The following is a 57,671-nucleotide window of genomic DNA, read 5'->3' as shown; positions in this document are numbered from 1 at the left end:
ATATAGGACGTGATATTTTTGCAGGACTTAAAAATATAGTTGGAGGGGAAATCGAGGAGTACACAAAATTGCAAGCCCAATCCAGGGAACAGGCCATGCAAAGAATGGTACAAGATGCCCAAAATCTTGGTGCAGACGCAATAGTAAACGTTAGGCTAACAACATCTATGGTAATGCAAGGGGCATCTGAAATCCTAGCTTATGGAACGGCTGTGAAGCTAAGTTAATATGGAAACGGTTTTAAAAGTAATGTTTAGTATTCAGGGATTGTTTTGGGGAACCTGTCTGATAATTTTAATTTATCTTATTTTTAGACGAATCAGCATAAAAAAAACCGAAGATTTTGAAGATAGAAATAACTAAAGGCAACAATTAACTATTCATCTGCTCCTAAAACATTGGGAATGCATGTAGGATACTAAATCCTTCTGTTCTAAAATTTTGGCCAAAGCCGTGTTATACGATATTACCTTGATAAATGGGCTGAAGCCCATTCCTATTGAGTTAATTCTTAGGTCAGAATGATTCGGACGAAATTTAGGGCAAGAAGTGCCTCACCTTCTTTCTCAATAGCCCTCAGCTTTAGCTGGGGGATTGTATGGAAACTCTCGTATTTGTGGCTTTAGCCAAATCATTAACCCGTAGGGCTTTCCACTGGTTTGAGCGATGTGGGTAATTAATGAAAGTTGAAAACTTTCGACATTATAGGTCTAAGTTACGCTTCGCTAAACTTAGACCAGTGTATCCTAAACCCGCCGGTGGCTGAGCTTGCCGAAGTCAGCCTGTCGAAGCCAGCCTTGTCGAAGCCAACAAATCCAAAACCAGCCTATTCCTTATTCTTTTCTTCCCCCTCCTTGATTGTATCGGAGTCCCAGGCATGGTCATTGAGACTGAAGCGCTTGTTTAGTTCAAAGGAAAGTAGGTTCTCCTGCATTTCTATGGATTTCCTTACGGTGGAGATAAAAGCCTTTTTGTCATTTTTCACTTTGGCCAACTCAACCAAAGAGTCCTCATCGTATTTGATGAAATCCTGTGCTAGGCGATGTACCGTATGAGCTCGGAAACCCATCTTTATTAATACATCTTTCCCCATTCTCACCGCACTTTCTAAATTCTGCATGTAAATATGTGGGACTTCCAAATCCAATAATTCCAATGCTTCCCTTTTGTCTTTTGCCCTCACCATTAATTCCAGGTTGGGGAAATGCTTTTTGACCATGGTGACCAAGCGATAATTTGTTTCTGGATTTCTTATCGCTGAAATCAATATTGTAGCCTCTCTGGCACCAGCCATCTCTAGTAAATCTGCCCTCGTGACATCTCCATAGAAGACTTCAAAACCCATTTTCCTAAGGAGGTTGACGCGGTCTGAGTCGCTGTCTAAGATTGTCGGTTTGATGCCATTTGCCCTTAAAAACCTACCAACGGTGCTGCCATAATTTGAAAACCCTGCCAGAATCACTTTGTTGGATTCGTCCATTTCATCATGGGGCTTCTCTTCTTTCTCCTTAGTGCCAATATACGGCAACAGGAGCCTTTCATTGAACAACAACAGCAGTGGGGTAAAGGTCATGCTTATGGCGGTCACGGCCATAAGGATCTCTGTTGTTTTTGCATTTATTATGTTCAATTCAGTGGCAAAGGAAAAGGTGACAAAGGCAAATTCACCCACTTGGCTTAGACCCAATGCAAAAATCAACGTTTGGTCAGTACTTATTTTATTCACTTTGCCTATTCCAAATAATATAAGGCTTTTTATTAGTAGGATGGAAAGTGTAGCAGCAAATACCATCAATGCATTCTCCCCAATTAATCCAAAGTTGATGGATGCGCCTACTGCGATGAAAAATAAACCTAGTAGTAAACCTTTAAAAGGCTCAAGATCACTTTCAAGTTCATGCTTGAATTGGGAGTTGGCCAATATTACGCCCCCGAGGAAAGTACCCAAAGCAGGGCTCAATCCCACCATCTCCATTAGAAAGGCTATTCCCAGCACGATCAATAAGGCACCAGCAACAAAAAGCTCTCTTAATCGGGTTTTGGCGACCAACTTCAGCATAGGGATGATAAAGTACCTACCCGAAACGATCACTAAGATCACCGCACCAAAAACAAATAGCGTTTGTAGCCACCCGGGGAACTGGGCAATTGGACTCATGTGATCGAGGTCCACATCCGATGTTGCAGCGAGGGCTATTAATGGCAAAACTGCCAAAATAGGAATGACAGCAATATCCTGCATCAGCAGCACTGCAAATGAATTTCGTCCTGCAGAGGAGTTCATCTGGTCCTTTTCTTTAAGGGACTGTAGCGTGATGGCTGTAGATGACAGGGCGAGTGAGGTACTTATGGCTAGGGCCTGTCGCCAGCCTAATCCCATAAAATAGAGAATGCCAAAGAAGGCCAGGGTGGTGACCAATACTTGTGAAAGGCCAACCCTGGTGATCATCTGACGCATTTTCCACAGTTTGGATGGTTCCAATTCCAATCCAATCAGGAACAGCATCATGACCACGCCAAATTCCGCAAAATGCATGATGTCTTCACCTTCTTCACCAATAAATCCGAAGACGTAAGGCCCAATGATAATACCGGCCAATAAATAGCCCAATACCGAGCCCATTCCAATTTTCTTCGCCAGAGGTACACAGACAACAGCGGCTAAGAGGTAGATGATGGCCTGAAATAAAAATCCGTTTTCCATGATGCTATTGCTTGAAATCGTTTAAAAAAGGAAGGTTTTCTAAATCACTTAAATTGGGACTGTCTCTCAAGTGCAGGATAAGCGCTTTAAATTTATTTATCTCATGGTTCAATTGCTCTCGGGTGATGTTATGGGTTCCGGCAATTTGAAAAGGAGGCAGGTATTTCATGTTGCACAGTTTCGCAGTCTGCTTATAGGGCAGGAGAAATTCCTTTAGAGGGTAACCATGATGCCCTGTTGCACTGTATGCTTCTGGGGAGCCTCCCGTACTGATCGCATTGAATAGGTATTTGCCTTTGAGGTAAGTCCCTTTATGCCCATAAGCCCAGTTGTATTCCAAGACCAGGTCTATCCATTGTTGCAATAAGGGAGGACCCGTGTACCAATACAAAGGATGCAACCAAACAACGATGTCAGCACCAAAAAGCATCTCTTGTTCATGTTGTACATCAATATTAAAATCTGGATAGCGCTCATATAGATCAGTGATTTGAACATTTTCCAAACCATTGATGGAGGCCGTTAGCCCGGAAATCACCGTTGAATGCTCCAACTTGGGGTGGGCCATCAGGACCAGTATATTTTTCATTTTAATTTTTGTAAGCTTGGCAAATAACCAGTTTTTGGCTGTTTAATTAACAGTATTTGGTGAAAGTTTCCAAATCACGGGCCTGATTTTCTTCTGGGTTCTTGACTTTGGCATTCGGGAGGGAATGATTTAATATTAGTCCCTCAATAGTTTCGTAAACTCTATCGTGCTATGGTTATGGCTTGGGTAAAAGGCCGGAATAGACAAAGCTAGTTATTTTTCTGGATAGATAATGTGGCTTCAATGGTAAAGGAAGCGTTGTGATTTCGTCAGCGTTGTTTCAGAAAAGGTGCCACAAGTCCGCCAAAATCCTGACCTTTTCATTGCTTTTATTATGCCCTGTCACCTGCGGCTTTGATATTTTGCCCCTCAGGACCTTCTGTTTTCCTGAAATTCGAGAGTCAAATGCATAAAAGTCCTATTGGAAAATCTTTATAAAACTGAATCGATCGAATTTTTTCGATAACGCTTATCGATAGACCTAACGAGGACTTTGAGCGGAGGAAGGTCTGGGATCCTTAATAATTGGAACTGCCGTAACCATTGCCTATTGAATGGGTTTTGGGTGACAGTTTAGTTTGGTTTGACGCAATATTTAGTCAACCATTATTCACATGTGAAAGCATGAACAGGACATTGCAAATGTTTTACATCAATTTTAATAGTTGATGTAAAAATATGAGAGGGTTACCTTAAAGTATAGGGTTTACAAGTAATTATGCTCGGCTTTGATTCATTAATCAGTCGAATAGATATGGCTTATAATTGGTTTAATCCTATATTACTTATCTATAATTAAATCATAAGATTTAGTTGCAATAAAATTGATCTTTTTAATTAAATTTTTACCTGTAAATGTTTGGAATTATTATAAATTTCCTTCAAATTGAAAAAGAGTTTATAATTTGGGTCTTGAGATAACCAACTAATATAAGTAGCCTATGTAAAGGTTCACTTATAATTTTTCCCAGACTTTGATTACTACTTTTAAGTCAACTCTATTTGATTACGATCAGGGGCATGTGCTACTATGCCTATTGTTTTGAAGTTTCATTTCTGTTTAACTGACCAATGATTTTTGAAGTTTTTCAAATATTAAAAGAGCAGATCAACCATTATTTTGAGGAAGTGGGGTTGGAAAACTCTGAATTAGTAATAGACAATATAGCCTTGGCCGAAGGAGCTGCAGAAGCTTCAGATGGGATGCGGGATAAAATGGTCTTGACCCTTGTAAACCTTCATGAGGAGGGTACATTGAAGAATTTTTCAAATCATAACGTCAGCAACAATAAAGTGCAATACAGGAACAGGGTGATTAACCTTCATCTTTTCCTTCTTTTCTCTGCGAATAGAAGTGTATACAGCAACTCATTAATTGATCTATCAGCCGTTATTAATTTTTTCCAGGGGAAGAAACGTTTTACTCAAGCCAATACGGTCTTCAATAGGGAGCTAGAGGCGATGGAAAATGTAGGGGATTTTAATTTTACAATAGAGTTGTATACCCCCACTTTTGAGGAGATGAATTTTATTTGGGGGACACTTGGCGGCAAGCAATTGCCTTCAGTCCTGTACCAACTTAATCTTCTCCCTATGGAAAGGGACATGACCCATAGCGAAGGTCCATTGATAGAAAGTGTTCATTCAGATGTTAAAACTAAGAACTGAAAATGTTATCTACTCAATATAAGAAATTGTTCTCTATTAAGGTGCACCACGCATATCACCTTAACAGTGGCGATATTGAGTATGGGAATTTAGATGAAAAGGTCAGGCAGTTAAATTTAAGGAAATACAATTGGCAGGATTTTATACTTATAAGTCCTACAAAGGCCACCGAAAAATTTTTTAAGCGATTTCAATTATTGCTTAAATATTCAAATGAAGAATTGATTGTCTTTGCGAGGGTTTCAGAACAAAATGTTCAGGAAAGTTTTATCCCTTTAGAGCAAGACCTGGTATTGGAATTTCTCATCAATTATAAAGACCCTTACTTTGAAAACTATACGGATATCAATCCTCTCTCAGAAGAAAAAATCCTGCTTTCAAATTTTCTTCCAACGCATTTTCAGGGAATAGATTTTGATTTACTTCCTGTAGAAAGTGAAGACAGGATGTTTTCGAATGATTTTCTTATACCAAGGGAAAGTATTGACTCCTACTTTATAGATTCAGTGAGCCAAACTGCTGGAACACATGCCAAAGGACTACTCCTAATAAGAATGCAAGGGGAAAACGGAAACCTTAATGTAACCAACCTAAATGGTACGCTTAAACTAAGCCCTACTGTCTTTAAGCTCCATTTTAACAATAGAAGTACTTTTTGGAACTACCACCAGAACGCAAATAATACCAGTGCAACTACCAACTCCCTTAAACCACTGACAAAAAACGGTTTTGTTCAAATCCAATCGGATTCAGATTTTGATGAGCCCAATGATGATTTGAGTGAATTACAATTTCCCAACCCAAGTGTTGAGCGTATCAAGATAGAGGCAAACAATTATTATTCAGAAATTTATATTTAACAGGTTGAACCATGGCAGCAAATTATAGAACCCCAGGTGTATACATTGAGGAAATATCGAAATTTCCTCCATCAGTAGCCCAAGTAGAAACCGCAATTCCGGCTTTTATAGGTTACACAGAAAAAGCGCGAGAAAAAGAAGCTGACACCAGCGAGACTTTGTTCTTGGAGCCTAAACGCATCGTTTCATTGTTGGAATATGAAACCTATTTTGGCGGACCGGATCCTGAAACAGGTCTTAAAGTCCAGGTAACAGAGGAGGCAGGTGAAAAAGCTATTTTGGTGGAAGCCCCTGATCCGGAGGACAAGTCTCCTTTCTTAATGTTTTACTCCATGCAGGCTTATTTTGCCAATGGGGGCGGACCATGTTATGTGATTTCTGTGGGTGTATATGACGATGCTGATCCGGTTACCCCTGTGACCATGGCGGCACTCAATACAGGCTTGCAAGAATTAGAAAAAGAGGATGAGCCTACTTTGATTTTATTTCCAGATGCTACAGCGCTTCCGGAAGCGGCTGAGTTTTATTCCATCTACAACAATGCACTTGCCTTGTGTAGAAAAATGAGAGATAGGTTTACGATCATCGATACCTATACAAACAACATGGAAACCGAAATTTCTTTGGAGTCAGGTGTTAGAGAATTAATAACTTCTGATTTGGAAGAGAAAAAGTATGGAGCGGTTTATTTTCCTTACCTGGAGACGATACTGAATTATAGTTATGATCCTGAACAAACAGAAGTGTCCCACCTTATTACAGATGCTTCGCCTGTTTCTGATATACTTGAGGAAGTAGACGATATATTGGTTGAAGCTGAAGGCATCATCACAGACTTGCCTACTGAAGTGTCGGGTTATGATGCTGCAAATACGGCTATTCAAGGCGGTACAGATGAAGAAGCGGTTACCAATAAAAGTACTGTTGCCGATCCACTGAATGCCATTGTTGATGCCTTGAATGAATTTGTAGGCTTGATGGCTGAAATTGTAGAAGACACCAATAATGTTGCTACCATGGCGCAAGAGCAAGACGAGACGCTTGCTACTGCCGCTACCGAAGCTGCAAATGCCCTAAATGATGAACTTGAGGAAGCGGGGGCAGTTCCTACCTTCATTGCAGCACTGCAAGGACACCTCGATATAATGAATGGAGACATTACTGGAGGTGCTGTGAAACAAGCATCAACGGATGCCAATACTGCTTTGTCGAATACCGATGTAAGTGTATTGCTTCAGTCTGTACTAGACCTCATAGACCCTGCCATATTGGATGCCATGTTGGACATTGAGGAATTGGACATGGAATCTGATGGTGTACTGGATGGTTTTGCTTTGAGTGACATAGAAGCCATCGACAGTGCAACATATAACAAGATAAAAGCGGAAATAAACAGGGTGAAAGTTGTCCTTCCTCCATCCTCTTTGGTAGCAGGGATTTACGCCAAAGTGGATTCGAATATAGGGGTGTGGAAAGCACCTGCAAATATATCTTTAAATTATGTAGTCAAGCCAACTGTCAAGGTTACCAATGACATGCAAGACCGATTGAATGTGGATACCATAGCTGGTAAATCCATTAATGCGATCCGATCTTTTACGGGAAAAGGTACCTTGATATGGGGAGCCAGAACATTGGCTGGGAATGACAATGAATGGCGTTTTATATCCGTCAGAAGATTTTTCAATATGGTGGAAGAATCGGTCAAAAACGCTACCCAACAATTTGTTTTTGATGCCAATGATGCCAATACCTGGGTAAAGGTTCGTGCAATGATAGAGAATTTTCTCATACTTCAATGGAGAGCTGGAGCACTGGCAGGAGCCAAGCCTGAGCAAGCCTTTTATGTCCGTGTTGGCTTGGGCCAAACCATGACAGCGATGGATATTTTCGAAGGAAAAATGAATGTAGAAATAGGCATGGCGGTTGTTCGTCCAGCTGAATTTATCATTCTGAAATTTTCACACAAAATGCAGGAATCCTGATTATTTGTTTTAACCCTTTAAATGTAAAAAATCATGAGTTATCCATTATCGAAGTTTCATTTCTCCGTTGATTGGGGCGGAACAATTATAGGTTTTACAGAAGTTTCTGGTCTAGATGTGGAAACAGAAGTAATAGAATACAGGCATGGCGCTAGCCCTGAATACAGTAAAATTAAAATGCCAGGCATGCAAAAATTCAGCAATATCACTTTGAAGAGTGGGACTTTTGCTGGTGACAATGAGTTTTATGAATGGTGGAATACCGTAAGTCTAAACCAGATAGAGCGTAGAGACATCACGATAAAACTATTGAATGAAGAGCACGAACCAGTAGTTACCTGGAAGGTTAAAAATGCCTGGCCTACAAAAATTCAGTCCACAGATCTAAAAGCAGACGGCAATGAAGTGGCCATCCAAACCATGGAATTGGTTCATGAAGGACTCAGTATCCAAAATGATTAATCATGGATAATATTTACCCCTATGTAAGTTTTCATTTTAGAGTTTCTATTTCGGGCTTGGACGATGCAGAGGATTCTTATTTTCAATCTGTATCGGGTTTGGATGTGAGTATGGATGTAGAAGAATATGCGGAAGGTGGGGAGAATAGGTTCAAACATAAACTACCTGTAAAAACCAAGTATTCTAACCTGATTCTTAAAAAAGGACTTGCAGCTTCCACCGGGTTAACGGACTGGGTCAAGGAGGTCATGGAAAACTTCAATTTTGAAACCAGGACCATCACCATCGATCTGATAAACGAGGAACACGAACCTTTAATTACATGGAATGTGGTGAACGCCTTTCCGGTGAAATTGGCCATTGATCCTTTTAATGCAATGGAGAGCAAAATGGCGGTGGAGTCAATGGAATTTTCTTACCAATATTTCACAAGAATTAATTAATGGCTATAAATATAAAGGAGATGCATATCAAGTTTCATGTCGAAGAGGCAGGAAAGGCGAAACAAGGAGCATCAATAGATAAAGAGAAGGTAGTTGCACAGTGTGTGGAACAGGTCATGGAAATACTTAAGCTTAAAAAAGAAAGGTAATTGTTATGAGCGAAGGAAAATTAGAGAAACTGAAGTTGATCGCCTATAGCGATCCTGAATTCAGCGAGAAGGTAGCTGATGGAGAGTTTTCTACTTTGCTCAATCCTGAAAAATACGCTTATCAATACAAAATTGAACAAAATGAGGACCAGGCGCCTGGGACAAGTGCTGCTCCTACCAAGTTCAATAAAAAACTTCCTGAAGAACTCGATTTAGAGTTCTTATTTGACAGGACAGGCATTGTTAAGGGGAAAGAAAGTACTGAAGACGGTGTAATTGATGATATTGAACATTTTAAAAAAGTAGTTCTTAACTATAACGGGGAGCAACACAAGCCTAATTATGTAATGATCTCCTGGGGAAGCCTTCTTTTTAAAGGTAGTTTGGTAGACATGACAGTGGAGTTTAAACTATTTAGACCTGATGGCACACCACTTCGAGCGGTAGCAAAGGCTAAGTTCAAAGGTTTTGTAGAGGATGATTTAAGGGCAGCAAAAGAAAACAGAAGCTCACCTGATTTAACCCATTACAGGATAGTTAAAGCAGGGGACAATTTACCCTTAATGACACAGCGAATTTATGGCGATCCCAAATATTATTTAGAGGTCGCCAGGGTGAATAAGCTTGTCAATTTCAGAAATCTGACGCCAGGCCAAGCCATTTATTTTCCTCCGATTGAGAAACAAGGATCAGCATAAAATTTAAATAAAAAATGATAGAGACTGGTGATATCGTCACTTTGGAGGTAATTGTATCAGGGAATGCACTAGCTGATAACATACAGGTTATGAATGTTAGTGTTCAGCGCGAGTTGAATAGAATTCCCTATGCAAAAATCACGATAATTGACGGCGATGCTGCAACGGGTGATTTTCCTATTAGCAATGAACCAACGCTAATGCCAGGAAATGAAATTGAAATTTTAGCCGGTTACAATTCAGAGACCGTTACCATTTTTAAAGGCATTATTATTAACCATAATTTAAAGATCAGAGATGGGAGTTCCGTTTTGATGATAGATTGTCGGGACAAAGCATTTAAAATGGCGAATAGCCGAAAATCTGGCTATTTCTATGAGTCCAAAGACAGTGACTTGATGGAAGAGCTTATTACCAGACATGGACTTGAGGCAGATTTAGCACCAACCAATTTTACGCATCCTGAAATGGTGCAGTATCAATGTACAGATTGGGATTTTTTGGTCGCCAGGGCGCAGGCCAATGGAATGGTTGTAAATGTGGAAAATGGAAAGATTTATGTGTCAAAACCAGATCCAACGCAAGGAAGCAGCCAAACGGTGACATTTGGAGACAATATTTTTGAATTCGATGCAGAAATGGACGGTAGGAACCAGGTGCCAGGAGTGTCTTCTTTTGGTTGGAATCCTACAGACCAGGAAATAATTAAGATAGAAGCCAATAGTCCAGGTTTAAATCTCAATGGAAACCTGTCCCAACACGAACTAGCGGATTTGATGAAACTTGATCCTATTGAACTCAAAAACGGTGGTAAGATAGCCGATGTACTCTTACAGGACTGGGCAGATAGTAAATTGTTGTTTCAACAACTTGCTAAAACCAGGGGAAGAGTTAAAATACAAGGGAATACCGAACCTGTTCCTGGCCAGGTGATAACACTGGAAGGTGTAGGAGAAAGGTTTTCTGGTAATGCCTATGTGTCCGGTGTTATGCACCAGATAGCAGAAGGAAATTGGACACTTGATGTACAATTTGGTATGGATCCAGAATGGTTTACCGATCAGGTCTCCATACATACGCAGCCTTCGTCAGGGCTTTTGGCGGCAGTAAAAGGTTTACAGGTTGGAGTGGTTTCTCAATTAGAAGGTGACCCGGATGGTGAAGACAGGATAATGGTGAAATTCCCTGTGATAAACCCAGATGAACAAGGGATCTGGTGCAGACTGAGTTCTTTGGATGCAGGCAGTGAACGTGGTTTTGTTTTTAGACCGGAAATAGACGATGAAGTGATCGTAGGATTTATCAACGAAGACCCTAATCAAGCGGTGGTGTTGGGAATGTTGCCCAGCAGCAGCCATCCTAGTCCTTTAGAACTGTCAGACGATAACCACCAAAAAGGATATGTGTCAAGATCCGGAATAAAAGTGATGTTTGACGATGAGTTGAGCAAGTTGGAAATGGAGACCCCAGCAGGAAAGAAAATCGTGATGGACGATGATGAAGGAGAAATCACTATTACGGATGATCATGGGAATAGCATTACCATGAATGGTGATGGTATCGTGATGGAAAGTGGAGCAGATGTGACAATAAAAAGTTTAGGGGACATCAACCTTGAAGGGATTAACATTAACATCAAATCCTCAGGAGAACTTAAAGCAGAAGGCAGTGGCGGTGCTACACTATCGAGTAGTGGGTCCACGACAATAAAAGGGTCATTAATACAAATTAACTAATAGAAGAATGGGAATGCCCGCAGCAAGAATTACAGACATGCATGTTTGCCCTATGGTAAGTCCAGGTGGAGTGCCCCATGTAGGTGGTCCAATTTTACCGCCTGGTGAGGCCACCGTTTTAATTGGAGGAATGCCAGCAGCAAGGGTAGGGGACATGGCTACATGTGCAGGTCCTCCTGATTCAATAGTTGCAGGTTCCGCTACCGTATTAATCGGAGGGATGCCTGCAGCCCGAATGGGTGACAGTACCACCCATGGTGGGTCAATAGTGGCTGGATTGCCCACTGTGTTAATTGGTTAAAGAGAGATCATTATGGAAGAAGAATTAGATTTTCTAGGTAAAGGATGGAGTTTTCCCCCAACTTTTGACAAAGATTCAGAAATGGTGGAGATGCGCTCAGGGTTGATAGATATTCAGGAAAGTTTATGGATACTGTTGTCTACCAGACTTGGTGAAAGGGTGATGCAACCTAAATACGGATGTCAGCTCGATGAATTGCAATTCGAAAATTTAAACAGAACAACCATTACCTATATATCTGAACTCATTCGGACAGCCATTTTGTACCATGAGCCGAGGATTGAAGTAGAAAAGATTGAAATAAAGGAAGAAGAAATAATTGCTGGAAAAGTATTAATAAAGTTGAGCTATTTGGTAAGAAGTACCAACTCAAGGATGAACATGGTTTACCCTTACTATATCAATGAAGGGACATCGATTTAATTTTATGCAGCCAGATAACTTAAATATTTTAAAGGTATTGTGGAGGAAAGGCACCTCGCAAGCCATGAGAACAAACCCTGCCCTGGATCCATCTAACCTTGAGTTGATGGAATTGGAGCTTGGTGACTGGTTGCTCTTTGCCAATAATTTCGCAAAATTTATCCCCTTTTTTCCTGCCAATACCTCAAAAATAACCATTGATAACTGGCAGATTTTTTTCAATGAGCTCTTGTCTGTTGAAGACCTGCCCCAAAAAGGAACGCCTTCCTATGTGCAGCTAAAGGAGTCCATTCAGTTGAAATTGAATATATTCTCCAAGGAGGGTACACTTAAGCCTCAGCTAACCCTTCTTGTTACATTTTTACAACTATTAGAAAATTCCAGAAGCCGACTAAACAATATTTCAAAAAGACACCTGGATTTTTATTATAGTAACGTTTTACGCTTCTCTAAACTGCCAGCTATCCCTGATGAAGCATTTCTAATCATAGAAACTGGAAAAGGGCCAAAACCTGCCTTGACAAAAGGGGCGACATTTGATGGAGGAGTAGATGCGTTAGGGAAAAAATTAACCTATGTTTTAGAAAATGATTTTTACCCAAACCTTGCTCAGGTAAGTCAACTAAAAAACCGCTTTGTTGACCCCAACCAAAAGAAAATTACCATAAGTCAGGTTGCCAATTCTGTAGATGGAAAGGGAGAAGCATTTAAGGAAGAAAACCAAGGTTGGTGGCCATTTGGGCATGGACTATCCACTGTTTCCTATCCGGAATTGCAAAAGGGATCATTTGGTTTCGGTATATCATTGCCTTCATTATGGGCTTCAGCTGCTTCTGATAAGTATTATAGTTTTGAGCTTACCTTTAAAAAGAACTTACCATTTACTGGTACAGGCAGTGATGTACGTCAGCTGTTTTCCGCTCAATACAGTGGGGAAAAGGGTTGGGAAACACTCTCTCCAATTGACCATCCATCAAAAGGTAATTTTAAGAGTAGCGTCACAAATAATCGACTCACAATTGTCCTATTCATCAGCAAGTCTCAGCCTGGAATAGTTGACCAACAAGTAAAAATTCATGGGGACAGCAAAGGAGAAGGAGCCCCTTTAATTTGGTTTGACATTGCCTGTATTTCTCAAAAAGCATTCAATTGGATAAAAGGTCTTGGGGAGATCCCTTTACAAAACCTAACTATTAGGTCAAATTTCAGCAATATTAGTACTCCCATTATCGAGTCTGATTTGGGAATTCTCAATCCTGAAAAACCTTTTCAACCCTTTGGAAGTACTCCCAAAAAAGGCAGTAGTTTTTACATCAAATATCCCGAGTGGAAAAAGAAAAAACCTACCAAAGTATCCGTCAGTGGAAGGTGGTCCAATACACCTGATGATTTTAAAGATTGGTATTATAGCTACAGGGACTTAGGAAGTCAATACCTGAGTAAAGACAATTATTTTTCACAACATTTTGTACTCAGTGCGGGAGTTTCTCAACCTATCAAATCCTTTTTATTGCAGCCAACAGGCTTCAGAGAGGCTTTGCTGAATAGTCAAATTTCTGTTAACCCAGATCCGAACAATTTGATTGTCAAGAGCAATAGTCACTTTAAAGCAAAACTCTCTTTGAATGACGGTCAAGGTTGGACTACCAAAGTTGCTGAGGAGGTATTGTTTGAAACGGATGTAGAAGGTTTTAAAACGTCTTTTGATATTGTACCTGCCAGCGGCAAAGACCATCTGGATATAAGTGAAGGGATAAAGGTGACACTCCTTCAATCCTTTTTGTATGAATTGTATCCACGCTTATATGCTTTGGCCATGTCCAGTGACCAGCCAGAGACGCCCATTCCAAATGAGCCCTATACACCACTGATTGAGTCCCTACTTCTGGATTATGAAACAGAAGATTCATTTGATTTGTCTTCCACATCTGATCCGATTTTGCAGCTTTTTGTAAGAGATGATTTTGGCTGGTATGAAGAAAATAAAACCATTAAAACAGGGCTGTCCCATACGCCAGACAATGAGTTGTATGCATTGCCCTACCCAGGTGAAGTCGGAGAATTGTTTTTTGGCATATCAGGGCTAGCTCCATTTGAGCAGCTATCTTTATTGATTCAAGTGTTAGAAGGGAGTGAAAATCCTTCACAAAGTGAATCTGAAGCTGGATTGAAATGGTCCGTTTTGGTAAATAATTATTGGAAGAAATTAGAAAGAGAAAATATTGTATCTGACCAAACAGAGAACTTGCTTAAGTCGGGAACAATCGTTTTTGCATTACCGGAAGAGGTTTTCAACAAGCACAATAGGATGGATAATTCCCTTGTATGGGTAAAGATAAGTTCATCAAAAGAATTCAATGCGACGAGTAGGGTTCTTGGTATTTTCGCCCAAGCCATCAAGGTTGTTTTATTGAACAATGACAATGATTTAAGCCACTTAAAAGATGGCTTGCCTGCTGAAAGCATTTCTAAAATGATAGAAAGAAAGGCAGGTATAAAAAGCGTTTTTCAACCATTTAATTCCTTCGGTGGAAAAGCACCTGAACAAGACCAAAACTATTATATAAGAGCGAGCGAAAGATTGCGACACAAAAACAGAAGTGTATCCCTTTGGGATTTTGAACACCTGGTGTTGCAAAAATTTCCTGAAGTGTACAAGGTTAAATGTCTCAATCATACTTGTTCGGAATCTTTTTTATCTCCGGGTCATGTGATGGTTTTGGTCATTCCTGACACCTTAAATAAGAATGTATATGATATCTTTCAGCCTACTTTTAGTGCGGCAAAACTCAATGAAATAACGCGTTTTCTTGAAGAAAAATCGGCCCCTCAGGTTAAGATAAAAGTGGTAAACCCCTTGTATGAAGAGATTAAAATTAGGGTTCAAGTTACTTTTTATCCAGAAGTTGATAAAGCGTTCTTTATGAATCAGTTATCGAGTGATATCATAAATTACCTTTCACCGTGGACAAGCGGTGAGAACCAGGCGATTGATTTTAATAGTCATTTTAATAAAAGCAGCCTGGTGTATTTTTTTGAGAAATTAAGCTATGTGGATTTTATTCAGGAACCCCGAATATTTAGAAATGGAATTGAGATGGGAAATGACATTTTACCTAGCAGTCCCAAGCATATTCTGGTTTCTGCCAAGTCTCATGATATTTCATTGTATACCCCTATTACAAGTTAATAGATGATGGATCAAAAAACATACCGCCCGATTTCCAAAGACATTCATACAAATGATGATTTGGACTTTCAGTTTCTAAAGGATGAAGGTATAAAAGTAATCCAACGTCTGGGCAGTAAGCTTTGGACGGATTACAATACACATGATCCTGGCGTAACTATTTTAGAAATCCTGGCCTATGCCATTACTGATTTGGGATATAGACTCTCCTTGCCGGTTGAGGATTTATTATTGGGAAATGATAAAGCCAATTTCCTTAAAAAACATTTCCATATGGCGACAGATGTCTTGCCCTGTAAAGCGCTTACAGTGTTGGATTATCGGATGTTGTTTATGGACATTGAAGGAATTAAAAATAGCTGGATCGAACCTTATAGCAAGCAAGTATATGCGGACTGCAAAAATCTTAAAATGGCTTATGACCCCATTGTCTGGCAAGGCATTCCACAAAAAGACAAAACGTCATTTGAGCTTAAAGGCTTGCATAAGATTTTGGTTGATGCCTCCGAGGAAATCCCTTTCGCACAAATAAAAAAGAAGGTGCTTTTAGCCTACCATCAAAATAGAAATTTATGTGAGGATGTGGTAGAAGTGATCCCTGTTGAAAGTCACCCGGTTCAGGTATGTGCCATTATTGATTTGAGTCCAGAAGCTGATGAAGAGTTAATAGCAGCCAAAATTGAATGGGAAATAGAACAATATTTCTCTCCAAACATCCACTTTTACTCTTTTGAGAAAATGCTTGAAAAAGGGTATTCAACGGATGAGATAATAGAGGGACCGTATTTGAAACATGGCTATTTGGACCCAAGTGAATTGCAGGAAGCAGCATTGAGAAATAAAATAAGCCAATCCGACATCATTCAATTGATAATGGATATTGAGGGTGTTGAAGGAATTCGAGACCTAAGTATCAACCATTGCGATGAGGACGCAACAGGAGGCGGATGGACAATTACAATTCCTGAAGGAAAAAAGCCAAGTTTGTGTGACAAGAGTAAATTTAATTTTTACAAAGGACTACTTCCTCTGAATGTTAACCAGGTAACAGTAGCAGAGAATAAAAAAGCAATCGTTGAGCAAAATTTGGTGGAACAATATGAGATAAAGGAAAAGGAGTTTCCGCTCCCTGTTCCGCATCAATATCCACTTGGCGATTTTTCAAGTATAAGGAATGATTTTCCAGAAGTATATGGCGTAGGCCCTCTAGGGATTCCTGAAAATGCCAAAGGTATGGATCGACAAAAGAAGGCCAATCAATTAAAGGCCTATTTGACCTTTTTTGATCAAATCTTGATAAGTTATTTCAAGCACATTACGGAAGTAAAAAATCTATTGTCTGTATTCAGCACGCATGAAAGAACCTATTTTACGGAGACGGTAACTGATATTGGGGATCATGCTGATTTCTTGGGGGATTTCTATTCCGATGGATTCCTTTACGAAGACCTTTTGGCGCCGTTTGATGAGCGCAATAAAAGAAGTCAGAAATTGAAAGACCACCTATTGGCAAGGTTTGCAGAGAAGTTTTCTGACTATGCTTTTTTGATGAAAAAGATTTATGGATCGGGTGTAGATGAACAAGTGCTGGATACCAAGTCCTTTTTCCTTGAAGAATATGGGAAAATAAGTGCTCAGCGGTCTACAGCCATGAACTATTACAAGCAACCGCTAAAGAATCTGTGGGATACAGACAACACTTCAGGATTCGAGAAAAGGGTAGCCTTGCTAGTGGGCATAAGGGACTATTTTAGAAAAAATTTGGCACGTTCTTTTGTTGAAATTTTCCCTACCACAAATTCCGAAGGGGAAGCGGCTTTTAAATGGAGAATCTATGACAAGGATAAAAACGTCCTGTTAACGGCTAACAAATTTTATAGAGGTAGAACAGCTGCTCACAAAGACATTTACCTGGTCATTCAACAAGTCAAGGCTGTTTCGGATGAGACAATTGAAGATGCAATGGATCAGTTTGAGGAAGTGCCTGAAGTAGGGTTTGATTTTGCTTGTTTCAAGGTGAGCATATCACCAACCGGAAGATTTTCGTTTAGCATATTTAATCTGGATATATCCGATCCTAATAACCCCGACTACCTACTGGCTAGCCAGCAAAAGTATTTTACTTTTCAAAACTTTAGAAATGCATTGTTGGGTTTTAAATCATTCATGAGCGAAGAGATGGATGATGAGGGAATGTTTGTTGTAGAAAACATTTTGTTAAGACCTGATTTCAACGAGGAGGATATCGATAAGCAATATTTTATGCCATTTTGTAAGGATGACTGTGGCCAGGGAAACTGCCTTGATCCCTATTCTTTCAGACTGACTATCGTACTACCAGGCAACTCTTTTAGGTTTGCCGATAGAGATTTTCGGGATTTCCTTGAAAATTTAATAAGAGAAGAATTACCCGCCCATATTCTAGCAAAAATTTGCTGGATAGGAAGGGCCAGTACAGGTGATCTTGAACAAGAAGACCAGATGAGCCTCTTTGAGGAGGCTTATGCCAATTTTCTTTCCGGACTAACGGTCGGAAATTATCAATACCATGAGCAATTTGTAAAAATATTATCTGAATTGCATTCAATTTATCCAACAGGCACCCTGTACAATTGCGAGGATGAGGATGAAAGTAATGCGATGAGAGATACCATCATTTTAGGAAGATCAAATTTAGGAACCATTTAATCCCTTAGGCCATGTCAAATAAACTAAGTTCCGTAATCTACCAATATAGAAACTATAAGGCTGACCAGGTGCTTACCCATACGCAGCTAAATGAGACGATCGCTTATTTTGAAGACCAGGACAGGTTGACTCGTATTGCATTGACGGGGGTGGGAATCGTTCATGGTCTTACAATTTCTACAAGAGCAACAGAAGGTGGAGATCAATTTGTGGTAAAACAGGGTGTTGGAATCACCACTGATGGAGACCTAATATTACTTCATGAACAATTGTCAGAAGAAGAGCCGAAAGAAAAAACATAGCAATAGATGAATTAACTTTCACTCATTTTAGGGTGTTTTCTGATGAATACGCAAGGTATTCTCCCTACTTCTATATAGATGAGGAGCAGTTTCCGATTTGGGAATTTTGTAACGAGGGAGATACAGATGCAAAGCCCTTATCTGATCTGGCCAATTGGAAGGGAATGAACATGGTAGCCTACCTGGAATGCTATCCTAAGAGTCAGGATATTTGCGGTGAGATCAATTGTGACAATCAGGGTATTGAACAAATTACCAGATTGCACTTCTTGATGCTGGAGGATGCTTCTATCCAGAATTTGGTGAACCTAGATGAATTACTACTCAAAAAATAAAATCACTGAATTATTAAGCGAGCTGTCAGCACTTCAATTGATGAAGGTGGTTCATAATGCGCAGAATTCATCCGATTTAGCGGCATTAGATAAATTATATATAGCTGCTATCGATAATGGGAATACACTGGATGAAATGGCCAAAGGCCTTTCTATAGTGTTGGAGGGGTTCAATTCGATTTTGGAAATAGAGGATGATATCCAGCATTCTATTGAAATTTTCAAGGAATTGTCTGATAATGTATTTAATCAGCAAGATGAGAATTACAATTTTTATCAATATCGATACCTCCTCGCTAAAGACCTTATTAGTACCTATAATGCGATAATTGATGCATTAAATAAATTTGACTTTTGGCCAAACCCAGAAATTACTTCATTCCCCAAACACCTATTGCTTGGCAAGTTAGATGGCACAGGTTACCGTCATGATTTTTATAAATCTCCTGCCTTAGGGGATTATGTTCACGATAGAAGTGAAATCAATTCCCTACTTAGCAAGATGCAATTCCTTTTAACCTCGTTTGAGATAAAAACAGAAAAAGAAGAAGGGTTGAGAATTATACCTGATGGAAAGAAAAAACACAATCCGCTTTTCCCCTCTATACCTTTCTATTATAAAACCAATGAAGGCGATTTTTCGGGTTGGAGTTCTGATGCAAATGCCATTAGTTTTTATTATGCTATGGGCAACAATCCATTGTTGGTGGAGCATGAGGGGCTTGACAGTTACTTGATAGGAGGGCATTTGATTACAGATGGAGAAAACACCTATCAGGCAATAAGTTCAATGATTAATCAATTTGGATTAGAATTTAAGATCTATCATTTTGACTTGGCACATAACCAGAATGAGTTAAAAAAACTCTTTAAGGACCACCCTTCTTGTTCTTCGAGAGGTGGGGTACCGAAGTCCGGCACCTATATTTTGCTTAGCTATGACAATAAAGTTGTTGCTGACCTTTCACTTTCTTATAGGATAGTAGATGAGACTGGACTTATTGGATCCAGTCATATTAGAGTTGCAAGTTGCAGTTATCCCTGGATAAGTTCTTTGAAGTTTCTCAATAACCTTTCTAGGAGTATTAAAGGATCTGCGAGAAAGTCAGGTGCTCAACCGACCACTTATCGTCTAGTTGTAAACAACTACAGCATAAATGGTCAATCGATAATTAATGGAGCTGTTACACTTGAAATTCCAATTGAGTCGATTTATAATAGACGAATGCATGCCATTACAGAAGCCTTAAACGAACGCTTCCCTAAGGGGCTGGTTTTTGACTATGATGAATCCCACAAGCGATTCGTTATTACCCGTCCATTTGATGATGTGTTTAGCATTAGTTTTTCAGACAATACGATAAGCATTAACAAACCATCCTATACTTATACCCAGGATGAAATGGTGAAATCAGATAGGACATTTAGGCTAGCCGCTACGCGATGTGATGAGCTTAGAAAATATCGAGAAGCTACCTACCTACAACTGCAAACTGAGTTTGCCCCCGTAGATAAAGATGATGACAATGGGGAGTTCAAAGGAAAATGGAAGCAATGGTACAATTTGATAGAGGATTTGAAAGTCGATTCCAGGTTCAAAGAAAACTTTAAACCAAGAATTCCTGAAAAAGTTAATGATCTTCCTGGTTCTGTTCAAAGAATTATACGAAATGTTCAGTCAGCCTTGGGAAGTTCTGAAATTGGCCACAAACTTTATTTAACGGGAGATTGGGTGAATGGTAGCTGGGCAAGTATTGAAATGATCCATGATTATAAAAATTCTACGGATACGAATGATGTTATCTTCAGATTTCTACAATTAAGAAGCTTACTTCACGGTAAAGATCAGGCAAGCAAAGCATCATTGGTTGTGGTTTTGGATCGGGAAATAGATAGGGGAGAAATGACTAAAACGTTGGAACCTTTTACGGAAATGGCAGATATCTATATCGAGGTGCCAGCAAAAAGTGGACAACCCAGAGGGATAGATTCTATACAAAAACTGCAGCTATAGGAAATGGAAAAGGACCAATCATACAAATTCCGGATGATGATTGGTCCTTATGGGGCTTCTGTCCAATTTCACTTGCTTTAATCTCTAATCTAGTAGTAAGCGACTCAATAGTGATGTAAACAACACGTAACGAACGCAACTTCAAGACGTTTTGACTTAATAACTTGCTTCCTCTTTCATACTTATTTGCCAGTAAAATAGGTTCAGTCTAGTGACCAAACGTTTAGAAATATAAGAATTAATTTGATAGAATAAAAATAAATGAAGGAAATTGATACGCACTCTATACAAAAAGTTTCTATCGATATATATTCCAAGTCGGTCGAGAATGCCAAGGCTATAGAAAGAAATATCAGCAACTTTATTCAGGATTCTTTAATGCCACTTATTGCTTCCTATCTTGATGAATTGGAGAAAGAGCTACAAATTGATTCCATTCAGATTCCCCAGATAAATATTTCTTTGGATCTTTTGGAAGACGATTTTTTAGACCCTAAAATAATTCAACGAGCATTCATGAATCAATTTAAGGAAGTTTTATCAAAAGAGATTGCAACAAAAGATTTGGGGAATTCCCCAGAAATGCCAGCTGAAGGAACTGCTAATGATAAGGGCCTTGAAGTATTTTCATCTCTACAAAAAGAGGGAGATGAAATTTTAGTCCTTAATCCGGTAGAGCGCATCTTGAAATCCTGGATTTATTTCTTAGAAAACGGAAACTTACCATGGTGGTACAGTGAGGAAAAAGCCAGGAAGGCCTTTAATTGGAAGGAAATAAAACCCTTGGTAAGCAAGTATATTTCAGATGGAAAGTTGCTTAATCACTTTCAAAATACCCTCTTCTTTGATAGGGTGGTCAGTCAATATTCGGGGAAAGATTTAGGAGAGTTGATTTGGATGGTCATTGCTCGAAAACCTTTGATCCAGAAATCACATTACCTGAGAATTAATGAGAGATTGGATGAAGGGCAAAAGCTTGTATTCTATAGGATAATTGTCGTAGTAAGCCTAAGTGAGGAATTGAATAGCGGGACTGAGCAGCTATATAAGTTGTACTTATCTAAACTGGGTGAGGCTGAAAGAAAAATAGTAGAGAAAATTTTCAGAGAAGTCATAAAATTTGATGATATTAATGAAAGAAAGAAGGTTGCGGACTCAGTTCTTCAACTATTAGAAAATAAAGATCAATTTAGTGGTGAAATACCAAATAATATTGGGGAATCATCCGCGCAAATTAAAATAGACTCTGCGGAGAATAAAGAAGGCTACTATGTATCAAATGCTGGTCTGATTTTACTCCATCCCTTTTTGAAGCCATTTTTTATTGATTGTGAATTGTTGGATGAAAAAGGACAATTAATTAATCCAGAAACAGCAGTGCATGCGCTGCATTATTTGTCTACTAAAAAAGAACAACCTTTTGATTTTGAACTGGTTTTTGAAAAATATTTAGTAGGAATGCCTATTGACGAACCTGTTTTGAGAGCGTTAATTCTTCCAGAGGAGATAAAGATAAAAACGGAGAAACTTTTAAATGCATTAAAGGTCAATTGGAAGAGTTTGAGAAATACCGGATTGGAAACCATTCGCAATGAATTTATAAATCGAAGAGGGAAATTGGTTTTTGAGGAGACTTCTGATAGGTTATTTGTAGAGAGAAAAGCACAGGATATTTTATTGGATGGGGTTCCCTGGAATCTTTCCTTGGTAAAACTTCCCTGGCAAAAAAAGCATTTGCTTGTAGATTGGTAAATTAAAATACTATGAAAAGACAAGGTTTTAGAAAGTCCTCAGTAGGATTGATTAATCCTGCATTTCAAAGCAAGGAGGGGAATAGTTTTTTTTCGCCAGAAGAAGGAGAAAAGTGACAGCTTGATTCCTTCTCTCGACAATGATAATTTTTTTGATCCTATAGTTCAAAAGGTATCAGATGAAAAAGATGCTGGAATAGCGGTTCAAAGTAAAGAAAAGGAAGAAACCAATAATAAATTGCAGGCCGCCTCAGAAGAGGAGCCTGTTCAGGCTAAGGCTGAGGAAGAGGAAAGTGTCCAAAGGGCAGCAGAAGAAGAGGAGGGAGTAAGCGCCAAAGCAGAGGAAGAGGAAAAAATTAGTAAAGCAGTTTCAGAGGAAGAACCTGTGCAAGCAAAAGGTGAAGAAGAGGAGCCTGTTCAGGCTAAAGCCGATGAAGAGGAAGGTGTCCAAAAAGCAGCTGAAGAAGAGGAAGCTGTAAGCGCTAAAGGGGATGAAGAAGAGAAAGTTAGTGCAGCTGCAGATGAGGAGGAACCTGTCCAGACAAAAAACGAAAAGGAGTCCGTGCAAACGGCAACTGATGAGGACAACATTCAAGCAAAAGAAGACAATAACGTAAAAGATACCTCGCGACAAAAACAAGTCAATGGGATAGAAAGCACTCTTTTTCAAGAAAAGGGGAAGGGAATGTCCATGTCACCTGGGGTCAAAGAATTCATGGAGAAAAAGTTTGGTTCTGACTTTAGTAAAGTTAGAATTCATACCGATCAAAAGGCTCAATTAATGAACAAGAAAATTCGGGCAAAGGCATTTGCCCATGGATATGATATCTTTTTTAACTCCGGGCAATACCAGCCAGAAACAAAAGCCGGAAGACATTTACTTGCTCACGAACTTACCCACACAATTCAGCAGAAGGGGAATACAAAAAAACCTGTGCAACCGAAATTAAATGATGGTCATGATTTTCATCCAACAAGTAGATTTTCAACAAATGAATTGCTTGAAGATACTTATGACAATTATGCCACATTAAAAAATGGCGCTAATGGAACAGCTGTAACCCTCCTGCAAGATGCCTTGATTGGTCTAGATTACCGTTTGCCAAAGTTTGGTGCTGATGGTTCTTTTGGGGAAGAAACGACAAGAGCTGTGGAAGCTTTTCAGGCGGATATGGGATTGACGGTGGATGGGGTAGTGGGAAGAAATACCATCCGATATCTTGATAAGCTCGACAGAAGGGTGGATGTAGTTGAAAATGAAACGTCTGTAACCATTGATACTAAGATTGACCTGAAAAATGTAATTGCTCAGGCTGGAGCTGTTGCATCGAATAGTTTAGACCCTTTAGTTATGGGGAGGGTTTTCCCAGAAACCATAGCTGTTAAATTAAAATTAATAGATGATGGTGTCATGTGGCATCCTATTATAATAGGGTTAACAGGTCATTATTCTGTTCAAACACGCTTACTCCCTGAAATGGAGGAGGTAACTGGTCCAGGAGGTAATACAACTGAAGATAACTATTGTAGGCAAATCAATGCTTTAAGTAATTTGGGCGTCTTTGGTGGAAGTTGGTATATGGAAGATGCTGTATTGGCCCATGAAAGGGTTCATGCCTCCAAAATACGTACGGCATTAATTGACCCGGGTGTTTTGAAGCCTTTAGAAAAAGCGGTAAATGAAATGGCTTTTCCAAAAAGTGCTCTTACCATAAATGACATTTTAGCTGAGGCAATGATCAGAATGGATACTAGATTTTCAGATGCAATTTTCGAAGCTGAAATGAATTGGATAGATCATTTCATTGTCTTATTGAAAGATGATCATGGAGTGCCAGTAGGAACTGGGCCTGCTTATGATGGAGCTAGAAAAATTGTAACCCCTATGATTAGAAAAATTCGGAATCATGCCAAAGCAAATAATTGGTCTGCCTGCGCCCACAAGTAGCTCAAATACCCAAATGGGTTTTTAAATAAAATTCCAATAAATCTGAATTGATGAAATAAATTGTATGAGCCACTTTAGTTCTAAATCCCAAACCAGCAGAGGACACTCCTCCCAAAATCATCCTGATTCCTTTTTTCAGGCGAAATTGGCAGTGGGGCAGCCTGGGGATCAGTATGAGCAAGAAGCTGATGCAATGGCTGATAAGGTGGTGCAAGAAAAGTCCCAAGAAGAGAATATTCAATCTCAGGCAGATGAAAACATCCAAGCCCAATCCATGGCGGAAGGGATTACTCCTCTGGTACAATTAAAAGTAGATAGTGCGGTCTTTCAGGAAAAAGGGGAAGAGGAACAACTATCTATGGAAGGGGAAAACAATGAAGTGGAAGCCCCTGTTCAGATGAAGCAAGAGACTGCCTCAGCCACTCCGCCGGGTTTCGAACAGCAGCTCAACCAAACAGCTGGAGGAGCGTCAATGGATCAAGAGACGCTTTCTGGGATGGAAGATTCATTTGGGGCTGACTTTAAAGATGTCAAGGTGCATACTGATAGTCAAGCGGTGCAGATGAGCCAGGGCATTGGCGCGCATGCCTTTACCCATGGAAATGATATTTATTTCAATGAAAACCAATACAATCCCAATGATAGCTCTGGCAAGCACTTGTTGGCGCACGAATTGACCCATACGATTCAGCAAGGTAGTAGTCCTGCCATTCAGAACAGTACGATTCAAAAGGAAGGAGAAGAGGAAACAGCTCCCGAAATGGAGGAAGAAACTGGCATTTTGGATGAAAGTGCCAAGACCATAACTTTTAGTAGTGTACCCATTCCAGGGTTTAAACTACAAGACCATAGGGGGGGCTTATTTACTAGTAAAGCGCCACTCAAAAGAAAAAACAACTACATCCGAGGCAATACCAACCAGCGAGATGGCGTATGGAAAGACCAGGTTGACACATCAAACATTACTACCAGGTTAAATGCGCTGTATGAAGAACATCACAAAACACCCGCAACAGCTGATACGACACATGTATTTAAAGCAAATACTAATGGTAGAGGTGTCAAACCCACTTTTATTGGTGGAATTGATGTTATTTCTAAAGACTTAACTACTCCAGGTTGGGGGAAAGACAAGAATTATAGGAATTTCCATGTTGACCATATTGTAGAGCTTCAGTTGGCTGACTGGAATACAGCTACCTGGCCCAATACCCTGGATAATATGGAGTTACTGGATGCTTCAAAAAATACTTCAAGTGGATCTGTCATTAAGGGCCAAATTACAGAAAAGCTCAATGGTTTCAGAGAAAGGCATGGAGCTCAATACCCCGGAGGAGATGCGACTTTCAAAAATAAATATACGCTTGTTTTTAATCGAGCAGATACTTTAGCTGGAGGAGACAGCAATGCAACAGAAAACGAATTTTGGACCAAAACTCAAATAGAAGGTGGAGAGCAATTAGAGCCCATCGAAGTAGGTAATTTAGCAGATATTGGGGAAGAAGGAGAAGTAAGAATTTTCCCCAATGAATCTGGTGGAATTAGTAAAAAATTCATTTGGACCGGAGAGGGTAGCAGGTTGGGTAGTTCAGAAAAGACCTGGTTAGGCAATCCTTTCAGAATTACCTCCAAGCAATTTGCTACCGAGGGTGAAAATGTAGAAAACACAGAGAACCTGGGCAGCATCTCTGTAAACATACCTTCGTCTGATAAAACATGGGCTCCCTGGCCAGAAGATAAAGTTTTCCCAGTTAAACGTTACCCGGGTTCTAAGTATGCGGGATACCTTACCAAACAATCCATTAAATCAGGTTTGTATGGGTTGCGAATAAAAAAGGCAAGTCCCGTGGAAATCCTTGAGTTGGATTTATTGCCTACAGGGATAGAGGCCTACGGTCAAATAATGCCCAGCATACCAATTTTCGAAGGCAGTCCCATTGAACTGTTTATCTCCAATGGCGATGTAAGGGTATCTAAAACGTTTGGAATAGAAGAAATCAATGTTCCGCCACCTTTTGAGATTAGTGATAGCTCCTTAACGATTTTTGCAAGTTCCAGAAATGGATTGGGGTTGACTGGCGAAACCAATTTTGCGATCAATCAGGTAGGAGAAGGCCATATTAGTGCTACAGCTTCGACAGCCTCAGGATTTGAACTTGAAGGCGCCTTTAATTTTGACTCCGAATTGTTTGATCCGGCAGAGATCAACATGGAATACAAGGAAAATGTATGGACCATTGGAGGAGTAATAGGTATTCCGGAAGGAAAATTAAGAGGGATCAAAACCGCTACGATTACAGCTACTTACAGTGAGAATAATTTCTCTGCAACAGGAGAAGCAGAGCTAGATGTACCAGGAATTGAAAGGGGAAATATGGCCTTCAATTTCGGAGAAGACGGTTTTTCATTTAGTGGAGATTTTGACTTAAGCAGTGATATTCCAGGGATTACCGGAGGCAATGTTGCCGCCAGAGTTGCCAAACCTGCAGGGGCTGAGAATTATGAGATCATGGTTACTGGTACAGCCCAGCCTGATATTCCAGGAATTTCTTCATCTCTTTCGGTTACTTATGACAATGGTGCACTTACAATTGTAGGTTCTGCAGCCTACAGTAGAGGAATGTTAAGTGGTTCCATTGAAGTAGGCGCTACCAACCGTGCGATAGGAGAAGATGGGCAACCCACAGGGGATCCTGATGAGACGATGCGTGTCTATGGTGGAGGGGAACTTACCCTTCAATTAACCCCTTGGTTGGCGGCAACGGCAGGAGTTAAACTTTTGCCTAATGGAGAAATAGAAGTTACTGCCAGACTGGCATCAGAGAGCTATGAGGTATTCCAAAGAAAGGAATTCAATAGGAATTTATTTAGAGCACCAACCATAGAAATTCCTTTGTTTGCCATTCCTATTGGACCAAGAAGTATTGGCTTGGTTGCTCAAATTGGAGGTGGACTGGACTTTACGGCTGGTTTTGGCCCCGGTGAATTGAGAGATATTTCTGCTGAAATCACCTACAATCCTGAAAGAGAAGATGAAACCACAATAAGTGGGCATGGTGAATTTGCCATTCCTGCCGATGCTGGACTTACTTTAAGAGGTGATTTGAGCCTTGGTGTAAGTGTAGCCATTGCTAGCCTTACAGGTGGCATAGAGTTGACTGGCGCATTAGGTCTGGAGGGAGAAGCTGCAGCGGAGGTAGATTTGAATTGGACCCCTCAGACAGGTTTGTCCCTGGATGCCGTTGGTAGAATCACCGTAAATCCGAAGTTCGAATTTGAAGTGAATGCTTTTGCAAGGGCAAGCCTAGGGATTGGGTTCCTCTCTGTTTCGGAAACCTGGCGACACAATCTTGCAGGATTTGAATGGGGTCCTGATATACAGTTTGGCCTGGTGTTCCCGGTTAATTACCAGGAAGGAGAATCTTTTGACATGTCGTTTGAAGACATTGAAGTGATTTATCCTGATTTGGATATCGTAAATATGAGTAAAGGCTTGGCCAAAGATATTAAAAATGATTTATTTGATTAATTGACAATTATGGAAAAGGAGAAGGCGATTGCATTAAACAATGAAGGTGCAAAGCATTTTTTGAATCAAGAGTTTGATAAGGCAGCAGCTTGCTACGATAAAGCCTATGAGCTAGATCCAAAGAATACATCCATTTTAAACAATATGGGCCTTTATTTTCACCAGCAAAAAGACTATGATAAAGCCGTTGCCTTTTTTGAAAAGGCGATAAAGATCACGCTGAAGCCTCATTTTCTGGTTAATTTAGGCAATGTGTTGTCCATGAAAGGGGAATATGCACTTGCCTGGAACCAATTTTCCAAAGCCAGCGAGGTATTTCCTGAGCATCAAAATGCCAGAATAAGTTTGGCAAAGCTGGCTACCCACATTGAAGAGCTGGATAAAGCTGTTCAACTCTGGCAAGTTATCATAAATGAATACCCTACGGATGAAAATAAAATACAACTTGGTAGGGTTTTTATGAAGATGAAGCATTGGGAAAAAGCAATCCATATCTTGTCTTCCATGGATTCAAATAGTTGGTCAGGCGAAATCTGGTTTTTAGCTGGTCAATGTGAGTTTCATTTAAAAAATTATGGGCTAGCGGTCAAATCTTTTAAATCGGCCCTTGCAGAAGCACCTGATAATACCTCTTTTAGGCATTATTTAGCCATGACATATCTTGCAATAGGCAATGTGGTGGAAGGGTTAGATCATTTGTTGAAAAACGCCCGTTTGGATCCTGAAAATCCTGCCATTTTAACGGATGTAGCAGTCGTTTATCTGAGCCAAGGTGAAGTTGAAACCGCAGCCAATTGGTTGGATAAAGCCTTGGCCCTTGCCCCAGATTTCGAAAAAGCATTGCATTATAAATCCCAAATGAAGCAAATCAATCCTCGTCACCAAGTGCAAAATTGATTTTAACCCAGAAAGGTATTTCTATACATTTATGAAACAATTGTTGATTTTTTTGGAAATGGTCGTCAAAAGCCGGATGGACCATGAACTTGGGAAAACAGAAACACTTGCCAAACCAAATTTAGATCTTTACTTTGACCCAAATGAATTTTTGGGAAAAATCATTCAGGATCTCAATATTAAGAATCAGGAGTTGTTGCTATTGGCGCTAGCAATGGTGCCCTATATCGCCCCAGGTTTTTTAAGTAAAATAGTCCAGGAATATTTTCCCGAGGGAACCTCACTTCCTGAATTTGGTGGATATAAAAGCAAATACCACCGAGGTATCATCCCTACAGGAGAGACCTTACTTTACTTGTTAGGCGGAAATGACCCTGTGTCCAGGAAAAAGTACATTGCCATCTTTCAGGATTCCAGGTTATTGAAAGAAGGGCATATTTTGATAGGGGAGGCTTCTGAGGAAGAACCCTTTTATGCAGCACCCATATACCCTGACCAGGAATTTGCGGACAATTTATTAATGGAAAGTGTAAGGCCTCCGAAGCCCAGTCCCAACTTTCCAGCGGAGCGGATAACAACTGACCTTGATTGGGAGGATCTGGTATTGTCCGAGAAAACTTTTTCTCAAATAAGAGCGCTAGAGGATTGGTTGACTTATAATGAACAATTGATGGAGGAATGGGGATTAAAAAGGAGTGTAAAACCGGGTTACAGGGTGATGTTCTTCGGCCCTCCAGGAACTGGAAAAACCCTTACTGCGGGCTTGCTAGGTAAATATACCGGGAAAGACGTTTACCGAGTAGACTTGTCATTGGTGGTTTCCAAATACATAGGAGAAACAGAAAAAAACCTTTCCAGGCTTTTTCAAAAAGCTTCAGGGAAAAGCTGGATTTTGTTTTTGATGAAGCCGATGCCCTTTTTGGTAAGAGAACGAACGTAAAAGATGCAAGAGACAAAAATTCTAACCAAGAGGTTGCTTACCTGCTTCAAAGGATAGAAGCCTATCCTGAAATGGTGATCCTGGCTTCCAATTACAAAAGCAATCTGGATACTGCATTTATCAGAAGGTTTCAAACGATCATTGATTTTGAACCACCAGGGGTGGCTGAAAGATTGGCCTTGTGGAAGCAATATTTGCCCAAAAAAATCGCCCTGGATGAAAAATTAGTAGTAGAAGATCTGGCTAGAAAATACCAATTGACCGGAGCGAATATTGTGAATGTAATTCAGCAGGTTGGTTTAAAGACATTGGCTGGAAAACATGGTAAAATCATGGAAGATACATTAATACAGTGTATCCGGTATGAAATTCAAAAAGAAGGCAAAATTCATTGATTAACCAATAACCGACAACCAAGCATGAAAGAAAAAATTAAAGTAGTACAAAATCTTTTGGCAGAAAAAGGATTGTATAGTGGTGCCATAGACGGGGTTTTTGGACCTGCAACACTTGCAGGTTTGAATCAAGTGCCTGGGATGAACCAGAATCTTCCGCAGGTGAGAAAAGTCACTACCATGATTCAAATAGGTGCCAGAGAAAAAGGATTTAACTCTGGGGAAATAGATGGAATGTGGGGACCCCAAACCCAGTTTGCTTTTGAAGAGTTAGTTTATTTACAGAAATTTGGAAAAGTAAGAGATCCATGGCGACCTGAAGAAATTACTCCAATGAATCGCTGGCCAAAACAAAATACGGCAGCATTTCATGAGTTTTATGGACTTCGGGCACAAAACCTGGTCACAGTGCCTGTACCCTATGAAATGAAAATAGCTTGGGACATGAGGTATAGGGCTAGAAAAATTACCTGCCATACCAAAGTAGCGGGAAGTTTAATTCGTGTTTTAGAAAATGTCAAAAACATCTACGGTGAAAGTGAAATAGACAGATTGGCACTGAACAGATTTGGAGGATGTTTTAACAACAGACTGATGCGTGGAGGGACCCAATGGTCTACCCATTCCTGGGGAATTGCCTTGGATTTTGATCCTGCCAGAAACCAATTGACCTGGGGGAGAAACCAAGCTGCCTTTGCACACCCGGTTTACAACGATTGGTGGAGGTGCTGGGAAGAAGAAGGCTGGGTGAGCTTAGGTAGAAGGAGAAATTACGATTGGATGCATGTACAAGCAGCGGAAGTTTAACATTAGAGGCCTACTTTCTTTTATATAAGGAGTGATAGTGTTTTTGAATCCATTTTAAGTAATAATTTTGATTTCGATAATGAGACATTCACAAAGCATTGCCTTATGCATTAATTAACCTAATGCATAAGGCATGTTGTATTTCTACCAAATGATTTTACCTGACAATTGTGTACAATTGAATTTTTCACTTTTTTATTTTGTTTATTAGCGAAGGATTCAATTAATTTCCACTAATAGAAATTTATTTGCTCTATTAAGTATCAAAATTTTTGATATGCAACTTTGATGTCCTAATTTTAAAGAATAAAGAAATTACTGCAATTGATTTTTATGGATGAAGCATTTCTTTATGCAATGGCAATTTTTTATATGACGACGGGCATCATGCATTTTGTGAGACCCGCTATGTTTGTAAGTATTATTCCGCCTTTCATTCCCGTACCCAAATTGGTAAACAAATTAGTAGGGGGTCTGGAAGTGGGATTGGGATTTGGTTTAATTTTTGAGCCAATCCGTACTGTAGCTGCCTATGGAATCATCCTATTGTTAATTGCCGTTTTTCCAGCCAATCTTTACATGTATCAAAGAAAGCATTTAGGAATCCCAAAGTGGTTGTTGTTGATAAGGCTTCCGATGCAATTGTTGTTAATTGGCTGGGCGTATTTGTACACTTAAACTAGAGAAAAATTGATTTTTAGTGAATTTAATTTTGTTCCCGAACTTCAAGAAGGTTTGGATGCAATGGGTTTTGAAAAAGCAACCCCCATACAAGAGCAAGCAATACCAATAATCTTAGAGGGAAAAGACTTAATAGCCACTGCTCAGACAGGAACAGGTAAAACGGCGGCATTTATACTGCCCGTACTTAACGAAATAAGTAAGGGAGATAGAAAAGGCGTTAAAGTTTTAATTATTGCTCCTACAAGAGAATTGGCTATACAAATAGACCAACAAATCCAAGGGCTTGCTTATTTTCTAGGCATTAGTTCAATTCCAATTTATGGTGGAGGAGATGGAAAAGTATGGGAACAACAAAGAAAAGCCTTGGAGATGGGTGCCGACATTGTCGTGGCTACTCCTGGAAGGTTGATAGCGCTTCTTGCTGGTGGTAAAGTGAATTTTGATTCCCTGGAAAACCTAATACTTGATGAAGCTGACAGGATGTTGGACATGGGGTTTTCAGAAGATATTTTGACAATAGTAAATTATCTTCCGAAAAGTAGGCAAACCTTGTTGTTCTCTGCGACAATGCCTCCTAAAATCAGAAAGTTTTCTCAGCAGATTTTGCAAGATCCTGAACAAATATCAATTGCTTTAGGTAAAACTGCAAAAGGGGTTAGTCAATACGTTTATCATGTTTATGATGGGCAAAAAGAGGCACTAGTCAATAGTATTCTTAAATCACAGGACTTTCAAGCAGTCATTATTTTCTGTTCTACCAAAGATAAAGTTAAGTCTTTGTTTAAGGTACTAAAGAAGAATTTCAAGGTTGAAGCTTTTCATGCTGATTTAGATCAGAATGAGAGGGAATTAATAATGTCCTCTTTTAAAAACAAATCACTAAAGATTCTGGTTGCTACAGATATTCTTTCTAGAGGGATTGATGTGGAGGACATTGAAATGGTAATTAATTTTGATACGCCTAACGATCCTGAGGATTATGTGCACAGAGTAGGACGTACTGCCAGAGCTGAAAAGAAAGGTAAGGCAGTGACTTTTGTTAATGAAAAAGACAGGTATAAATATAAAAATATTGAAAACCTTATCGGCATGGAAATTGAGGTATTGCCTAATCCAGAGGAAATAGGTACTGGCCCTGATTTAAAAAAGAGTCATTCTGGTAAATCTTCTGGAGGAAATAGGCCTGGGGGGAATAGAAATTCACCAGGTAACAAGAGACCAGCAAAGCCTTATAAAAAACAGGCAAGACCCGTTGATAAAAAAAGTGCTACCGAGTCAGTAAACGCGAAGCCAGAAGCCAAGCCTAAAACTGAGTCCACTTCTGATAAAGGGAAGTTTCGTGAACGGAAAAACATTAAAGGTGGGCTTGAGTAATAGTTGATAATTTAAACCAAACCAATGCTAACAGCTGAAAAAAGTGTATACATTATTGGGGCTGGAATTTCCGGCTTAGTGGCGGCAATTGAACTTGAAAAAGCCGGTTATTTTCCCGTAATTCTTGAAGCATCTGATAGTATTGGAGGAAGGGTAAAAACTGATGACACATACGGTTATTTACTAGACCATGGATTTCAGGTCTTGCTTACTTCTTACCCAGAATTAAGCAGGTACCTTGATTTGGATGCTTTAAATTTGAAAAAATTTAAGGCTGGTGCTGTAATTTTGGAAGCAGGAGGAGAGTCTTATGCTATCCATGACCCTATAAGAAATCCACTTATGGTTTTTTCCATGGCTTTTTCCAATGTAGGAACACTTTGGGATAAATATAAAATGTTTGCTTTGACCAAAAGGTTAAAGGAAAAAAGTATTGAAGCTATTTTCACCAGCCCTCAAAGTTCTACATTAGCATATCTCGAAGATTTTGGGTTTTCAAAGCGAATTATTCACAATTTTTTCAAACCGTTTTTTAGCGGGATTTTTTTAGAAGATAAACTTACTACCTCTTCCAGAATGTTTGAATTTGTTTTCAAAATGTTTGGTGAAGGTCATGCCGCTATACCGGAGAAGGGAATGGGGCAAATCACAAAACAACTCTTTGGCCAATTGGAGCATACCCAAGTAAGGTTCAATACTAAGGTTTCTTTAGTAGAGAACAATACCATTCACTTGGATTCAGGGAATACCTTGACTGCAGATCAAATCATCATTGCAACCGCACCAGGAAAAATCATCGGTCAGGAGAATTTTCGATACCATAATGTTACCAATCTGTATTTCACCTTGCAACAATCTTTTATAGCCAAGCCTATGATTGGGTTGGTGCCAGAGGATAAATTCATGATTAACAACCTGGTTTTTTTAACAGATGTGAGTAAGAAATATGCCAGTGATGGCAGGGCACTTTTGTCTGTATCGATCATTAAAGATGTCAAAGGAGTAGAAAATCTCGAAACCCTTGTGGCCGAGGAATTGGCAGCACTCACAGGAATAGATGCCAATTATTTTGAACACATCAAAACCTATTCTATTGAAAAAGCATTGCCTATACTAACAGATGTAAAGAATACTGCTCCGCTTCAACATGTGAAATTATTTGACAATGTATTCTTGGCAGGTGATCAGCTATTAAATGGTTCTATAAATGCAGCCATGACTTCAGGTAGATTGGCAGCAGAGGCATTAATGGCCAATTCTTGAGCCCAATATTCTGGGACAAGCGAAAAATTACCTTTCAAAGCTGAAATGGGTGGGTTGGAATTTTGTCAGTATTGTTGCCTTGTGACAACAATACCGCCAAATTCACTAATCTTTTATAAACTGCATAGGTTTAAAATCTCAGTAAGTAAAGTGTTTCGCTTCAATAATAGAAATTTCAAATTAAGGTAATGACCAACTTTTGCCAATGGAAACGGGTAAAGGTTATATTGAAATACGCTGATTGCAAGGCTAGCCGGCTGAATTGCAATTAAATTCTAGCCTGGAAGTTATACAAATCATGGTACCTGCCATTGATATTAATCAATTCATCATGACGTCCACGTTCTACGATCTTCCCTTTCTCGATGACGAGTATCTGATCTGCCTGTCTTATGGTACTTAACCTGTGGGCAATCACAAATGTTGTTCTACCTTCCATCAGGCTTTTTAAACTGGACTGAATGAAATGCTCACTTTCTGCATCAAGGTTACTTGTGGCTTCATCTAAAATCAGGATTCTTGGGTCAGCTAAAATTGCCCTGGCAATGGCCAGTCTTTGCCTTTGACCTCCCGAAAGCTTTACTCCACGTTCTCCAATAACTGTTTCCAGTCCTTTTTCGAAGTGATCTGTAAATTGATGAACATAAGCAGATTTTACCGCTTCTTGAAGCAATTCTTCAGAGGCATCAGGTCTTGGGAACATTATATTTTCTCTAATTGTCCCTTCAAAAAGGAAATCATCCTGTAATACTACTCCCAATTGTCTTCTAAAGGAATTAAGGTCTACTTTGCTAAGGTCTTGGCCATCTACGGTCACCAATCCTTTAGAGGGGTTTAGAAACGAGGCAACTAAACCAGAGATGGTAGTCTTTCCTGAACCTGAACTACCCACTAAAGCGGTAACCGTTCCTGGCTCTGCAACAAAATCTACCCCTTTAATTATTTCAGTACCCGATTCATATTCAAAATGAACATTTTCGAATGCTACCCTTCCCTTTATCTGTGGTAATACAATATTTCTGGTGGTCGGATCTGCTTCTAAAGGGATGTTCATCAGTTCTTGCGTCCTGTCCAGGCCTGCAAAGGCTTCTGTTAGTTGGCTGCCGATATTACTCATCTGAAGAATTGGCGCAATCATGAATCCTAACAATAGTGTAAAAGCCAAGAAATCACCAAAAGTAAGTTGGTCTTGCATTATCATATAACCTCCTATGCCCATAATTCCAGCAGAGGCAAGGCCCAATAAAAAGGTGGCCGCACTTGTTACAAAACTGGTGGCGGTTAAGCTACTTTTAACATTTAAAAATAGTCTGTTTACACCTGATTCAAATATTTTTGTTTCCTGGTCTTCAGCATTGAACCCTTTTATTACCCGAATGCCACCAAGTGTTTCTGTTAATCTACCAGTAACATCCGCATTGATTTTGCCTCTTTCTCTGAAGATAGGTCTAATGCGTCCAAATGCTTTTAAGGAAATAACGCCGAAAATTACGACAGGAACCAAAACATACAAAGTCATTTTGGGACTGATGTAAATTAATAGAACTAAACTTATCAGGGAGGTCAATATTCCCCCTACCATTTGGGCAAGCCCGGTACCTACTAAATTACGAACCCCTTCAACATCCGTCATCACCCGGGAAACCAACTCTCCGGTTTTGGCATTGTCAAAAAATCGAATAGGTAGTCTTATAATATGGGCCTGAACTTCTACCCTTAATTTGGCAATAAGATTTTGGGCTTCTACACTCAATATCTGAGTTAAGCCAAATGAGGTAACGGATTGTATGGTAACCGAAATGACCACTGCAACGATAAGCCATTTTAACAATTCAAAATCACTTGATGGGATTACATCATCAACGAGGTACTTGCTAGCCCAGGGTAGGACTAGTCCGGACAACCTGCTAATGATGATTAAGAAGAGACCAGTAAAAATATACTTTCGTCTTGGCCAGATAATTGTTTTAAAAACACTTTTTAAACTAGCCTTACTTTTATTTTCTGTCATTGAAAGCCTTGAATGGGATAGAAGTATAAAACAATTTATAAGAAAAATCATTCCCTTTTTAATAAACAAATTGATAGAAAGGAATAGGAATGTCTACTTCAAAGAAAGATTTTCCCTTCAAGAAGAAATTATTGTTGCTTTTTGATGGTTATCCCTTGAAAAAAAAGAGGGTTTCTTTTTCTTTAAATTAATTAATCGTAATATTGCAATGTAACGATTGAGTAATGCTTCAATTTAAGAAGTAACCGATAGGTTTAACCAGTACAATACTATAATGTTATTGGTATTTAAATTATTAATTTAAAGATTCAATTAAAATAAAAGGCTATGAAATTATCAGAGATAAAACCATTATTAACTGAAAATAAAGAGCTAAGTTTTCAATTGCCTGATGGCACTTTAGTGCCGGAACATTTTCATGTTACAGAGGTAGGCAAAGTAACGAGGCACTTTATTGACTGTGGTGGCACAGAACGAAAAGAAGAAGTAATCAATTTCCAACTTTGGGCTGCCGATGATTATAATCACCGTTTACACCCAGAGAAGCTATTGCATATCATTGAATTGTCTGAGAAGGTCTTGGGATTAACTGATGCAGCTATAGAGGTTGAATATCAGGGAGACACCATTCAAAGGTTTGGTTTGGCATTTGACGGAAAGGGATTTTTGCTTACCGGAAAACAAACAGATTGTTTGGCAAAAGAGAATTGTGGTATACCAGAAAAAAACCAAAATTAAAGATGGTGAGTACTCCTGCGGGCGAATCTTGTACCCCTGGAGGAGGCTGTTGTTAATAGAAAACTCTATTAGAGGAATTGTTTAAAATTGCACTTTCAATGCCAATTTCCGAAAGGAATCGGTAGTGGAAGTGTAGTTTTGTTTTCAAACAAGAAATGTCATAAAAGTCAATTGGACTTAAGCGACAGGGAACTATTACGGTATAAATCTTCATTATTGTCAGGTAACACCGCAATCAGCTTTTTCATGACGATTTTGGAGAAAATTAAAAACGAAGTCTTTACTACTGAATTCACCTTTCTAGCTTCTAGAAGTAGTGGACCCGGTGGTCAAAACGTCAACAAGGTAAATTCAAGGGTTACTTTATTTTTTAATGTTCCCAACTCTCAATGCTTGTCTGAGGATGAAAAAAGCAAGCTTTTAGAAAAATGTAGCCAAAAATTGGACAAAGAGGGGACGCTGCAGATTGATGCTCAAACTTCTCGTTCTCAACTTGACAACAAGAAAACTGCCATCAAAAAATTTTATGAGCTGATGGAAAAGGTTTTTAAAAAGAAGAAAAAAAGAATAGCCACTCGACCGGGTAAAGCGGCCAAAGAGAGACGTTTAAAAGGAAAACGTGTTCGGTCTGAGAAAAAAGCCATGCGAAAAAAAGACTTTTGATTGGAAACTATTTAGAAAGTTATTGCCATTAGCGTTTAAACCAATTTCTATTTATTGGTTAATAGGGTGTTAATGGGTTCACGTAATAATTGTTTGACATATTACTTATTTTGCTTTTTTTGACTTGAAATATTTTTCCACAAGTACATTTATTTAGGTGTAATCTTAAAATCCACTTTTTTTAATTAATTTATAAACTTTATCGCTGTAATTCTTTTCACAAATAGAAAGTACACTGTATCTTCTACTGTCATAAATTACATTTTCTGGTACAGCATTTCATTCACCATTTCAAATAGTAACTATGGAATATTTCTATCATTTGGTTTATAAAGAAAAGAAACTTTTTAAGACTGAATATTTGATGATTTTATGCGTTTTGTCGTTTTATGGATGTCAGCAAAAGGCTAGTATAGAAGCAGAAGATATCCGGCCAAACATTATTTTGATCATGGCAGATGACATGGGGTATTCAGATTTAGGAGCTTTTGGTGGAGAAATTAATACACCCAATTTGGACAAGTTGGCTGCAGACGGTTTATTGATGACACAATTTTACAATTCATCACGTTGTTGTCCCAGTAGGGCTGCTTTACTTACTGGTTTGTACCAGCATGAAGCCGGAGTAGGGAATATGACAGGAAATATGGGACACCCTTCCTATCAGGGTTTTCTTAATGAGCAATGTGTAACGATAGGAGAGGTTTTGCAAACTTCTGGTTATCGTACAATGATTTCAGGAAAATGGCACTTGGGTGGAGCTCCTGAACAAAGACCAAACAATCGAGGGTTTGATCGGTTTTTTGGTATTGCAAAAGGAGGTGTGGTGTATTTTAATCCGATAAAGAGTGGCAGTATAGTATTGGATAGTGCCATAGTCCCTACAGACACAAGCAGCTTCTATTCTACAGATGCTTTCAATGACTATGCGGTATCTTTTATAAAAGAGCACATGGAGAACAGAGAGAATAAAAGCAGGCAGCCATTTTTTCTGTATTTGGCACATGTAGCCCCTCATTTCCCTCTTCAAGCCAAGGCTGAAGACATTGCCAAATACCGAGGGAAATACAAAGAAGGATTTGATGTTTATCGAAATAGGAGACTTGAAAAAATGAAAGAACTGCAGATTATTCCTAGTTCAATTTCGTTGTCTTCCCCGGATGATAAGGTATTGGATTGGAATAGCTTAAGTGAAGCAGAAAAGGATACTTTTGATTTGCGCATGGCCACTTATGCAGCTCAGGTAGATTGTATGGATCAGGGGATAGGTGAAATACTCCAGTCCTTAGAAGAGTTAAATATAAATGAAGAAACGGTAATAATATTTTTATCTGATAATGGCGCTACTTCTGAGAATGTCTCCTCTAAAGAAATTTATGGTGGCCCTATAGGTTCTAGCCAGTCCTATACAAGTTATACCCCGTCATGGGCCAATGTAAGCAATACGCCATTTAAAATGTACAAGCATTGGGTGCACGAAGGTGGTATTTCCACTCCTTTAATCATTAATTACCCTAAACTGATTCAAAAGCAGCAAATCAATCATGAAATGGGGCATATAATGGATATTATGCCTACCTGCCTTGATCTTGCTCAAACAGACTACCCAGAGACTTATAAGGGTAATAAAATCAGACCAATGAGAGGTTTAAGTCTTCTTCCTTTACTTACCAATAAAGAAAAAGAGCCCCATGAATGGTTGTTTTGGGAACATCAGGGCAACAGCGCCGTAAGGAAAGGGGACTGGAAGTTGGTCAAAAAACAAAATGATGAAAATTGGGCCCTTTATAATATAGCCAATGACAGGACTGAAGATATGGATTTGACCCATAATCAACCCGACATGGTTAAAGAGATGTTAGTGGCCTACCAAAACTGGGAGAAAGAAGTAGGTGTAATGCCTTGGGGATTCGATAAAAAATAACACGAAAAAGGCCTGAAACATTAAGAATAAGTTTCAGGCCTTTTAAATGGAAATAATTCCTGCAAAATTAGACCAAGTCTGACCAGCCAAAATGGTCCGGACTGATTCCTCTTCTGATTTCAGAAAGTTTGTTTTTGATTCGGTACATCACTGCATCTTCCTCTACATAAGTCTCAAATAATTCATCTTTATAGGAAATTTCCTTGATAGGAGAAATAACTGCAGCGGTACCAACACCAAAAGCCTCAACTTTCTCACCTGCACCAACCCTATCCAAAATTTCAGTAATCTGAATAGTTCTTTCTTCTACTTCCAAGCCCAATTCAGGAGCAAGTTTAAGAATAGAGTCCCTGGTAATACCGTCTAGGATACTGTCACTTAAGGCTGGAGTAAGCAATGTTTTACCATTGAGGATAAACATTATATTCATGGTGCCAGACTCTTCAATGTATTTTTTCTCACTGGCATCTAACCAAATGATCTGGTCAAATCCTGCTTGTTTGGCCTTTTGCTGCGGCAGAAGTGAAGCGCCGTAATTTCCACCATTTTTAGCTGCGCCTGCACCACCTCTTGCAGAGCGGATATAGGTAGTTTCAACTAAAACTCTTAATGGCCGATTGTAATAGGCTTTTAAAGGGGATAAAACCACCATAAATAAATATTCATGGGATGCGTCAACACCTAGTTTATTTTCTGTAGCTATGGCAAAAGGGCGAATATAAAGTGCATATTCAGGATCATCGATTACCCAGTGACTTTCTTTGTTTACCAGCTCACGGATTCCATCTATAAAGCATGAGGCAGGCAAAGGAGGCATGGCCATCCTTTCAAGTGATCGGTTCATTCTTTTAAAATGACTTTCCAACCTGAAAATATTTACCTTCCCATCCACAGTCTTAAATGCTTTTAACCCTTCAAATACTGTTTGCCCATAGTGCAAACACATGGCCAATGGGGACAAAGAAATATTTTTGACTGGGCCAATTTGAAAGTTTGACCAGGAGCCATTTTCATATTTTGCCACCAACATTTGATCTGTGGCTTGTACGCCGAAAGTGAAATTTTCAAAATCAAAATCCGGCTTTTCAGTTATCGTTTCGTTCATCATGGGTAATTCTATTAAAAATGCATTGGCTTGACAATCATATTATTCAAAGGGAGTTTCTGTTGTCAATATCTCTTAACGGTAAATTTTCAACAATCAATATTAATAATAGTTCAAAAAAAGAAATTGCCTACTTTATTTGAATCTGAGTGGTTTAAGTTATTCCCACACTTATTAATTTAGATGCCTCCTGTTCATTTTACAAAATCATTTGATTGTATTTGCAAATTAAAGAAGAATCATTGATTGGTTACAGATACAATTTATTTAAATTTGAAGGGTACAGTGTAAATATTATGTAAATGACCCTATTTGAGAAACTTGCTGAAAACTTCGAAAACCTCATTGCGAAGGGTACCCTAAAGTTAGGAGATAAAATGCCGTCTATACGTACGGTTAGCAAAGAATACGGGGTTAGCAAAAACACGGTGATCCAGGCCTATTTACTTTTGGAAAGCAGATCATGTATTGTTTCCCGTCCTCAGGTTGGTTTTTTGTATGCCTAAAGGAAGACCAAAGGCTGCCTATGCCTATGGCCAGTAGTCCCAGGATAAATAGTGCACCAGAAAAAGAGGATGGCTTAATAGGAAAGGTTTTTTCAAACTTTGTCAATAAGAATATTACGCAAATGGCTTTGAGTGTACCTGATGAATCTTTTTTTCCCGTGGCCAGGTTGAATAAATGCCTTCAGACGGCAGCCAAAACCCTTAGTGCTGGAGGTACAGGATATGATGATATTCAAGGCAACCTTCGCCTGCGAAAGAATGTTTCCAAATGGTCCTTTACCTGGGGAGGGAATCTTGGGGTGGATGAATTGGTAACTACCTCAGGAGCCATGCATGCAATTTCTTTGGCATTTATGGCCTTAACCAAACCTGGAGACCGAATAGGAGTAGAGAGTCCTGTGTATTTTGGGATTTTACAATTGGCCAAAAACATGGGCCTAAAAGTGGTGGAATTACCAACCAATCCAGAATTTGGCGTTTTACCTCATGATTTGGAGTCCTTAATTGGGGAGATTGACATTTGCTTGCTCGTAAGTAATTTTAATAATCCTCTTGGAAGCTGCATGCCGGAGGAAAATAAGAAGTCGGTGGTAGAAATACTGACCCAACACAATATACCCTTGATAGAAGATGACCTGTATGGGGATGTTTATTTTGGTACTAGCCGGCCAAAACCTTGCAAAGCCTTCGACAAGGAAGGCATTGTTTTATGGTGTGGATCTGTGTCCAAAACCCTTGCTCCAGGTTATAGGGTAGGGTGGATGGCACCGGGTAAATTTATAAAGTCTATTTTAAAACTTAAACTGTTTCATTCTATTTCCGGTACCACAGTTACACAAGAAGCTATCGGTTTGTTTTTAGAAAATGACTATTATGAAAAACATTTAAGACAACTTAGGGCAACATTGTACAGCAACTCGCTACATTTTATAAGAACAATTGCAGATTATTTCCCTGAGGGGACTAAAATAAGCAGACCACAAGGAGGTTTTGTTCTCTGGGTGGAATTGGATAAAAAATGGGATACAGGGAAATTATTTGATAAAGTATTGTCCAGAGGTATCAGTATAGCACCTGGTCGAATGTTTACCTTACAGAGCCAGTTTCACAATTGCCTGCGCTTGAATTATGGGTTGCCCTGGTCAGATAAGCTAGAGCAAGAGTTGAAGTTGTTAGGCCAGATCCTAAAGGAAGAATGACCATCCTTTAGGATCTTATACCTACTGTTTTTAAAACTCTTTGTCTCCAAATTCACTCTTCACAAAACGTGATTTATTTCTTCCAGGGTTAATGGTATAGCTTAGGTTTAACATAAACATATCCACTTCTAAAACGTAATTGGTCGTTGTGTAGAATTCACCTTCTCGCCAGGTGGTTATTCTTTGCTCGTTGGTAGGTAACAATCCCATGTCCATATTGAGCCATTGGAGGGTGGCGCTAAATCGGTCTCCAAAGAAGGATTTCTTTGCTACTAGATTTGGTGAAATAAATCTTGAGTCTTCACCTTGGGCAGTGATTTTTTTGGACAGGTAATTAAGCGACCATTGTAAACTAAACGTGGATGTAAAAGCATAGCTGGTGTTGGCATTTATAGAGTATACCCATGCTGAAGTATCAATGGGTCTTTCATTAAATTGACCATTAATCTGATATTGGTATAAATTGCCGCCTGCAAATACCTTCCATTTTGCTGTAGGATTCAATTCAAGACCTAATTCTAAACCAAGCGATCTACCAGTTCCTACATTGGAATAAATCCGGTTTAAGATAGTGTCGTTGTATATAGTATTTACTCTGTTCACTAAGTTTTTTACATTTCTATAGTAAGCAGTGGCGTAAAAACTGTTTTCACCAAAATCCTGTACCATACCGGCTTCTACCAAGTCTATAAATTCTGGCAGCAAGGTTGGGTCACCTTGTTCCAGGGTCTCGGAATGCTCTCTTTCAGGAAATGGATTCATTTTGAAGGTAGTGGTTCGCTCTACTCTTCTACTGTAAGCAGCTTTAAAATATAAATCTTCATTTGCACTGTATTGGATATTGGCAGATGGATAAGGTTTTAAAAAATCGTAGGTGTAGGTGCTGTCCACCGTGTTTCCCTTGTCCTGTAGATGAAGAGACCTGTCCATGTATTCCAGTCTCAAGCCAGCAGTATAATTCCATTTGCCCTGAATTCCATTTACCTGACCATAGGCCGAATGGATCAACCTCTTCAAATCCACATTTGAAGAAAACTCAGGTACAAGCTCAAATTCGCCCTCACTGCTTTTCCTTTCATAAACAAAATCGCCCTTGTGATTTAGGCTTCTGAATTGGTAGCCAACTTCTAAAGTTCCCCAAGTCTGAGGTTTGGCTTTGTAATCAGTTTGCCAGCGTATTCCATTAAGTGGGTTATCATTGGTGTTGTATTCATCCTGATAAATAAACGAAGTATTTGGATAGCCCAGATTCCGGTTTGTAGTAGGGCCTCCCAGCATGGTGTATTCATATAGAAAAGAGGTAGAGAGTGAGGCTTTATTATCAAAAGTATGGACATAATCAAAACTACCTAATGCAAAATCACTTGTCCTAATCCTTAAATTCTCATTGTAATACTGCATGGTGTAAACTCTCTCTTCATTTACCAATGCATGATTGTCGTAGTAGATGATATCAGCAGTTCTGTCTTTGCTTCTTATTCCTCCGTAAAAACCCAAGCTGAAATTATTCTTTTCATCGGGTACAAATCCAAGGGTAAACCTACCGGAATAGGATTCCTCGTCAAAACCCCGCTCACCGTCTGAGGGAAAGAAAGTAGTTTTGTCATCAATTATAGTATACACCTCGCCTTCCCTGCGGCCATTGATGTCATTTCTTAAATAACTTGCACCAAAAGACAAGTCCCATTCATCTTTTTTGTGGTTGATAGTGAAGTCCGCCCCATATCTTTGTGGCTTTTCCTTGTTGTCATAATCTTGAATACTTGGTAGGCCTATCCTGGTGTTTACTTGAATGTAGGTACCGTCTGTTGCACCCTTTTCTGTAGTTATATTAATGATTCCGGCCTTTCCTTCAGGGTCATACTTGGCAGATGGAGCTGTTACCACTTCAATGTTTTTAATGGCATTGGCGGGCAATTGACTGAGGATTATGGAAGGGTCTGATTGAATAGGTTTACCATTCAACATGACCACAAATCCAGTAGTCCCTCTTACAGAAAGTTCACCTTCAGCATTAATGGTTACTGAAGGGAGGTTTCTTATAAGGTCAATCCCGTTTCCACCTTTCCCCGAAAGGAATTCAGAGGATTCAAAAACCTGACGGTCTACCTTGTGCATGGTTGTAAACCGGGAACCAGATACTTCCACCATTTCTAGCAATTGCTCATCAGGGGAGATAAACAGAGTACCTAAGTTAAGGAGCTTTCCTCTACTAATATTTACCGGTGTTACGATAAGCTTCTTATAACCCATAAATTGAATGCTTAGGTAATAATCTCCTGGTTTAACGCCTTTTAATTCAAAAGTACCATCAGGAGCGGTGACGCTACCATTAATGAGACTGGAGTCAGCAGGGGAGAATAGACCAATGCTTCCATATTCAATGGGAGTATTTTCCTTGGCGTCTTTAAGTGTCCCGTTTATACCTGTTTGGGCATAGACGCAGTTGAAAAAAAGTAAATTTAAAAGGAGTAGTTGGGCTGTTTTCATCAGTTTTATTGCTTTAGATGCAAAATAAGCTAGTAATTCCGTTATTAGCGTGGTATATTTTTACCAATAATGGTGATTTTATGACAATAACCTAGCACGATATTCCATAGGCGTTAAAGTTGTTTGAGATTTAAAGAATTTAATAAAATTCGAAGCATCTGAAAAGTTCAATTGAAAGGCCACCTCATTTACAGAGAAATTGGTGTGGGTAAGTAGGTTTTTGGAAGCTATTAATAAGCGTTCTTTTATGATTTCTATGGCGTTGCATCCAGCAGCAGCTTGACAAATTTGATTGAGTTTGCGACTACTTAGGTTCATTAAATTGGCGTATTCTTCTGAAGTTCTGAGGGTTAAATAATTTTCATTGAGTAATTTTTTTAGCATGCTAAATTCACTGATGAAACTTGGGTGAATATGGTCTTTAAGGGAGGGTAAATGCACTGTCTTTAAAATTAAGGTATTAAGGTGGGCAGACAGTAATTCTAAAGGTTCGTCAGCTTTATAGTCCAAGTAGAAAATATTTAAATGGTCCATTAAGGTGTTTGCTTGTCGAGGCATGTTGAATATGTCGCGGAGCCTAAAAAGATTGTCTAAAGCGGAAGGGTAGTTGGCGAGGGCTTCCTCTTTGAACATGACTACATAGCCTTCTGGGATTTTTGAGAAGTCCCAGCAATGGACTTGGCCTTGGTTTAAATAAAACCCTACGGGTGGAAGCACTTCATGCTTGGTATCGTCTACTATGTGATAACCTGCCCCTTTATTTAAAAATATCAATTCATGGTATCCTTCATGACGATGCGGTATTGTAGGCTTTATTACTGGTTTCATTTTCGAAACCTTGATAACAAGCTCTTTTTCAATTTTATTTTTTTCGCCTATTTCCCTTATTTCTTTTGCCATACCCTATTGAATCAAACTAATTTTGCGCAATAATTACCAATCAGCAAAAATACAGAACCAAATCAGGGTTTTATATAATAGGCAATGTTTTAATTTAAACAAAAGATAAAATACCCCCATTTTACCAAATTAGAATAGTACTTCAACATTGCTTAAAGACTAATAGAGATGATAGCTATCCTTATATTACAAAAAGTTAAAGCCTAAAATGATGTAAAACCCGAGTCGATTTATTTTTTCACAGCCTTTTTTTAGGCGTTTGAAACTTGATTTTGGTACACTTCGGATTTGGGTAACTAAATTATCAGATCATTCACTCGATTCGATAGTTTGATGGTTAAATTTATGGGGGGGCAGTTAAATTCTAGATTAAAAACCACTGAATTCTTAAATTTTCTACCCAGTTCCCTAAAAGTTAATTGGAAACTAGGAAATGTTGCTATAAATTGGAAGGGTTTAGCAAGGGGAATCCTACATTGAATAAAATGAATAACGCTGATATATTATTGTTAAAAGGTATGGCCAAAGGCAATGTGAAAGCATTTGAGGCCATTTACAATAAATATTGGGACCTTTTAGTAAGGCAAGCTTACGCTAAATTAGGAGATTCCTCAGAGGCCGAAGATTTGGTTCAGGATATTTTTTTAACCATTTGGAACAATAGAAAAGAGCTGACGGTGCAAAAAAACTTAAAAGTTTATTTGCTCACAGCAGTAAAGTACAAAGTCTACAAAGTAATTTATAAAAGAAAAGAACTTTGTGATATTTCTTTGATTGATGAAGTGCTGGTTCAATCAGAGGTTCCTAGAATTTTAGAATTTGAGGAATTGTATGAGAAAATAGAAGTGGCCATTGATAAATTGCCAGCGGGTCAAAAAGAAACTTTTAAACTTAGCCGATACCAGCAGCTTTCCACCAAAGAAATTGCGGCTCAACTTCAGATTGCCCCTCAAACAGTTCACAATAAGATTCACCTTTCGTTACTTTTTATACGTGCAGAGATAAAAAATTATCTTTGCGGTTAATTTTTCTGTTAAGAATTTCCCTTAGTTCACCTGTCTTTGATGTTATCAAAAGGTGAATTTTTCATTAAAAGCAAAAAATAAATAAATTTATTAGGTAGTAGGTTACTGTTTTTGACACTTAGTATATATAGAAGGTTAATTATGAATATTCCAAATCATATTTCGCAACTAATAAAGAAGGAATTAGAAGATAAACTAAGTCCGGAGGAAAGACTAATTTTAAACAATTGGTATGAAGGGTTAGAAGTTGGGAATAAAGAAGTCCTGGACACCAGGAAAGAAGAAAATTTAAAAATTTTAATGTCGAAGATTAAGCCTCAACGCCACTCAAAAATAGAGTACAATTGGATTGGCTGGGCAGCGGCATTTATGGTGGTGTTTTTAGGGATATTTGAGATGTATAATTTGAATAACATTGAACTACCCGTTGAGGAAAAGCTAGTTGAAGAGCGTTTTGAAAAATTTATCAATCCCAGAGGAGTGAGGAGAAAACTTACTTTGGCAGATGGGTCAGTAATATTTTTAAATGGAGGGAGTAAGGTGGAAGTCAGCAAACAGTTTTCGGCCAATCGTAAAGTATACCTTGAGGGAGAGGCATTTTTTGAAGTTGTAAAAGATCCTGAAAATCCTTTTGTTGTCGTTACAGATGGCTTAGAAACCAGTGTTTTAGGTACAGCTTTTACGGTTAGTGCTTATAAAGGAAAACCGCAGACAGTTGCGGTGAAAGAAGGGAAAGTAAAAGTAATAGAGGAAGCAGGAGACATTGTTAATGAGGATAATTTTTTAATTGCTAACGAACAGTTGACCTACAAAACAGAAACTGGACTAGGCAATAAAATAAAAATCAACCCAGATGTAAAATTTGCCTGGGTTAATGGAAAGATAATTTTCAACCAGACACCCATTAATGAAGTCTTCATAACTTTGTCCAATTGGTATGGATTAGAATCCGTCGAATTAAGTGATAAAAATATGAAATGTTTGGTGACTGGTAGCTATACCAGGATGACACTAGAAGATATTATGGAATCAATTAAATACGCTACAGGAATTGCCTATGAGATAAACGGGAAGCACTTAAAAGTAAGAAAAGGGAATTGCTAAAAGTGACGCTACTTCCAATAGCGCCACTAATAATATAAGCAATTCATTAAAATTGAATTATATTTAACCATTACAAAATTATGAAAAAAAATTTACTCATCCTTTTTATGAGGATTACTATGCGGATATTTTCCATTGGATGCCTATTTTACCTTGGTTTAGGGGTAGGTTGGGCATATAATTCAGATGCCCAAATAATGAAAGAGACCAAAATCAGTCTTTCTTCGGAAACTGAAAAATTGGTTGACATTTTCAGTGAGATAGAAAAACAAAGTGATTTTAACTTTGTATATGAAAATGCACTTCAAAAAGATTTGGTTTTAAATATTGGTTTGAGCAATTCAGACTTAGAGACTATTCTTGAAGAAATTTCAAGAAATAGCAATCTTGTTTTCAAGCAAATCAATAATACAATAACGGTTGCTGAAAAGAATCCATCAGTTAAAACGAATGCTCCTCCAGTTTTTCTAAAATTGGTGACGGGTACAATCGTAGATGGCAATGGCAATCCTATACCCGGTGCTACTATTTTAGTAGAAGGCACAACAACGGGTACGGCAACAGACCTGGATGGGAATTTCTCTATTGACGCACCAGCAGGAGCAGTCTTGGTTATTTCCTTTATTGGTTATGAGTCAGTAAAAGTTGACGTTGGAAATCAGACGAAGATAAACGTTACTTTAACTGAAGACGAATCTTCTTTGGATGAGTTTGTTGTTGTAGGGTATGGTTCTGTTGAGAGAAGAGAGATAACAGGATCGATCGCCTCCATTAGTCGTCAGGACATTGTTAGTGAGCCTACTTATTCCTTTGAGAGTTTACTTCAGGGTAGAGCTGCAGGGGTAGATGTAGTTGCTGATAGTTACAGACCTGGTGCTGGTGCCACAGTAAGAATTCGTGGTGCAAGATCATTGGTTGCAGGGAATGATCCATTGATCGTTATGGATGGTATTCCAATTGCTGGAAATCTAATGGATATTAACCCATCGGATATTGAATCCATCGAAATACTAAAAGATGCATCAGCTACAGCCATTTATGGTTCAAGGGGATCCAATGGAGTAATACTAATTACTACAAGAAGAGGATATGCAGGCGGAACCCAGATTGAGTACAGTGCTTCTGCAGGTATTCAAAACATATCCAATAAGGTGGATTTGATGGACGCTGAAACTTTTACTGAAATGCAAAGAGATGCTGCCAGACAACAAGGTTCTTACACTACCGATGAGGCATTGTTTCTTGATTGGGAGTTAGAAGGAATTCAAAATGGAGTAGATACAGACTGGCAAGAAGAAGCCTTCAAAACTGGTTTTCAACAAAACCATCAATTAAGTGTTAGAGGTGGAACTGAAGATACAAAGTATGCTTTGTCTGGAACCTACCTAGATCACAAATCAATTGTCTCCAATAATGATTTTTCTCGTTTCGTTGGAAGGTTAAACCTTGATCAAGAAATAAGCAGCCGTTTCAAGGCTGGTGTTTCAGCTCAGGTAACCACCAGTGAGGAATACAGAGGAGGAGACTTCGGAAGCATTATTCTTAGAAGCCCATTGGATTGGCCAGCAAGAGCTGAAGGAGCCCTTTCAAGTGAATTTGCCGTTGGAGAGAGTTTCCCAACCTTGGCACTAGATAGAGATTTATATATTGACAGGAGAGATAGAACCCGTATCATTACCAATGTCTATGCGGAAGCGAAAATAATTGACGGGTTGACTTACAGGTTCAATTTTGCTCCTGACCTTACTTATTATGATAGAGGAACACACCAATGGCAAACTTCTACTGCTAGTGTATCCAATAGTAAGACCAGCAATATCCTTTATGAAAACATTGTCAATTATTCTAAAGATTTAGGCACTGATCATAAAATTCGAGCTACTGGTCTTTACAGTGTACAGACTTTAAGAGAAACAGGAACTGGTGTATCGGTAAGAGGATTGCCTTTCGAACAACAACGTTACCATAATATAGGTACTGCTGAGGAAACCACCTCAAGAAGTTCTTATTTGAATGAATGGGCTCTTGAATCTTATATGCTTCGTTTGAATTATTCAATGAAGGATAAATACATTGTTACCATGACTGGTAGGGTAGATGGTTCATCTAGATTAGCAGAAGGAAATAAATATGGTCTTTTTCCATCAATGGCTTTAGCATGGTTGTTGGATAAAGAGGATTTCCTTAGCAATAACTCAACGTTTGATGAGTTGAAATTACGTGCAAGTTACGGTGACGTGGGTAACACAGGGATTGACCCTTACCAAACTCAAGGAAGAGTGGAAAGAGTTGGTTATGCTTTTGGTGACCAATCAGTTTTCGGTTTCCAAAGTGCTGAATTGGCGAACTCTGAATTGAAATGGGAAAGAACAAGACAAATTGATATTGGAGTTGATTTCTCCCTTTGGAATAGCAGAGTAATGGGTACTGTTGGCGTTTACCAACAAAGAACCATTGATCTACTTATGAACAGACAATTGCCTCCAACTTCAGGATTTGCAAGTACATTGGAAAATGTTGGTGCAACCAGAAACAGAGGTTTTGAGTTTAATGTGTCCATAGTTAATGTGGAAGCCAAAAGACCAGGTGGTTTTAGATGGACTACGGACTTGGTTTTCCATGCCAATAAAAATGAAATTACTGAGTTATACGGAGGAAAAGAAGATGATCCAGGTAACCTATGGTTTATCGGACAGCCAATTAACGTCTATTATGATTGGGAATTCGTTGGTATCTGGCAGGAATCAGAACGTGATCTTGCAAGTTCTTATGGTGCCAGTCCTGGTGACATGAAATTAAATGACCTTAACAACGATGGTAAAATTGGTGCAGATGACAGAATGCTTTTGGGCTCTGATGTTCCAAGTTGGACTGGAAGTTTGAATAACCGGATCACGTATAACAATTTTGATTTTGCATTTTTTATCTACACCACTCAGGGAATTAATATTTTCAGTGAGGCAGGAGGAACTTCTCTTGGGGGTATGCTTAACCTTAGAAGGGGATATAACTTGAACTCAAGAGATGTAGATTACTGGACCCCAGATAATCCGAGTGACGAGTATCCTCAACCAAGGGTGCGTGGCCATGATTATTCTACTCCTATGGGTTATTTTGATGCAAGTTTTGTTAGGGTTAGAAACATTACCCTAGGCTACAGTCTTCCTGATAACCTTTTGGACAGATGGGGCTTGAGAAAATCCAGAATTTATTCAGGAATCCAGAATCCTTTTACTTTCACTCAGTTTCCTGGATTGGATCCTGAAGGGGCAAGAGATCTTGATATGCCAAATTACAGAACCATTTTGTTCGGTATTGAACTTGGATTTTAAACTACTAATGTCTAAAAGATGAAATCTACAATAAAATATATACTTGGATTAGCTGTCTTTAGTACCTGCATAAGTTGTGCAGACTTGACAGAAAATATGATTACAGATACAGTTGCTGATGTGCAATTTTCCACTGCAACTGGATTGGATGAAGCATTGGTTGGTGCCTATGTGCCCTTAAGGTGGTATTATGGAAGAGAGCCGGGACTATTGATGAATCTGTTTGGAACAGATATGTTCATGGAAGGGCAAAGTTATAACTCTGAATGGGATAATTATGGACCAGGTTTAAATGCCTCAACTGTGCTTTCACCTGCTGGTGATGTATTGGTTTGGGAACATTTTTACAAAGGTATCAATTATGCCAATACGGTTATTTCAAGAGCTGATGGAATAGAAGGGCTGAATGAGACTACCAAATTGGAAAAGATAGCCGAAGCAAAGTTTCTACGTGCTCATTATTATTTTGTATTGGTGCAGCATTTTGGCCCAATTCACCTGACTTTGGAAGAAACTACAGGTGTTGAATTGGAAGCGTTCAGAACTTCTGAAGAAGAGGTTTATGCTGCTATTATCGACGATTTGGAATATGGCATGGAACACCTTCCTATTGAACAAGTTCAGTACGGAAGACCTACAAATGATGCTGCAACCAATCAATTGGCTAAGGTTTACTTGACCATGGGTAACTATGAAAAAGCTGCAGAACTTGCGATTAAGGTAATTGAAGGAGGAAGACATCAATTGTTGGATAACTATGCTGATATTTTCGATCCTTTTAACCAAAGACACGATGAAGTAATCTGGTCTGTTCAATGGGGTGATAATACAGAAGTAAACAACCCTGGAAATGAACTTCAACGTTTTCTAGGCCCAAGACAATGGTTACTACCAGGTCTTATTGGAGATGATATGTTCCACGTTGGGATTGCTCGTTTCTGGCCAACAGATTATACACTTACTACATTGTTTGGAAATGATTATAGAAATGGTGGCTTACATATCAGAAATGATTCTAGATATAGCGTTACCTTCAAAGAAGCATGGATGTACAATGATGAAGCCAATATTCCTGCCGGATTCTCTATAGGAGATACAGCAGCATGGTTTACCAATGATCCAATTAGGAGAGAATTTTCTGCAGACGAAATAGCAAATGCACCTTATAGGTTGGTTATTATTGAAGACAGAAATGATGTGTTTTCTCCAACTGTACAAAAACACCGTTATCCTTATGAAAGAAATAATGGAAGGGATTATATGTACATGAGATTGGGTGAAACTTACCTTATGGCTGCTGAAGCATTGATGATGCAAGGTAAAATGGATGAAGCAGTGACTTATTTTAACACACTTAGGAAAAGAGCTGAATTTCCAGGTGGAGAGGAAATTCCTTTGATTACTGCTTCTGAACTTGACATCGACATGATTCTTGACGAAAGAGGAAGAGAGTTGGCTGGAGAATTACACAGATGGACTGATTTGAAAAGAACAGGAAAACTGTTGGAAAGAGTGAGATTGTACAATCCAAATGGAGGTCCTAATATTCAGGAGTACCATACACTTCGACCTATTCCTCAGAGCCAAATTGATAGAACTAAAAATGATTTCCCACAAAACGATGGGTATTAAATAATTGCTTGCTATTGACTCAGTTTTTTTGATCAAGTAGCATTTAATTATAGCGTAATACTAATTCCCCCGACTTTTGTAAGTCGGGGGAATTTTTTTTAGCAAAGTTCTGATTTAAGGTGGAATTGAAAATATTTAAGGAATGTTAGGTATTGAATTTATGTCGATATTTAGCAGTATTCCTGTGGATATAAAAGCAATCGTAAACCTAAAATCCGAGGTCGTTTTCCCGAATTCCAAAAGTCAAAACCCAATGCTATTGACCTTATGTTTCCTTCAACTTTTTGGATGAGGAAAGAATAGAATTAGACCCTAAGTTCGAACGTAAATTTTGGAATAAATAGACCAACAAGAAGCTGTATTCAATGTAGATTATATTGATTAACACATTGTCTTTTGCATCTTCTAATTTCAATTACTCTAGTACATAGGTTATGCTTTCTTTTTCTCCATTATTGGTTATTTCCAAGGTGACTTTCTTGCTTCCAATTTTGGTTTTTGAAGCTATTTTAACATCCACATCAGAAGGGGTTGTTCCTTTAAAAGGTTCAAGACTTGTAACGAACCTCATGCCTTTTCCCTTACCATTCCAATCTTTCTGAAAAGAAAATGCAGGCCTTGGCTCTTTCTTAGTATAAATAAAGGATACTTGACCTTCCATTGGGTTTAGCTTTAGCGCTTCGGTCTCATGGGCTTTAATTGAAAGGTTATAGCCCTCATCAAACAAAGTTTTAACAGCAAGCTGATTCTCATCCATTTCCACCTTCCCGGGAGCGAGTTGGAAGTTCAGGTCAAGAACACCTTGATCCTTTCCTAAAGCTTCATCAATAATGATAAATAGAGATTTGTTATAAAAAATTACGGCTCTTCTATGCGCCATTCCTTCATAATTCTGATTTTCAACCACTAAGATATCGTGTTTCTCTCCCGGTTGCCAAAGGAGTAATTTTGGGGCATAAGCAATGTTTTCCCCGTTCAGGGTGAGGGTTTGATGCACTTTGCTTTGCCTGAACCAAGCCCTACCTTCAGGATCGCCACTATAGATAAAGCTCCCTGAGTCTGGTGTGAGGTTTCTTCCGCCTGCATAAAGCTCAAAGGTGCCATTGTCAGGCTGACTATGTCCACCACCATCTGGGCCACATTTTAATACCAATGAAATGGCTGAAGGATCCCAGTCACTTCTCATGGAGTACAATCCACTTTGGGGGAAAGCAAATGCTGTCTGTTCGGGTTTGATGCCTTTTTCTCCTTCAGTACCCACATACAGAAAATCAGGTCTGTCAAAAAGCGCTGCCCAAGTTAGTAGTTTTTCATAATGCTGTCCAGGGTTACCTGTCCATGCATCTCCAAACTGAGGCGAAGTACCATCTGGAAATGCAAGTTTCATGGGTACTTCTGCCATTTTTTCGATCAAGCTTAGGTAATCTTCCGAAAAACGATTTCCCATTCCATTCATTTGAGCCAGTTCATAAGTCCTTAAGAACCAACTGATACTTCCCATATGATAACCAAAAGCCAGTTCCCTTTGGTGGCCATCAGGATAGACTTGTTCATGTATTTCATTGTTAAACCGCTTTATAGCTTCATCCAACCATTGGTCTGATGCGGTAAATTCAGGGAATGTCATGGCAATAAATGCCATTCCTTCGGCCTCCATTAAGGCCCAGTTGCTTCCAGAACTGTATTTAGTCATCAAATATTCGCTATGGTCATAAACGCTGCTTAAAAAGAAAACCAGTGCTTCGGGACTGAAATTTGGTGAATGAAGAAAATTGTTAAATACGTGGGTCCACCTGTTGCCTCGAATACCAGCCTCTATGGATCTCCATGCTAGGGGGTGATCCTTGTCTCTGGGGTTTTTAATCACCCAATCCATTATTTGTTTGTTCCACTCGATGGCAAATCTTTCATCGTGATTTTCTTTGTAAACCTTGCCCATACTTTGCCAGAACACCATTCTGTTTAGCTGCCAAACCCATTCCTTGTCCTTCACAGGCTGACTCTCCCAATCAATATCCCATCCAACAAATTGAGAAGCGTAAGCGGGTTGACCAACCATAACATGATTCAGAGCATTTTCAGCATGATTAATGTCCTTTTGGGAGGGATTTCCGGAATAGTGTGCATTGTCTGAGGGATGCTTTATCCTTGTTCTATTTTGAAAATAATTAAGTAAATAACGCGCTGCTAACAATGGGTTGTTGCTCTGGTCTTTTACCTCATCCGGTAAATTTAGGTTTTGAGCTACTTTATTCCATTTCTCAAGGAAAAGGTCATTTGGAACAATGGCTGAGTTAACCCTTTTATTATGTTGCAATAAATTATAAGCCCAGGTTTCTTCAGGGTTTTCTTTATAGTTTATGCCCAATGCTCCATTATTGCGAATAAGGTTGTCATTGATTGTTAATTGATGATTACCTTGGTCTAGTTGTTCTAAAAACAATCCGTTCCGATCATTTCCCTCCAATAGGTTTTCTGTAATCGCTATCGCTTGAGATTCATTGATCTGAATGCCATCCAATTTGTTTCTGCTGCTTTCATTGTTTTCTATGGTAATACTTTCACACAGACTTGCCATGATTCCTGAACCCCAAGGTGAATTGCTAAACCTACTCTCTTTAATGGAAATGTCCGCGGAACGGAACAGGTGCAGGTTATGGTGCAGGCCTTTTCCTGGTACTACATTGGAACCGTTGTCACTAAAATCACAATTAGTGATACTAATGGCTGTGACTCCCCGTAGAGAAACCCCATTTTTGGTGAAATTTCTTACCGTAAGGTTTTCAAGTTGAATGTTTCGGATTTGGTTTGGTATATCAGCAGCTAAAACCAAGCCCTCTCTTCTAGGTGCGGATTGTCTTGCACGAGATCTTCTGCCTTGGTTGGGGTCATATTCTGGTTCAGCACTTGTTCTACCTTCAATTACAAAATTCTTTAGCCTGATGTTTTCAACTTCAGGGCTAAGGTTTCCCATGGTAAGGCCACTTACCTCTTCATCAAGCAAGAGAATGGTAGATAAACCGGACCCTTCTAAATGCGTGTTGCTTGGTAATTTTAAGGTTTCCATTAGCACATGCTCGCCTTTTGCCAATAAGACCTTTTTACCAGATTGACTTCCTTTATCTATTGCCTTTTGGATGGACTGACCTGGGAGTACTTTTATATATTCCTCTGAATTCATTTGTTCCAAGTCAAAACTTGCACCAGTTTTTACCCTTGCTGCTTGCAAAGGTTTCTTCCCTCTCTCCAGGTGATTAACCTGTTTAATAGGTGCTCTGTGGGCTTCTAGAAATCCCCAGGTTGAACTAGGTCTTGTTAAGTCAAGTGCTTTTCCAGTATATGGCATATTGACCTGCTTCACTTTGGTGTAATGGGAATAGACAGACTCGTAAATGTCCCTAAATTCACCACGCCCTCTTTGTGAAATATCGCCATAGACAGGTACCTCCTCACCAAGCATAAACTTGGTGGTGTATTCAAAGCCTAGCGCTAGCCTGTTGTCCGCTACAGTATAAAAGTCTACCCCTTGGGTCCAGGCTATTTGGGCAGCTTTAGCAAATTCCCCGAGACCTAATTGCACATGTGGCCAATCTCTGGTTGTTTCCTGTATTTGACCATTTGGGTAGATGTATTTGGTAATTCCTCCGTTATTGGGCCCCCAAAAATACCTGTCGACTGCTCTTTTAAAAATATCAGGTCGGTCTGTAAATATACCTATGCCAAGCATGGTATTGATCATGGCAGCATCCCAATTGCCATTGGCTTCTGTGAAGAAATCCTTGATATATGGATAGAAAACCGTAAGCATAACTTGCTCGAATTTCTCAATTTCACCTTTGTCCCATCCGGAATGGCTATACCTTAATATTTCTGCTGCATTTAAGAAATACTGCCCTGTCAATGCCGCAATTAATTTTGCATCATTGTCATCAAAATCCCATAATTGCGTAGACCATGCATCAATTATTTCAATGGCTTTTGTAGCATGAGATTTCTCTTCTGTAATGTACCAAAGCAATGCCTGTCTGTAGGCTTCTTTAGCACTTGAAGAAAGTTCTCTATGCCCTTGGCCTTGCCGTCCGTAAGAACCCCTAACCACATGGGTGAATGCCTGTACTTTAAAATCATCAGTTGACTCTTTTTTTAGGTTTTCGAAACTGGTTTTCCACGGCTCTATTCCTTTCTGGATCTGGGATTTCATATAATCCAAATCAGCTTGATTTTGTAAAATTCCTGGATGTACAAAAGAAGTCGGGTATACTAAATCTGAATGGCTTTCAGAAATCTGAGCCAGACTACAGAAACTGGCGAGTATTGAAATGGCAAAAAAGGCTATTGTTAGATGGGTTTGTCTCATGGAGTATATCAAAGCTTTGTTCTAGAATTGAAAATATACGGGTATACCTTCAAAAAAGAAAGCATTTTAGTGACGTGTGAAATTAGTAACAGGAAATGATGAAGATGAATGATGGTATATGGACTGGAATTGGTCTTACTTCAAAAAGGTTTGTGATAAGATAGCATTAGCCATTTTTTAAGTATCTGGTATATAGGAGGTAATCTTTGATAGTCAGGTTTTTGGCAGCCTTTATATGTGAGTGGGCTTAGGCGGGATAAATTCTCTTTTCCAATAGTCAAGATTGTTTTATGAACCTTAGTCCTCAAAATTAAAGCAATTCTAAGATTATAAATAAAAAAATAAAACATTTTGAATTGTAATTTTAAACGATTATTTGTTTTTATTATTATAATTTAATACATTTTCATAGTAAATTCTATTATATCATAGATCTAATTTCCCATAATACACCTATAGTTAATCATATATATTATTTAATTAAATATTAATTGATGTAATAATTTAAATTATTGCCTTTACGACTTAAAATTAATTTAATTAAAACCAC

Annotated in this window: 40 protein-coding genes and 1 pseudogene (1 of these 41 running past the window's edge); 34 read left to right on the top strand and 7 right to left on the bottom strand. The window is 38.9% G+C overall.

The genetic code is table 11. The features are described 5' to 3' along the window. Positions 1 to 227 carry the 3' portion of a YbjQ family protein gene (locus ADICYQ_RS01020; RefSeq protein WP_020891023.1) on the top strand. Its footprint begins 97 nt before the window's first position, so 227 of the gene's 324 nt are visible here — the last part of the coding sequence; its start codon lies off the left edge, out of view; the stop codon is at positions 225 to 227. Between the two features lie 599 nt (positions 228 to 826). Here the strand turns inward: ADICYQ_RS01020 and ADICYQ_RS01015 are convergent. Together ADICYQ_RS01015 and ADICYQ_RS01010 are read right to left on the bottom strand one after the other, a co-directional pair. Then, the gene (locus tag ADICYQ_RS01015) at positions 827 to 2,704 is read right to left on the bottom strand and encodes a monovalent cation:proton antiporter-2 (CPA2) family protein (RefSeq protein WP_020891021.1); all 1,878 of its coding nucleotides are present in this window, start codon (positions 2,702 to 2,704) and stop codon (positions 827 to 829) included. Positions 2,705 to 2,708: 4 nt separating this feature from the next. Beyond that, entirely contained in the window at positions 2,709 to 3,293 is a 585-nt protein-coding gene (locus ADICYQ_RS01010; RefSeq protein WP_040413752.1) for an NAD(P)H-dependent oxidoreductase, read from the bottom strand. A 1,071-nt stretch (positions 3,294 to 4,364) separates the two neighbouring features. Here ADICYQ_RS01010 and ADICYQ_RS01005 point away from each other — a divergent pair. The 24 genes and pseudogenes from ADICYQ_RS01005 (at position 4,365) to ADICYQ_RS00895 (ending at position 34,135) form a co-directional block, all read left to right on the top strand. Continuing rightward, positions 4,365 to 4,961, top strand: coding sequence for a Pvc16 family protein (locus tag ADICYQ_RS01005; RefSeq protein ID WP_020891019.1), 597 nt, complete (start codon positions 4,365 to 4,367; stop codon positions 4,959 to 4,961). Between the two features lie 2 nt (positions 4,962 to 4,963). Continuing rightward, complete coding sequence (locus ADICYQ_RS01000) at positions 4,964 to 5,821, top strand: hypothetical protein (RefSeq protein WP_040413749.1); 858 nt, start codon at positions 4,964 to 4,966, stop codon at positions 5,819 to 5,821. 11 nt (positions 5,822 to 5,832) lie between these two features. Beyond that, positions 5,833 to 7,806: a phage tail sheath family protein gene (locus ADICYQ_RS00995; RefSeq protein WP_020891017.1), complete on the top strand. Its 1,974-nt coding sequence runs from the start codon at positions 5,833 to 5,835 to the stop codon at positions 7,804 to 7,806. A 33-nt stretch (positions 7,807 to 7,839) separates the two neighbouring features. Next, positions 7,840 to 8,268, top strand: coding sequence for a phage tail protein (locus ADICYQ_RS00990; protein ID WP_020891016.1), 429 nt, complete (start codon positions 7,840 to 7,842; stop codon positions 8,266 to 8,268). Between the two features lie 2 nt (positions 8,269 to 8,270). Beyond that, the gene (locus ADICYQ_RS00985; protein ID WP_020891015.1) at positions 8,271 to 8,711 is read left to right on the top strand and encodes a phage tail protein; all 441 of its coding nucleotides are present in this window, start codon (positions 8,271 to 8,273) and stop codon (positions 8,709 to 8,711) included. Beyond that, complete coding sequence (locus ADICYQ_RS27990; RefSeq protein ID WP_020891014.1) at positions 8,711 to 8,860, top strand: DUF5908 family protein; 150 nt, start codon at positions 8,711 to 8,713, stop codon at positions 8,858 to 8,860. Before ADICYQ_RS00985 ends, ADICYQ_RS27990 begins: the two co-directional genes overlap by 1 nt. A 5-nt stretch (positions 8,861 to 8,865) precedes the next feature. Continuing rightward, the gene (locus tag ADICYQ_RS00980; protein ID WP_020891013.1) at positions 8,866 to 9,558 is read left to right on the top strand and encodes a CIS tube protein; all 693 of its coding nucleotides are present in this window, start codon (positions 8,866 to 8,868) and stop codon (positions 9,556 to 9,558) included. Positions 9,559 to 9,572: 14 nt separating this feature from the next. Next, complete coding sequence (vgrG, locus tag ADICYQ_RS00975; RefSeq protein WP_020891012.1) at positions 9,573 to 11,294, top strand: type VI secretion system tip protein VgrG; 1,722 nt, start codon at positions 9,573 to 9,575, stop codon at positions 11,292 to 11,294. Between the two features lie 7 nt (positions 11,295 to 11,301). After that, the gene (locus ADICYQ_RS00970) at positions 11,302 to 11,595 is read left to right on the top strand and encodes a PAAR domain-containing protein (protein WP_020891011.1); all 294 of its coding nucleotides are present in this window, start codon (positions 11,302 to 11,304) and stop codon (positions 11,593 to 11,595) included. A gap of 12 nt (positions 11,596 to 11,607) precedes the next feature. Beyond that, positions 11,608 to 12,018 (top strand): GPW/gp25 family protein, encoded by a 411-nt coding sequence (locus tag ADICYQ_RS00965; RefSeq protein ID WP_020891010.1) that lies wholly within the window; start codon positions 11,608 to 11,610, stop codon positions 12,016 to 12,018. 4 nt (positions 12,019 to 12,022) lie between these two features. Then, positions 12,023 to 15,208 carry a baseplate J/gp47 family protein gene (locus tag ADICYQ_RS00960; RefSeq protein ID WP_040413746.1) on the top strand — a complete coding sequence of 1,062 codons (3,186 nt, stop codon included), beginning with the start codon at positions 12,023 to 12,025 and terminating at the stop codon, positions 15,206 to 15,208. Between the two features lie 3 nt (positions 15,209 to 15,211). Then, complete coding sequence (locus ADICYQ_RS00955) at positions 15,212 to 17,896, top strand: baseplate wedge protein (RefSeq protein ID WP_020891008.1); 2,685 nt, start codon at positions 15,212 to 15,214, stop codon at positions 17,894 to 17,896. Between the two features lie 11 nt (positions 17,897 to 17,907). After that, positions 17,908 to 18,198 carry a hypothetical protein gene (locus ADICYQ_RS00950; protein WP_020891007.1) on the top strand — a complete coding sequence of 97 codons (291 nt, stop codon included), beginning with the start codon at positions 17,908 to 17,910 and terminating at the stop codon, positions 18,196 to 18,198. A gap of 32 nt (positions 18,199 to 18,230) precedes the next feature. Beyond that, positions 18,231 to 18,533 carry a hypothetical protein gene (locus tag ADICYQ_RS00945; RefSeq protein ID WP_020891006.1) on the top strand — a complete coding sequence of 101 codons (303 nt, stop codon included), beginning with the start codon at positions 18,231 to 18,233 and terminating at the stop codon, positions 18,531 to 18,533. Continuing rightward, complete coding sequence (locus ADICYQ_RS00940; protein WP_020891005.1) at positions 18,511 to 20,547, top strand: hypothetical protein; 2,037 nt, start codon at positions 18,511 to 18,513, stop codon at positions 20,545 to 20,547. The genes ADICYQ_RS00945 and ADICYQ_RS00940 overlap by 23 nt, the downstream gene beginning before the upstream one ends. A gap of 261 nt (positions 20,548 to 20,808) precedes the next feature. After that, positions 20,809 to 22,299, top strand: coding sequence for a contractile injection system tape measure protein (locus ADICYQ_RS00935; RefSeq protein ID WP_020891004.1), 1,491 nt, complete (start codon positions 20,809 to 20,811; stop codon positions 22,297 to 22,299). Between the two features lie 120 nt (positions 22,300 to 22,419). Continuing rightward, a complete protein-coding gene (locus ADICYQ_RS25610; RefSeq protein WP_020891003.1) occupies positions 22,420 to 24,246 on the top strand; it encodes an eCIS core domain-containing protein in 1,827 nt (608 codons plus the stop codon). A gap of 64 nt (positions 24,247 to 24,310) precedes the next feature. Then, entirely contained in the window at positions 24,311 to 27,775 is a 3,465-nt protein-coding gene (locus ADICYQ_RS00925; RefSeq protein ID WP_040413744.1) for an eCIS core domain-containing protein, read from the top strand. A gap of 9 nt (positions 27,776 to 27,784) precedes the next feature. Continuing rightward, positions 27,785 to 28,672 (top strand): tetratricopeptide repeat protein, encoded by an 888-nt coding sequence (locus ADICYQ_RS00920; protein ID WP_020891000.1) that lies wholly within the window; start codon positions 27,785 to 27,787, stop codon positions 28,670 to 28,672. A 31-nt stretch (positions 28,673 to 28,703) separates the two neighbouring features. Continuing rightward, positions 28,704 to 30,007 (top strand): annotated as a pseudogene (locus tag ADICYQ_RS29980) (ATP-binding protein). Between the two features lie 24 nt (positions 30,008 to 30,031). Next, positions 30,032 to 30,814: a M15 family metallopeptidase gene (locus ADICYQ_RS00910; RefSeq protein ID WP_020890996.1), complete on the top strand. Its 783-nt coding sequence runs from the start codon at positions 30,032 to 30,034 to the stop codon at positions 30,812 to 30,814. 333 nt (positions 30,815 to 31,147) lie between these two features. Next, positions 31,148 to 31,492: a DoxX family protein gene (locus tag ADICYQ_RS00905; RefSeq protein ID WP_040413742.1), complete on the top strand. Its 345-nt coding sequence runs from the start codon at positions 31,148 to 31,150 to the stop codon at positions 31,490 to 31,492. A 12-nt stretch (positions 31,493 to 31,504) separates the two neighbouring features. Beyond that, positions 31,505 to 32,872 (top strand): DEAD/DEAH box helicase, encoded by a 1,368-nt coding sequence (locus ADICYQ_RS00900; protein ID WP_020890994.1) that lies wholly within the window; start codon positions 31,505 to 31,507, stop codon positions 32,870 to 32,872. 24 nt (positions 32,873 to 32,896) lie between these two features. Next, entirely contained in the window at positions 32,897 to 34,135 is a 1,239-nt protein-coding gene (locus ADICYQ_RS00895; protein WP_020890993.1) for a protoporphyrinogen/coproporphyrinogen oxidase, read from the top strand. Positions 34,136 to 34,403: 268 nt separating this feature from the next. On the opposite strand, the gene ADICYQ_RS00890 is transcribed toward ADICYQ_RS00895, so the two are convergent. Continuing rightward, on the bottom strand, positions 34,404 to 36,146 hold the full coding sequence (locus tag ADICYQ_RS00890) for an ABC transporter ATP-binding protein (RefSeq protein ID WP_040413740.1): 1,743 nt from the start codon (positions 36,144 to 36,146) through the stop codon (positions 34,404 to 34,406). A gap of 327 nt (positions 36,147 to 36,473) precedes the next feature. Here ADICYQ_RS00890 and ADICYQ_RS00885 point away from each other — a divergent pair, with 327 nt between their 5' ends. The 3 genes from ADICYQ_RS00885 (at position 36,474) to ADICYQ_RS00875 (ending at position 39,471) form a co-directional block, all read left to right on the top strand. Then, complete coding sequence (locus tag ADICYQ_RS00885; protein WP_020890990.1) at positions 36,474 to 36,884, top strand: DUF6428 family protein; 411 nt, start codon at positions 36,474 to 36,476, stop codon at positions 36,882 to 36,884. Positions 36,885 to 37,100: 216 nt separating this feature from the next. Beyond that, the gene (arfB, locus tag ADICYQ_RS00880; RefSeq protein WP_308483869.1) at positions 37,101 to 37,547 is read left to right on the top strand and encodes an alternative ribosome rescue aminoacyl-tRNA hydrolase ArfB; all 447 of its coding nucleotides are present in this window, start codon (positions 37,101 to 37,103) and stop codon (positions 37,545 to 37,547) included. A gap of 304 nt (positions 37,548 to 37,851) precedes the next feature. Further along, the gene (locus ADICYQ_RS00875) at positions 37,852 to 39,471 is read left to right on the top strand and encodes an arylsulfatase (protein ID WP_020890988.1); all 1,620 of its coding nucleotides are present in this window, start codon (positions 37,852 to 37,854) and stop codon (positions 39,469 to 39,471) included. Positions 39,472 to 39,538: 67 nt separating this feature from the next. Here the strand turns inward: ADICYQ_RS00875 and ADICYQ_RS00870 are convergent, their stop codons facing one another. Then, a complete protein-coding gene (locus tag ADICYQ_RS00870) occupies positions 39,539 to 40,579 on the bottom strand; it encodes a branched-chain amino acid aminotransferase (RefSeq protein ID WP_020890987.1) in 1,041 nt (346 codons plus the stop codon). A gap of 299 nt (positions 40,580 to 40,878) precedes the next feature. Between ADICYQ_RS00870 and ADICYQ_RS27515 the strand changes: the two genes are divergently transcribed. Further along, positions 40,879 to 41,082, top strand: coding sequence for a GntR family transcriptional regulator (locus tag ADICYQ_RS27515; RefSeq protein WP_020890985.1), 204 nt, complete (start codon positions 40,879 to 40,881; stop codon positions 41,080 to 41,082). Positions 41,083 to 41,108: 26 nt separating this feature from the next. Beyond that, positions 41,109 to 42,281: an aminotransferase-like domain-containing protein gene (locus ADICYQ_RS00865; protein WP_200861866.1), complete on the top strand. Its 1,173-nt coding sequence runs from the start codon at positions 41,109 to 41,111 to the stop codon at positions 42,279 to 42,281. A 30-nt stretch (positions 42,282 to 42,311) separates the two neighbouring features. Here ADICYQ_RS00865 and ADICYQ_RS00860 read toward each other — a convergent pair whose 3' ends face one another. Beyond that, complete coding sequence (locus ADICYQ_RS00860; RefSeq protein ID WP_020890983.1) at positions 42,312 to 44,771, bottom strand: TonB-dependent receptor; 2,460 nt, start codon at positions 44,769 to 44,771, stop codon at positions 42,312 to 42,314. 78 nt (positions 44,772 to 44,849) lie between these two features. Continuing rightward, complete coding sequence (locus ADICYQ_RS00855) at positions 44,850 to 45,671, bottom strand: helix-turn-helix domain-containing protein (RefSeq protein WP_020890982.1); 822 nt, start codon at positions 45,669 to 45,671, stop codon at positions 44,850 to 44,852. Between the two features lie 485 nt (positions 45,672 to 46,156). Here ADICYQ_RS00855 and ADICYQ_RS00850 point away from each other — a divergent pair, with 485 nt between their 5' ends. The 4 genes from ADICYQ_RS00850 (at position 46,157) to ADICYQ_RS00835 (ending at position 52,764) form a co-directional block, all read left to right on the top strand. Beyond that, a complete protein-coding gene (locus tag ADICYQ_RS00850; RefSeq protein WP_020890981.1) occupies positions 46,157 to 46,696 on the top strand; it encodes an RNA polymerase sigma factor in 540 nt (179 codons plus the stop codon). 141 nt (positions 46,697 to 46,837) lie between these two features. Further along, positions 46,838 to 47,800 (top strand): FecR family protein, encoded by a 963-nt coding sequence (locus ADICYQ_RS00845; RefSeq protein ID WP_020890980.1) that lies wholly within the window; start codon positions 46,838 to 46,840, stop codon positions 47,798 to 47,800. Positions 47,801 to 47,880: 80 nt separating this feature from the next. Then, positions 47,881 to 51,132, top strand: a complete 3,252-nt coding sequence (locus tag ADICYQ_RS00840) for a SusC/RagA family TonB-linked outer membrane protein (RefSeq protein ID WP_051160079.1) — start codon at positions 47,881 to 47,883, stop codon at positions 51,130 to 51,132. Between the two features lie 18 nt (positions 51,133 to 51,150). Further along, positions 51,151 to 52,764, top strand: a complete 1,614-nt coding sequence (locus ADICYQ_RS00835) for a RagB/SusD family nutrient uptake outer membrane protein (protein WP_040413735.1) — start codon at positions 51,151 to 51,153, stop codon at positions 52,762 to 52,764. Between the two features lie 415 nt (positions 52,765 to 53,179). Here the strand turns inward: ADICYQ_RS00835 and ADICYQ_RS25605 are convergent, their stop codons facing one another. Further along, complete coding sequence (locus ADICYQ_RS25605; RefSeq protein ID WP_020890976.1) at positions 53,180 to 57,121, bottom strand: heparinase II/III family protein; 3,942 nt, start codon at positions 57,119 to 57,121, stop codon at positions 53,180 to 53,182. Positions 57,122 to 57,671 lie beyond the last annotated feature (550 nt).

It is taken from the genome of Cyclobacterium qasimii M12-11B (assembly GCF_000427295.1).
In the GTDB taxonomy this organism is placed as follows: Bacteria; Bacteroidota; Bacteroidia; order Cytophagales; family Cyclobacteriaceae; genus Cyclobacterium; species Cyclobacterium qasimii.
Note: the sequence above shows the minus strand (reverse complement) of the source record. Positions and strands in the feature narration are given on the sequence as shown.

Excerpts from the sequence above, each read along its gene's own strand:
- ADICYQ_RS00950 (WP_020891007.1), top strand. The coding sequence starts at position 17,908 with ATGTCAAATAAACTAAGTTCCGTAATCTACCAATATAGAAACTATAAG.
- ADICYQ_RS00845 (WP_020890980.1), top strand. The coding sequence starts at position 46,838 with ATGAATATTCCAAATCATATTTCGCAACTAATAAAGAAGGAATTAGAA.
- ADICYQ_RS00855 (WP_020890982.1), bottom strand. The coding sequence starts at position 45,671 with ATGGCAAAAGAAATAAGGGAAATAGGCGAAAAAAATAAAATTGAAAAA.
- ADICYQ_RS00860 (WP_020890983.1), bottom strand. The coding sequence starts at position 44,771 with ATGAAAACAGCCCAACTACTCCTTTTAAATTTACTTTTTTTCAACTGC.
- ADICYQ_RS00980 (WP_020891013.1), top strand. The coding sequence starts at position 8,866 with ATGAGCGAAGGAAAATTAGAGAAACTGAAGTTGATCGCCTATAGCGAT.
- ADICYQ_RS00895 (WP_020890993.1), top strand. The coding sequence starts at position 32,897 with ATGCTAACAGCTGAAAAAAGTGTATACATTATTGGGGCTGGAATTTCC.
- ADICYQ_RS00905 (WP_040413742.1), top strand. The coding sequence starts at position 31,148 with ATGGATGAAGCATTTCTTTATGCAATGGCAATTTTTTATATGACGACG.
- ADICYQ_RS01015 (WP_020891021.1), bottom strand. The coding sequence starts at position 2,704 with ATGGAAAACGGATTTTTATTTCAGGCCATCATCTACCTCTTAGCCGCT.
- ADICYQ_RS00885 (WP_020890990.1), top strand. The coding sequence starts at position 36,474 with ATGAAATTATCAGAGATAAAACCATTATTAACTGAAAATAAAGAGCTA.
- ADICYQ_RS01005 (WP_020891019.1), top strand. The coding sequence starts at position 4,365 with ATGATTTTTGAAGTTTTTCAAATATTAAAAGAGCAGATCAACCATTAT.
- ADICYQ_RS00940 (WP_020891005.1), top strand. The coding sequence starts at position 18,511 with ATGAATTACTACTCAAAAAATAAAATCACTGAATTATTAAGCGAGCTG.
- ADICYQ_RS00920 (WP_020891000.1), top strand. The coding sequence starts at position 27,785 with ATGGAAAAGGAGAAGGCGATTGCATTAAACAATGAAGGTGCAAAGCAT.
- ADICYQ_RS00985 (WP_020891015.1), top strand. The coding sequence starts at position 8,271 with ATGGATAATATTTACCCCTATGTAAGTTTTCATTTTAGAGTTTCTATT.
- ADICYQ_RS00970 (WP_020891011.1), top strand. The coding sequence starts at position 11,302 with ATGGGAATGCCCGCAGCAAGAATTACAGACATGCATGTTTGCCCTATG.
- ADICYQ_RS00865 (WP_200861866.1), top strand. The coding sequence starts at position 41,109 with ATGGCCAGTAGTCCCAGGATAAATAGTGCACCAGAAAAAGAGGATGGC.
- ADICYQ_RS00910 (WP_020890996.1), top strand. The coding sequence starts at position 30,032 with ATGAAAGAAAAAATTAAAGTAGTACAAAATCTTTTGGCAGAAAAAGGA.
- ADICYQ_RS00990 (WP_020891016.1), top strand. The coding sequence starts at position 7,840 with ATGAGTTATCCATTATCGAAGTTTCATTTCTCCGTTGATTGGGGCGGA.
- ADICYQ_RS00840 (WP_051160079.1), top strand. The coding sequence starts at position 47,881 with ATGAAAAAAAATTTACTCATCCTTTTTATGAGGATTACTATGCGGATA.
- ADICYQ_RS00875 (WP_020890988.1), top strand. The coding sequence starts at position 37,852 with ATGGAATATTTCTATCATTTGGTTTATAAAGAAAAGAAACTTTTTAAG.
- ADICYQ_RS00955 (WP_020891008.1), top strand. The coding sequence starts at position 15,212 with ATGATGGATCAAAAAACATACCGCCCGATTTCCAAAGACATTCATACA.
- ADICYQ_RS27990 (WP_020891014.1), top strand. The coding sequence starts at position 8,711 with ATGGCTATAAATATAAAGGAGATGCATATCAAGTTTCATGTCGAAGAG.
- ADICYQ_RS00925 (WP_040413744.1), top strand. The coding sequence starts at position 24,311 with ATGAGCCACTTTAGTTCTAAATCCCAAACCAGCAGAGGACACTCCTCC.
- ADICYQ_RS25605 (WP_020890976.1), bottom strand. The coding sequence starts at position 57,121 with ATGAGACAAACCCATCTAACAATAGCCTTTTTTGCCATTTCAATACTC.
- ADICYQ_RS01000 (WP_040413749.1), top strand. The coding sequence starts at position 4,964 with ATGTTATCTACTCAATATAAGAAATTGTTCTCTATTAAGGTGCACCAC.
- ADICYQ_RS00960 (WP_040413746.1), top strand. The coding sequence starts at position 12,023 with ATGCAGCCAGATAACTTAAATATTTTAAAGGTATTGTGGAGGAAAGGC.
- ADICYQ_RS00870 (WP_020890987.1), bottom strand. The coding sequence starts at position 40,579 with ATGATGAACGAAACGATAACTGAAAAGCCGGATTTTGATTTTGAAAAT.
- ADICYQ_RS00965 (WP_020891010.1), top strand. The coding sequence starts at position 11,608 with ATGGAAGAAGAATTAGATTTTCTAGGTAAAGGATGGAGTTTTCCCCCA.
- vgrG (WP_020891012.1), top strand. The coding sequence starts at position 9,573 with ATGATAGAGACTGGTGATATCGTCACTTTGGAGGTAATTGTATCAGGG.
- ADICYQ_RS00935 (WP_020891004.1), top strand. The coding sequence starts at position 20,809 with ATGAAGGAAATTGATACGCACTCTATACAAAAAGTTTCTATCGATATA.
- ADICYQ_RS27515 (WP_020890985.1), top strand. The coding sequence starts at position 40,879 with ATGACCCTATTTGAGAAACTTGCTGAAAACTTCGAAAACCTCATTGCG.
- ADICYQ_RS00835 (WP_040413735.1), top strand. The coding sequence starts at position 51,151 with ATGAAATCTACAATAAAATATATACTTGGATTAGCTGTCTTTAGTACC.
- ADICYQ_RS00995 (WP_020891017.1), top strand. The coding sequence starts at position 5,833 with ATGGCAGCAAATTATAGAACCCCAGGTGTATACATTGAGGAAATATCG.
- ADICYQ_RS00890 (WP_040413740.1), bottom strand. The coding sequence starts at position 36,146 with ATGACAGAAAATAAAAGTAAGGCTAGTTTAAAAAGTGTTTTTAAAACA.
- ADICYQ_RS01010 (WP_040413752.1), bottom strand. The coding sequence starts at position 3,293 with ATGAAAAATATACTGGTCCTGATGGCCCACCCCAAGTTGGAGCATTCA.
- ADICYQ_RS00850 (WP_020890981.1), top strand. The coding sequence starts at position 46,157 with ATGAATAACGCTGATATATTATTGTTAAAAGGTATGGCCAAAGGCAAT.